This is a genomic window from Acinetobacter sp. S40 (genome assembly GCF_016624705.1).
In the GTDB taxonomy this organism is placed as follows: Bacteria; Pseudomonadota; Gammaproteobacteria; order Pseudomonadales; family Moraxellaceae; genus Acinetobacter.
Genome location: NZ_JACVTU010000001.1, coordinates 173,014 through 230,684, shown reverse-complemented (window position 1 = coordinate 230,684; position 57,671 = coordinate 173,014). Strand labels below are relative to the sequence as shown.

Genomic DNA, 57,671 nt, shown 5'->3' with positions numbered 1-57,671 from the left:
AAAGGCACAGCCACAGGAACGCCTTGTTGACCCAGATATTGTAATACAGGTGGCAATTCATTTGCCCCTTGTTGATCCAGTTCTTCAAACACCGTCAAAACGTATTGTTGATGATCCTGCGTCACTAAAAAATAATTGGTGTTTTCAATTCCTCCCTGAATTGGAATCAAGTTCACCACCTCTAATCCATAAGGCAAAGCGAATGCTTGAACTTGCTCTAAACTCAACGGCGTATAAACCGACATAGAAAACCTGCGTGCAACAATTATAAGTTTGATAGAATAGCGCTACAGTTTACCAAGATTCTGCTATGTCTCGTGAACTTTATTGATTTTGACCAATATCGCTGGATGTCACCATGCTTGCAAAACGTATTATTCCCTGCCTCGATGTCGATAATGGCCGTGTCGTCAAAGGTGTTCAATTTTTAGATATTCGTGATGCAGGCGATCCTGTCGAAGTAGCGCGTCGCTATAATGAACAGGGTGCCGATGAAATCACGTTTCTGGATATCACGGCGACGCATCATGGACGCGACACGACTTATCGTACAGTGGAACGAATGGCAGAAAGCGTCTTTGTGCCATTAACAGTGGGGGGGGGTGTCCGTAAAGTTGAAGATATTCGCTCATTGCTAAATGCGGGAGCAGATAAAGTCAGTATCAACTCCGCGGCTGTGTTCAATCCCGAATTTGTACAGGAAGCCTCCCAACGTTTCGGGGCACAATGTATTGTAGTCGCGATTGATGCTAAAAAAACTGGCGAAAACAAATGGGAAATTTTTACCCATGGTGGTCGTAAACCTACGGGTATAGATGCTCTTGAATGGTCAGTAAAAATGGCAGAATATGGCGCTGGAGAATTGTTAGTGACCAGCATGGATGCGGATGGTACCAAAGCAGGTTATGACATTGCCCTCATGCGTGCGATTAATGATCGAGTTTCAATCCCGACTATTGCTTCTGGTGGTGTTGGAAATTTACAACATATGGCAGATGGAATTTTACAAGGGGGTGCAGATGCAGTTCTGGCAGCCAGTATTTTCCACTTTGGACAATATACCATTCCAGAAGCCAAAGAGTTTTTAGCGGAACAAGGAATAGAAATGCGTCTATAACATATAGCGCAGATCTTTAGATAATATAAGATATAGGGCAATTAAGTTTTACTGAATTGCCCTTTTTTTAAGCCACTGAGGCTGTCGTGTCAGTTTTTTCTAAAGTCTGTTTATCTTCCAGTTTTGGTTTATGCTCGACCCATTTTGCAGGAAATACACGTTCAATCGCCATTGTCAGTTTCTTGGAAATACTTGCTGGTAGTGGTAAACCCAAAGGATTCGCTTCCTTTAAGTCTGCAGATGAAACCACACGTGTTCCTAAAATATAATCAAACCAAGGCTTGGTAACACACCAGTTAGCATCCTGATTTGAATTCATATGATGATCATAATGCCAAGGAATACGTTGTTTTGCCCATTCAGGTTCAAGATGGGCACGACGATGAATATAAAAATAATTGATAGCACTGTAGCCAGCAGCAAGCGCCATACCTTTTGAAAAAGGATAAAATATCGCACTCGCCACACCTGCAGCAACAGCAAGGGATATTAGCTCATTGCGAGTACGCCAACTCTCTAAACCCTCTACATAACAATCATCATGAAATTGCGTCTTTCGTACTTCACGATGATGTGCCCAGTGCGACTCCATACTTTTAGGAACTGGACTATAACGTGGATGACCTTTGCGGTGAACACCATGTAAGATATATTTATGAGCGACCCATTCAAAGCCGTTGGCGAGTATCAAACCAGCCACAAAACCTTTTATCATTTTAAAAATCCTCCCTTTTGACTTGAATATAAGAATTTTTCTATGCTATGTATTGACTGATTTTTATCGTTCATTGACAAAACACGACAAAAGAGCATTCAGGGATGGCTTTACTCAAAAATTATGCAGGATCAGTCTATGGAGGACTGGGACATTTATTAAAATTATATTGTGAATCGCAACAATTGCCTGAACCCCAAAGCTTGCTTGAGGTTCAAAATCTGGAACGTTTTGACTATGTCATTTGGCGTGATTTACTTGAACAAATTGAACATGTCCAACCGCACATAGGTCTCGGACTGAAAATTGCTGAATATGTACAACCCAAGCATTTGGGAATTTTGGCCTATATTGCGCTGTCATGTGAAAGTCTTGGCGAAGCACTAAACCGTTATCAAGACTTTCATCGGTTGGTCTATGACGGCAGTCCTTTAAAAGTTGAATTCTTATCGTCTTATTTTTCAATTCGCTGGGAAGAAACTGAACTGCACCCCACTCAATTGACTGATGAAATTGCGATTGCATTAATGGTGCAATTTCTACAGCAATTTATGTGTAAAGATCAAATTCATTTACATGAAGTACATTTTATTAACCCGCCTCCTAAAGAAGTACAGGTCTATGAACGTTATTTCCATTGCCGGGTAAAGTTTTCGCAGGAAAAAACACAAATTTTAATTCCGATGAGTGAAGCCAGCAAAGTTATTGGTCGTGCTGATCACACCCTACAACAGTTGCTTATGCAGCAAGCACAAGCATTTTTACAACAGCTGCCACATACAACCCAACTGGATCAGCGTTTACAGCAAGCGATTTTAAAAGGTCTACAAAAGAATGAATATCAAATTGAGCAGATTGCAGCACAATTGGGATTATCAGTACGACAGTTACAGCGCCATTTACAACAACAAAATATGACCTTTCAGCAACGAACTCAGCAAATTCGCTATATGCTGGCGATCGAATATCTGAAAGATCCACATTTAAGCCTACAGGAAATCGCTTTATTATTGTGTTATTCCGAACAAAGTGCATTTCAACGTGCCTTTAAACAATGGAGCCAGATGACTCCACAGCAATGGCGACAGCAGTACGTTCATCATTAAATTAGAATAAGACATGAAATAAAAAAAGCTTTTATCTTCTTGCTTAAAGTCTCAGATAGAGATAAAAATAAGACAATAATCGCACAAATATTAATCACAGCACGCGATTTATAAGTTCAACAACAAAAGTAAGAGAAAATCAAAATGCATAAATATTTTGCTGAGTTCTTAGGTACATTCTGGCTGGTTTTTGGTGGTTGTGGCAGTGCAGTATTAGCAGCTGCATTTCCTGAACTGGGTATTGGTTTTCTAGGTGTCGCATTTGCCTTCGGATTAACTGTATTAACTGGTGCTTATGCCTTTGGTCATATCTCTGGTGCGCATTTTAATCCACCTGTCAGTGTAGGTATGTGGGTTGGCGGACGTTTAGATAGCAAGGAGGTCATTCCTTATATTATTTCACAAGTCATTGGTGCTGCTGCTTCTGCATTTGTGCTTTATATGATTGTAAAAGGTCAGGCAGGTTTTACGGGTACAGGGGGGTTCGCCACCAATGGTTATGCGGAACTATCTCCCAATCACTTCTCTTTAGGGTCTGCGTTTTTGATTGAAGTGGTTCTGACCGCTTTCTTCCTGATTATTATTTTATTATCAACTCATCGAAATGCACCCGCAGGCTTTGCGCCCATCGCCATTGGTTTAACTTTAACGGTCATTCACTTGATCAGTATTCCGGTTACCAATACTTCTGTAAACCCTGCACGGAGTACAGGCGTTGCCCTTTTTGCTGAAACAGCCGCTTTAAGTCAATTATGGTTATTTTGGGTTGCACCTATTATAGGCGCTATTCTGGGTGCAATTATTTATAAAGTGGTGATCAACGAAAAAGACTAAGATATAAATACCGCTAGAAAACAGCCTTTCTCAAGGCTGTTTTTTATAAAAATGGATTATCAATGTCTTCTTCAGTTTTAATCTGAATTTTATCAGGGAGTGGCTGTTTTTCCAATTCAGTCACGATTGTATTTAAAAATGTCTGTAATTGTTTTGCCAATGTCAGACCATGCTGATCTTTCGTAATCTGTAAATTGCCATACAAACTGACACGATCCACCTGATTTTCCAGTGTCAAATCTTCAATGTTCGACGACTCGTTTCCATTTTCAAAAGGTTTAAACATATATTCACCACTCGTTATTTTTTTCTAGCTTTCAAAATTAACCTAATTTCTCCTTTAAACACGGTTTATTTATCGCAAAATTTGTAAAAAATAATGCAATAAGGCATCCACTAATTGTTTGATAATTGCCTGTTTAGTCTCATCATCAATCCCTTGTGCTTCCATCGGTGTAGCTTGAGATTTTTGCTGAGTAAATTGTTTTTGAACGGTGGTGAGCGTTTGTTGTTCAACATCTTCTGCGCACTGGCTTTCTCCATCCCAGTGTAAATAACTCAATTTTTTCTGCGCTTTTACCGCCGTTGCATTAAGTGGAAGTTGGTAGACATTACGTTTTTGTTCTTCCGTTAATTGGGGAAAAAGATTCATTCCGAGTTTTTCTTCAAGATAACAAACGCTGACTACTTTAACCTGTAATGAATTATCATTCGGTGCATAATATGCCCCTATCGCACCTGTTTTTGGTAAATAAATAACTTTATATACGGCACTAGGAACAATCACACCACGCCCGATGGTTTTTAACTTTTTTCCTTCAAATACTGGCCCAGTTACCACATAGACATCTTGTTTCTGTTTAGTGACCAGTGCCCGGGTAGCTTCCTCTAATTCACGCCAGATTTGTTGATTATTTTTAGGTGCTTGCGGCACCATATTAGCCAGTGAAAAACTATCGTATTGGGCTATACTATTTCCCATATCACCATTGGGTGCCATATGCCCTCGGTCATAGCCCGAACCACGATAATCACTGAGCAATGCCCGATGTATTTCAGGAATCCTCAGTTCTTCATGAAAATTATCTTCACGTTTAATGCGGCTACTTAAGCGTTGTGGTGTCAATTTTTCCGAAACCCAAAGTGGTGTTTTTGAAACCCCTGAATACATCACATTAAAGTCATGAAAACATAATGCATAACTATTTTTTTGTAGGCTGTCTTTTGCCAAAATTGGAGGAATATCCCGATAAAACTGATTGAGACACGCGCTATTGCTTGAAATTGGGCTGATCCATTGCGAGACTTTACCCTCACCAAAAGCGATCACAAAACTACTGGCAGCAATTGCGCCCAAGAAGAATTTACCAATATGCTGTTTGATCCAAGAGAAATCTGAATTTGCTCTTGTCTTTTTACGTGCCACAATCTTCCACATACATTAAAGTCTTGTGAAAAGCTTAACAATTCAAGTTTTCGCTGTATATTCAACAGGTTTTCATTTGATTAAACTATCAGCACAAATTGATTAAAAAATACACTATGCGCGTAACAGTTTGTCGTTTTATTTTTATCATTCACAACGCGATTCGTCACGTTTCGTATCTTTCATTGAAAATCTATCCTTTCCTGTGCCAAGGTAGCTCCACGATAAACGCGAAGAATGATTAAATTTAGGAGTCTATTTATGCGCTCTCAATTGATTGGTGCTGCTTTAATTACTGCTTCATTGAGTATGACTGCTTTTGCAGAACAACCTGTTCAAGCAGGCGAAACTCTAGAAAGCTTATCCAAAGCTAAAGTGACCACAACTGTAAATGGACAACCTGGTTCCCTCGAAGATTTGGTCAATAGCGGTAAGGTTCAACTGATTTCTGCTCAGTCTAATCCAGTACAAACTCAGCCTGTACCCCCCCAAGATATTCAGGCGGTGACTCCACATCAAGGAGAAATGTCTGAGCCAGCGGCTGTGTCAGCACCATCTATTGACCCTAATGCACCTGCACAAGCAATGCCTGAATCAGCTCATCCAGAAGCACCAGCCATGCAAGCTGTGCCTACTGAAGCACAGGATCAGAATTTGAATGCCGCGCCAGAGCAACCTATGGCCGAGCCTAACGCTCAGTAATCTGAGTGATAAAAAAACCAAGGCAAAGCCTTGGTTTTTAATGCTCATTTGTTGTTAATAAATTTTAGATTTCAATTTGGCTACCCAGCTCTACCACACGGTTCGGCGGAATCTGATAAAAATCGCTTACTGGACTAGTATTTCGCTGCATGGAAATAAATAATTTTTCACGCCAAGGAGACATTCCTTCGCCTACTGTATGAATGAGGCGATCGCGTGAGATAAAGAAGCTAATCTGCATCATGTCGAAATCAAAGCCCCATTCATCATAAGCCTGTTTCAAAGCTTGCGGAATATTTGGCTGATCCTTAAAACCGTAATACATAAAAATACGATAGAAGTGATCATTCAATTTTTCGAGTTTAATTCGATCCTGCTGTGCCACATAAGGAATATCCTGCGTATAGACCGTGACCATGACATTGCGCTCATGCAGTACCTTATTATGTTTGATATTGTGTAGCATGGCATGTGGAACGATATTCGGATTACCGGTCAGGAAAATAGCTTCACCTGGTACAAAATGCGTTTCATTACTTGAACTAATACTTTGAATAAAAAGACTCATTGGTAATGCATCAGTTTCCAGACGATTATAGACAATTTCACGCCCACGTTTCCACGTCATCAGGATCGTAAATACCACAATACCAATCACGATTGGCACCCAACCACCCGCCAAAATCTTGAGCGAGGTCGATGCCACGAATATTCCATCTAATGCCAGAAATGGAATCGCAAATATCGCCACTTTCCACCAAGGCCATTTCCATGCACCATATGCCAATACTGAAATTAAAATAGTGACACATAACATCGTCATGGTGACTGCAACACCATAAGCACTGGCTAAACTACTACTGGTTTCAAACAGAATAATCAGAATAAAAACCGAGATATACAGCACCCAATTAATAAAAGGAACATAAATTTGTCCCTGCTCTACATCCGAGGTATGAATTACACTCAAACGAGGTAAATAACGTAGCTGGATCGCCTGATTGACCATGGAAAATACACCTGTAATCACCGCTTGCGAAGCAATCACGGCGGCAGCTGTTGCCAAACCAATCATTGGATACAAAGCCCATTCAGGTACCAGTAAATAAAATGGATTTGATACCGCTTCTGGATTACGTAGTAACAATGCTCCTTGACCCGCATAATTGAGCAATAAACATGGACAAACAATAATAAACCACGCCAACCGGATCGGTAGGCGACCAAAATGCCCCATATCTGCATATAGTGCTTCACCACCAGTCATGGTCAAAACAACTGAACCCATTGCAATAAAGGCAATAAAAGGTTGATGAATGGCAAACTCAATTGCCCATAGTGGATTTACAAATAATAAAATATGCGGTGTTTGAATGATGCTCCAAAGCCCCAGCAAGCCAATAGAAATAAACCAGACCAAGGTGACTGGGCCAAAAAATTTACCCATAGTTGCCGTACCATGACGCTGTACGACAAACAGTGCTGTGAGAATACCCAAACCTATCGGCATCAACCATTTATCAAAAGCTGGAGTCGCAATACTCAAACCTTCAATAGCCGATAGTACTGAAATAGCGGGAGTAATAATCCCGTCTCCAAAAAACAAAGAAGCTCCCACAAAGCCCAATGCAATCAGATAAATTTTCTTTTTGGGGTCAAGCTTTTTTATTCGGAGCAACAATGCCAGTAATGACATGATGCCACCTTCACCATTGTTGTCTGCCCGCATGACAATGGTGACATATTTAAAGCTGATAGAAAGTGTAATACACCAGAAAATCAGGGAGAGAATACCAAATACTGTCGCCTCGGAAATATTTACATGGGCACTGGTAAAGGTTTGTGCAAATGCATAGAGCGGACTGGTTCCAATGTCACCAAACACGACCCCTAACGCAGCCAACGTAATGGCTGGTAATGCGGCTTTTTTTGCAGGACTTTGCATACTCGATCTTCAATATTTGAACAGTATTTTTGCGCCATCTTAGCATTAAGTTAATTTTTTTTCTTCAAATCAATTGTTTTAAGCTTGGCAGCACGTCATTTTTTAGCTATTATCGCTCGCCTTGGTGAGGTGTCCGAGTGGCTTAAGGAGCACGCCTGGAAAGTGTGTATACGTTTACGCGTATCGAGGGTTCGAATCCCTCTCTCACCGCCAAGATTCTGTTTTAAAAATACCGAAACATACCTAAAAGGCTTAAATCACAATGGTTTAAGCCTTTTTTTACGTTCTTTTTAATCCTTGGCTATCCTTGTACTCCTGAAACATCATGGGGGACAAGTGGGGGATGATTTGGTTATACTATAAATCGTCCCCCAAATTCCAAAGAAATAGCTAAAAATGCTGACAGATGCTCACGTTAGAAAAATAAAACCACTTGAAAAGAAAAAGCGTTATGCCGATGAAAAAGGGCTGTACCTTGAGGTCACGCCTTCAGGTGGAAGGTTCTGGCGATTGAAGTATCGCTTCAACGGTCGTGAAAGTACTTTAACCATTGGAAGCTATCCTGAAACCTCACTAGCTCAAGCTCGCCGTACCCGTGATGAAGCTCGTATACAGCTTTATAAAAATATTGATCCTAATGCCATAAAAAATAACCGCCTTCAGCAAATTGATGAAAGTAAGCTATTTAAAGTTCTTGCGATGGAATGGATGGAAGATCGTAAAGCCGTCATTAAAGAAGCAACCTATCTACGTGATTTATCTGTTTTTGAAAAAGACATATTCCCTGCATTGGGTAACATGCCCATTGATCAAATCAAGGGGAAAGATGTACTCGCATGTGCTAAAAAAATTGAAGCACGTGGTGCTCAAGAAATGGCGAAACGCTCTATCCCTTTAACTGGACGTATTTTCCGTTTTGCGATTCGTAAAGGATTGATTGAGAATGATCCAACACCTCACCTTCACGAAGCCTTAAAACCTCGTAAAGTGAAGCATATGGCTAGATTGGATATTTCGGAGTTTCCTCCTTTTCTTGAACGCATGGATCGTTATCATGGTAATCCTGTGATCAAAACTGCGATTCAGTTTATGACTCTAACTTTTGTACGGACTGCTGAACTCAGAATGATGGAATGGAGTGAAATCGATTTTGACAACAAGATATGGCGTATACCAGCCGAAAGAATGAAAATGGCTTTGCCTCATCTCGTTCCATTATCTACGCAAGCAATTGAACTACTAAAGAGCTTATTACCACTCACAGGCAAAAAACAGTATGTTTTTTATAACCACAGCACAGCCAACCCTATGAGTAGTAATGCAATTTTGTGTGTAATCCGTACAATGGGCTATAACGGGAAAATGACTGGACATGGTTTCCGTGGACTTGCTTCTACAACCTTACATGAACAGGGCTACATGCATGATGCAATTGAAATTCAATTAGCTCATAGGGTTGGTAATGCTGTATCGCAGGCTTACAACCATGCTCAACATTTAGAATATCGAACCAAGATGATGCAGGACTGGTCTGATTTTATTGATAGTTTACGTAATAAAACTGTGCCTTTTCCTAAACATAAAAGAGCTTAGATCGAAAGCCATGCTCTTACCAAAGTAATAGAATTAATATTAGAATTTAGGATTTATATACGAAAGGGATGTTATTTCTTTACCACAGTATGAGCATTTATAGATTCCTCTATATGTAGGAGCTAGATTTAAATGCTCATGTTTTTTCAAGATCTTGTTTTGCTTTTCGCCTATTAGGACATAATTATGCCCCAATATATTCGTACAACTCGTCTTTGTCATTTTTTAGAAACCAAAAATTAATTTTTCAACAATATCATATTTATAATTTATTCAAGCATTTATAAATACCATCTAAAACTTTCAAATATCTGATATTCTTCCTAGCACTGTGCAACCATTCAGATGAATGATTATAGAAGTAATATTATAAGGGTTTTGAGATTTCATTATTGGCTTACTCCGCCAAATTGTGCGTTAGAATAAGGTGTACTACCTTCCCCCCAAGAAATCAAACGTCCTTCAAACTCAGGTACTAAAAACTCAATAAATTGATTTAAATCATGATTATAAATTTTGGCATCCTCTGACTGTTGGGTATATTTTTTATAGCGTTCTTTCCATTTACCCGAACTATCTCTCTCATTCAATAAGTTAGGTTTTCCAGTTACTTTTAAAGTAAGCATAAAATGCTTAATGTAAGCTGGATGATGTTCCATCAAGTTATGAGCCACACTCACCATATCATTAATATTATTACCTACTGCATAGCCAAATTTTGCACTTAAAATTGAGTTAACCACTGTTTTATAGGGCGCATGTAAAAGATATTTAGGAGTACTAATTCCCATTAGCTCAAGTTCCTTACGAATAGAGAACCACTCATAGTTGAATTGATTATCAGTAAGATAATGAGTTTTTATCCATAGTTTAGTAAACTCGACCAATAATTCAGATTTAGTTTTTGATGGAACTTGTGTTTCAAGATCAACCTGTTCTAGTGATTCGATATATTTTTGAACTTTTAGTTTATCTTTTTGATTCTTACTCTCTTGTAAATAACTATGTCGTAAGCCTAATTTTTGCTTTAACTTTCGATATTCGGCTTCATAATCAAAAAAGTATATTTGCTTTGTAAATTCGTTATGGACTAAATTTTGAAACTCAATGAACTCTTTATTCCATTTATTAACAATCTGATTATTCTGTATTTCAGGCTTTAGATAATGACACTCTAAAGTAAAAGCTTTTGATTTAATTGATTGCGCGACTGTAGAATCATTTACTACAAATGCATTTGCATTATTGTTGTAGTAAATATCTTGCATTGACTGCTTCTTCGCTTTTTCTGTTGGTTCAAAATGATTAAAAATCCATAGTAAGCAAGCATTGTTATCTTGATAAAAAATCTTACGATCAATAATCACATTCAAAAAAGTTGTAGAAAGTTGTCCTTCAAAAACAACTAATTGCTTTTTATATAACGAAGATACATCTGGTCTACGCCATTGCTTTAGGTCAATGCTTTTACGAACTTGTTCAATATGAATATCACTAAAAGATTCATCTACTTGTAGACTCTTATATATATTCTCTTTTAGCAATTTATGTAGTTGGGTTTCTTTCGCAATCTGATACTTTAAAGCAGTTTTTTCTTGTTCCGATAGCTGTTTAATATGCTTTACAGGACACTTGAAGTTTGGGGTATTTTCCAACTCAGGAATATGTCTGAAAAAGAATGTTGCCGAAGTGTTGATCTGCATGTGATCTGTACGTCTAGCGAGGGTTACAGGTGATTGACACCAAGCACATGTAAAATGAGGCTTGGTTTTATTCCTTTTATATTGCTCCCTTATTTGACTACGCCATTGTGTAAGTTCCATTTCAGATTGTTGAAAGAATACATCAACATCAATCCACATATTTTGATCGGTATCAATGATATGAATTAACTTCATGTACTCTCCCAACTATTACTTAAATTAGCTTAACAAGCTCTCAATCAGATCGAAGCGCTTATCTTTAATCATAATAAATTTACATTGTCCTTCTGATAAATTAGCCCATAGCTCCCCAATTTGGCGATCATCCTTAGCAGATTCCCACTTATCAGCCCCTTTATATTCAACCACTAAAATTTTTCCATTAGGTAGTTTACATATAAAATCTGGATAGAAGCGACCATTTCCCTTTTGCAAGTAAAAAGAACAGCCTTCTTTACGAACTAAGTTTCTCACCCAAAACTCAATATTTCCTTTAACTGCTTGCTGATCCAACCAACATGCACAAGCAAACTCTTCACCACTATCAAAAGCCCCAATACGGCCATAGTAATGTTTGTTAAATGTATAATATCCGTATTCACCATTATCATCGCGAGAAGGTGCATAAACATTTGGATGGAAATTAAACTGATATTCTTGTTCGTTTGAGACTGTTATTTGATGAAGCTCATCATTGCCAAATAAGAAATTTTGGTAAGCATCATTAACAGCTTCCTTTCGTAAAATATTAATTCTTTTTTCAATCAACTGACGAATTATATATTTCTGAGTATTTGTTCGAGCCAAATCAAAATCATCTTTACTTAACAAATCATTTAGCCACGCAAGAACAAAATTTCGTTTAGCCTCATGAGTTAATGATTCTTCTAAGATATTCTTACATAACCAAGTTGCTAATTTGACTTCATCCCAATTTTCAGGTTTATACACCAAACCTAAATCTCTCTGAAGTTTTGGAAGAAAAGTAACTTTTACCTTACCTTTAGTCTCATCAATATCTAAAGTTCCAAAATCATTTGAAGCATAAGCTGAATTTAAAATTGAAATATCATCATGCAAAACTTTTGCATCTACTGTTGTTAAATTCCAAGGATATTCAAGAACTTCTGGATCATCAAATAATTGAAGCTCGCCCTGAACCGATAATGCTAATAGTGGGACTTTAAGCTCTTTACCCAATTCCGCAGGTGTCTGAAAATATTCGATAGATTGACGGCTAACCTCGGCCCCTTTCTCAATTTGCTGCACTGACTCTAGTTGTGAAACAGTTTTCGTTAGTTCCACAGTCTCTTCTTTAGTCAACGGGGTAATAATCGTCAATTCATTGGTTTTATTATTCCATTCTACTTTCTTTTTTACCGTAGGTGTAACAGACTTTAAATCTGGCTTTTCAGGTAACGGAATTGTTATTGGTTTCACAATAATTTTAGAATTTCCAAAGTCCAAACGAGCTTGCTCACCCGTACCTGCTTTAACAAATTCAGCCGCTTCTTTAGTATCAAAACCAGCCCCTTCAACTAGGCTATCTCTCAAAGTTTCAGCTGTGTCAGAAAAACTTTTTGATACAACATAAGCATAAGATTGATTTAACTGTTCACTCTGTCTATGTGATGCATTTGGCTGTCTAAGAATACGCCCTAATAATTGCTCAACTGCTGTACTTGATTGCACAGAAGCCATACTCACTAAAATATAAGCAAATGGGCAATCCCAACCCTCAGCTAAAGCTTTTTGAGTAATTACATACTTAATTTTACAAGCCTTATCTAAAATTCCTTTAGGATATTTTGCTGTAATTTCTTCAAGTTCTTTCTCATCTCCTGTAGCAAGAGCGATCTGCTCTCTTGGAATATTCTGATTATTTTCTAGTTCATTAAGTACAGCATAAATATCCAATGTTTCACGAACTTTACTTTTTGCTTCAGCCTGAATAAGTACTATCGGTCTCAGATATTCAAAACCCTGTCTCTGTTCTTCTAACGCTATATGTTCTAAAGACTCTCTTTTATGAATCGCATATGCTAAGCATTGTTGCCAATTTGATTCTGTTTCTAAAACAATCGGCAATTTAATCATTTGTTCTGCTTTTAATTCAGCAGCAGAGACGCTATGTAAAACATTGGTTGGAGTTCTCACTGTATCTGGTGTTGCTGTAAGCTCCATAATGCCACTTGGCTTAAAACGAGCTAACATATCAAAAGCAAGTTCAGTACGACTATTATGTGCTTCATCAACAATAATAAAAGGGCGATGTAATCTAAGAACGTTAGCTAAAGAATTTGGAACTATTAGATCACTCCCTTCTCCCTCTGTTAATAATTCTGACTTTTGTTCTTCTGTTAGATGCTCAAAATGATGCATTAGCGCACCATTATTTTGATAAACTTTTCTACTTTCTTCTTCTTCTACTTGAAAAGCTTGGCGTGTAGCAACAATAACAACTGTTGAAGTTAAAAGCGTTGAACGAGTAATGCTTTTTGCTTCTTCAATATCCATGACTGTGACTTCACCTGCTTCACGTAATGCTGATGAATATGGATGCTGTTTATTTTTTAAAGCAGTAATAGTTTGTTCACGTATCGTCTTACTTGGAACTAACCACAAGATGATACTTTGAGCTACTCTCAAAAAATGTTTATTTATTAGTGCTACACTTTTACTTGCCAACCATGTCTTTCCCCCACCCGTCGGCACACGTAAACAAAAATAAGGCATCTCACTATTAAACCCATTTAATGCATTATAGGTTTGCCCCTTACCCCACAATCGTTCTGTAGTCACATAAAAGGCCGTAGATGCGTTTGCAAACTCATGACAGACTTGAAAATACGCTTTTACACTGTCTAATACTTGATCTTGATATTCTTTAGCAATATACGCAGTCATAGCTTAAACCTCTAAAGCATATGGTGTTTGTTTAAATACAATATTTTCACGTTTAGCCTTGCCCCCTAAACGATTAGCAGCCGCATAAATCACTTTAACTCCTTCAAACTTCGGAAGAACATCAAATACTTGCTTTGTAAGAATATTGCCACCTTGTTCGGTAAGATCTTTTAAAATTCCATTATAAAGTAGATAAATTGCACGACCTTCATAAATTCCCAGTAAAGGAGAGTCCGCTTTTCCTGTATAGCCCGTACCTGTTTCACAAAACCATACAAATTCAGCCAATTGCGAGAATGAAACATCATTGCGTATATGACCACTGGCATTAAACAATGGTTCTTGTGAAAGCTTACAGAATTGAAAACTACTACCCAACCCTTCTATATCTTCCCCATTCCTATTTATATAACCTTTAGTTACTCTTTTAATTCTTTCAAAAGTGACTTTTGTAGCAATATTTTTATCCATTTCAACTAAAATAAACTTTCTATTACTTCCAAAATTTGCATTGAGTTTTAATACTGCATGTGCTGTTGTACCCGAACCCGCAAAGCTATCCAGCACTAACCCATCTTTTGGAGTCACATAATCTATCCATCTTGCTAAAACATCACTATCTTTTGGATAATCAAAAATTTCTGTTTTAAAAATATCTCTCAATTCATTTTTTGCCTGTAAGGCACTTCTATAAAAGTAGCTTCCAGCAACTTGCACTGCGGACTCATCATCAAATTCGTCCTCACCTGTTTGTATTAAGTATGTCTTTCTTATAGGTGGCTCACTATGATCCGCTCTAAAAACAACCTTTCCTAATCCTATCTGTTCTTGCATTTTTTCTAAAGTACTATATCTCCAACCATTCGGCGGAATAGCACAAGGTAAGCCTGTAACAGGATGAATAACATTATATTTAGGCCCATCAGGTTTTGGCCATGACATATTGTCGTCACGCCAAATTCCTTTGTTATCAACTTTGGAATACCTTGAATGCTTTTTGGAAGGATGATCTTTCGCTAGATTTTTGTAAAATTTGGATAGGTCTTTTTCAATTGAAGCATAATCATTCTTGTATAACGTTCTTAATCGATTTAGCTCTATAAGAATTTCATCAGCGCCAGGTTTCTTCTCCCGCCATTTTATATTTTTCTCTTTGAGTTTATTTTTATTTCGAGCGTAAATAAGAATATATTCATGCCCTACTGATACATATTTTGCATCATTTTTTCTCCCTTTTTCCCAAACTAACTGACATATAAAGTTATTTACACCCCAAATTTCATCCATAATTAAACGTAAATTTGCTACTTCATTATCATCTATTGAAATTAAAATTACGCCTTCTTCCTTAAGAAAGCTTTTCAACATAGATAGTCGAGGATACATCATACATAACCAACGATCATGTCGATCTAGCGTTTCGCCCTCTTTCCCCACAATCTCCCCTAACCACTTACGGATCTCAGGACTGTTTACATTGTCATTATAGATCCACCCTTCATTCCCAGTGTTATATGGAGGATCAATATAAATACAATCAACTTTTCCTGCATAGCGTGGTAAAAGTGCCTTCAATGCATGTAAGTTATCCCCTTGAACTAAAAGATTGCCGCCCTGTTCATCCTCATTGCATGAAAGTCCAGCCACAGGTTCTAGTAATCGATAAGGAACTTCTTTATGGTGCTTTTCAACTGCTTCTTTTCCTATCCAATTTAAAGTAGGCATTAAGTAATCCCAAAAACATAAACTCCGCAATTGGCATAGATTACCATTTTAAAAAGACTCAACCCTAGATTTTTACTCACGCCTTCTCATAAGTGTGACAACCTCTGACGTGCTAATCAATTTGGTCTATTTTAGTTTCATTGAATTAAACTATCTGTATTATGGCTCTGCATATGAATCGATACCTGAGATAAACCAGCCCGTTCAAATCGATATCTCATATATCTAGAAATATCATCTTCGTGTGAGGAAATGATTAATTGCCTATCTTTTAACTCGCAACGTAATAAGTCAGTTAAAGATGCAATATTGATTTCATCTAAGGATTGCACAGGATCATCAATTAAAACTAAAGAGTTCTCGGAATAAACTCTATTTAATGATAAGAAAAAAGCTAGACTCAATGCAGCCAATTGACCAGAACTCATTGCTAGTGTCGCATCATGGTCAGAACTTTCCGCAGTACAGAAGCGAATTTGCTGCCCTTCTGCATAGTCTATAAACAGTCCTAGACCACGTTGATAATTTTGTATTAAGCGCCCACTATAGATATGAAATATTAATTCAATATTAGCGATAATTCTTGAAGAGTAATCACGTTCAGTTTCAATTAGTGTTTTTTTCAACCTAATTATTTTAGCTTTTGCATTTAAGTTTGCATTATATAAATCACTCTTTTCCTTTAACAATTTTTTCGTCTGCTGAAGTTCAAAATCCTTAAAGTCTTTAAACTTTTTATTTACATAGTTTTTCTTATGATTTAAATCATCTTCCAGTAAGTCATAGAAATCTTTATGTTTCTCAAAAGTTACACTTATAGCTTCCTCCCACCCTACAGGTAGAACATCCCCTTCTATTTTTTTTAAACCTCTTAAATTAGAAATAATTTTATCTTTTCTAATTTCCAATTCAATATCATCATCTGTATATTCAGAAGAATAACTTATTGCCATTTTCTCAAGACGAGAACTCAAACCGTTCAAGGTTTTAAAAAAGTTTTGGCTTATATTTAATTTGGTGAACAAATTAATATTAAAATCTTTTAAAAAGGCATCTTTTTCTTTTATATATAACTCTTTAATCAACTTTAACTCAGAAGAAATAATCAAATAGACCTTACTTAGATCTTCTGTTGAACTTCCAATTTCTTTTGAATATAAATCTGAAATCACCCTTATATTTTCAATAAGTTTTTCTACACTTCCCCAATCTACCCCACATAAAGCGCATATAGTTCCATCCTCACCAAAACTTTGCTTATGTTTTTCAAATAAATCCTCTCGCATTTTATTAAGCTCTAATAACTTCGCTTTTTTTTCTGAGAGCAATGCTAATTTCTTATCTTTCTCAATAATATTTTCTTTAAGTTTATCTGAAATAACCACCCCTAAAGAACTTAATTTTGTAATTTCCTCTTGAGAAATAGCATTAAAATCCTTATCCAATATCAATAAAACTTGATCAACCTCTAAGAGTCTTTTATTAATCAATTGAAGATTATCAAAATTACTTATATGCTTACCTATAGATACAAGCAGCAACAAAGAACTATCATTATCAATGATAAATTTTTCAATAGCTGAATTTTGATTTCTTATGCGTATATCTTCTTTTCTTTTACAACACTCTATTAATAGATCAATTTCTTTTATAAAATTATTATAATTTACATCAGCCTCTTGTAAAAAAATTTCTTCATCATCCCATTTTGGAGATGTTCTTTGTGTAGATATTTTTTTATATATAACATCATATTCATTTTCAGAAATATTTTTTTCCAAGATATTTTTTAACTTAGCATCTATCTCATCAATTTCTACCTTTTGTGCTTTTTCCTGTTTTGTTAATTTACTTTCGACTTTATTACAAATATCAATACGTTTCTTTATTTCAGTTGTTTTTATTAGTTCTTCCAAAGCCTTCTTACGATCAGTGATTTTTTTCGAAAAAATAAATTGACTCTGACCTTGGTGTAAATAATTTAACATTGAATAGTTAGAACAAAAACTTTCACCAAAAAACTGTTCAAAAAAATTATTTTCTAACTTATTCTCAGTAGGTTCAGAGTTAAAATCATCTAATTTATATAAACTAAAAATATCAAAATTATTAGCTTTATTATTAATTTCGACTTTTAAATCATTGACAAACCCCATTCTAACAAAAAACAGTTTTTCATCATCATGATCATTCATCAACTCTACTTTAATTTTTAAATCAACCTCACCACCTTTTTTGTTCCAATATAGATTATCTTTAAACTTCTTTTTTGTCTCAACCATCACAAGCTTATAAAGATCTGATATTCTAGATATTTTCCCTGTAAATAACAATTCAATAGCATCAAAAGTAGATGTTTTTCCATACCCATTTGGACCTTCTAAAGTAATCAATGAAGACTTATTGAAATCAAATTCTATCTTTGTAAATGCTTTAAATGCTTGAATCTGAAGCTTTGATATTTTCCAATTCTTCACTTAATAACTCCGCTATAACTTCATCAATACTATCTGCTTCATATTTTCCAATCAAATCATAGGTTTTGACTAAATTTTCAGCATTTACTTTTTCACTTACACTATCAAACAGATTTTGTAATGATTTACTAAATTTTGGAATTTCTAGAAATGGAAATTTAATAAACAATCTTGTAACCAAACTATGGAATGAAGGTTTTAGAGGATCTTTTTTGTACTCATCAAACTCATCCATTTTCTTAATTTGACTCTTAAAATCCTCATAACTTTTTCCAAGAAGTAGTTTTTCTTCAGCATCTGAATAATAAAAAAAATATTTTTTGAAGTAAAAAGGGTTTTCTTCTATTTCTAAAACTTGTTCTTCTATTTCATTAAAATCATTTAAAAAATTAACTTTGTAAATAATAATTAAATCACAATTTTTCTTAAAAGCAGGTTGCTTTTGCATTTCATCTGGAAGAGATTCATTGATTAGCTCATGAATACTTTCAACAGATAATAGCTGATCTAAGACATGTACAATTAAGTACCTTTGAGCTCCACCATTTTCTTTAATGAAAAAATTTGTATTATCTGAAGACTTTTCTAAAATAAATCCTGAATCTTTCACAGCTTCGTGCATAATTTTTTTAAGCATTATTTAACTCGCTTTGCGCTGCATTGGTACAAATTACTTTTACTGGAAGCTCTTTTAATATATGATTTTCAGCCTCAATATCATCGATAGTGATTCGTGTTACACTGTCATTATAAGCATTAATTTCAATATTTTTGTGAACTTCACTACCTGATATTAAAATATTGTACTCATATAAAATTTTTACTAATAAATTATTACTACGAAGTTGTTCTATCAATTTAGTTTTAAATGATTCAGCACGTCTATCTTGCAATTTCAAGGCTGTAGGTAAGTATTTTTTTAACTCTTTAGAATAATGAGGAAGGTCAACTAATACAATACTAGCTGAGATATCGGTAATGATTTCAGCATAAGTACTTACATCATCATTCCTTATTTGATCAGAAGATGATAAGCGGATAGATTGTTTTATATATTCTAACTCACCATCATCCATTTTATAAATATGCTTAAAAACCTCATTAAATAAGCCTATTTGTTGTATTGTAAAATATTCATTACTCTCACATACATAATTTTCCAAAGTATCAGCAAAAAGATTTCGCAACCTTCTCATCTCATATGGAAGATCCTGTACTAAATTAAAGTCTGTAATTAAAATTTCTAAAATTAAATCACTTTCAATTGTATTTTCATAAGCCGCTCTATTCTGACTTGTTCCCTGATGGATCAAGGAATGAATTTCAATAACTTTTGAAGTAATCATTTCTGATAAATAATGATATTTCTGCTCTACAAGTAGAAAAGAGTTTTCCAAAGAATTCTTATTCAAATATTCTTCTATTTTTTCTTTAATTACTCTCTCAATTCGATCTAATTTACAATAAGAATCATCATCATATTTATAAAATTCAACTATTGCTTTTTTCTCATTTTCATAATCACTAGAATCATCAATTTCATTAGCGATATGGAAGTATCTTTTTGTATTAGGACAACAATCTATACATATTTTTGATGACTTATTTAATGCTTTTTCAAATGCAGATCTATAAGGAGATGCCTTAGCCTTAACTTGATGAACCGATATTGCAATACCATCCGAATAAATGGCAAAGTCATCAGTACTATCCAGCTGTAAAGCAAATTTCTTAACTTCTTTCCCCTCGAAGCTTTCATCCAATAGAAGCTTAATCGAATGAAAAAGTGCTATCTTTCCTTGATAGACGAAGCCTCCCCAAGATGATATTGCACTGTCAGGCAGCTCCTCTGTCATATAAAACCCTATTATTTATAAATTTTATTTCTTTCTAATATACATGAAATCTATTTTTTTGCAAAAAACTAAACTACTTCAAATTTGGGAGCTTTCGCCCCCATAACTATCGACTTGCTAACCTTCGCTCAATCCATTGATTCACCTCAAGTGCCGACCAACCAACACAACTCACACTCAACTTAATTGGCTTAGGAAATGTTGCATCGTAGCACTTAGATTGAGGGTTAAGTTTTTCATATATAACTGAACGGCTTACGCCCGTAACTGCAATAACTTCTTTAATCCTAATAATTTGGTTCATGTGAAACATCTGATCATCCGATAAATACATTTAATTTCTCCTACTATTATTAAAAATCGAACCAAGCTTAGAAAATGGGCTAATTCACTGCCCTCACACTTCGTTGTAAACCTTGCTGAATATCCTGTACAAATCCTTCCCCCTGATTCGGTCTAGACTTAGCTCTAGTTTTAGTTTCTGCTTGAGCATGCTCTGCTTCAGAAGCTTCCTCCATATAAAACTCCTCCACTAAATCTAACCCTTCCTCACTATTCACTTCAAACCTAGCATTGCTATAACCTTGCAGTGCTATCTGATCTAAAGCTGTCTGATTAAAGCCACTCTGCTTACTTTGCTGATCAATTTCTTTCGCCATCTGAATCGCGTGTTGAAGATTGACACCGTCTCTCAAAGTTAAATCCACGTAATACACAGGGGTACGATAACTTTGTGTGGTGGACTTACCTCTTAAGGTCAGTTGCAGTGGCAAACACGAAAGTAAACCATTAGAAGCAGCATGGTAATAACTCAGTCGTGCTGCTAGTGTGCGAATGCTATTAAAACCAGTGGTTCTGAAAATAAACGTACCCAGTTCATCCGATTCATCTAAATTGACATACAACCGCCCATAAGGCTTACAGTTTCCACCCTTTGCCAGTGGACATAAATCAGGCGATGGACATGGATGTTGTTCTACCCCTTGATTGGTCAACCGCTGGCAAGTTTCACCATTTCCAACACAAATCGGTCTACCTGTTTGGCGATCGAATAAACTGTACTCCGCTCGTAGATTCAATTCAGGATCATTAAAGATCATACGGACTGGAATAGTTCTGAGTTTTTGGTTTTGTGCTTTGGCTCTGAGCTGTTCATCCAAAGGATGTTTGATCCATCCCTCCTTACCTTGGATTTGACTGGTAATAGTAAATTGGTCATCTTTTTCAGGCAGACGTTTACCATTCTTTTCGACCACTTTACCGATACTAATTCTGCCAAGTATTGGCGGTGTAATCGCTAAACCTTTAATCATGTTATTTGTCCTCTAAATAAAATTTTACTGATTACCCCTTGTTATGTAAGTAAACAGAAATATGAAAAGCTACGACTTCGCAAAAACCGCCATTGTTGGTCTACCGCTCCTTCGGGAGTCGGTAGATCGGAGGTGGTTTTTTTGCGCTTTTAGGAAGAGTAGATATTTCATCTATATATAGTGAGTGATATAGATGCATGATTTAGATCGGGTCAGTCATCATTGCTATAGATTTGAAAACGTCGTGTCCCCACCTTGTTTTGTGGAAACTCATTGATGAGCTCAGGATGCATTTTCAATACAGCCTTACTGTCTAAAGCAACGGAGTCTTTAGAAAGCTTCCATGTGACTGAACCGTTGGAAAAATTCGCTCGTTCTGCATCCTTCATTAGCATCTGAATTTGATGTTTTGTTTCATCAAATTTGTTTTGGTGGATTTCAATGTGATGTCTTTGTTTCAGCAGTTGGCTAAACAATCGATTGGCATGTTCATCTTGACTGAGGTCTTCAACACTGAGCGGAATATGTTGTGGGTAGAGCTGTTGAATGGCTCTGGCTGCCGATTCACTGGCATCGACATCAGGCGGTGTATCTTTTTCGACACATTCCCAAAAGTAACGTTCAGCATTGATAATGTATTTGATCACGGTTTCACTACGGATGACTTTATAGATACGAGTTTCATGCCCACAGATTAATACACAAATATGTGCTGCCTGTTTGCCTGTCACAGCCAATTGATGTTGTACTTGGCAGAGTACATATAAAGGCACGCCATCTCGCCACAACTTTGCACCATGTTCTCCTGCGGTTTTACATTCTAAAATCTGGACTTCATCACTGCCTACCACCGAGTAATCCAAATTTGCCAGCATAAAGTGTTTATCCGCTTCGGGATGTTGCAGCACTGCATTGATGCGACGAACTTTGTTGTTGGTGTGCATGCTGTAGTATTCAGCCACTAAAGGTTCAAGTTGTTTGCCCCAATATAAAGGTGCATGACCTGAACTTTCATCTTCAATGGATTGTTTGACTCGTCCTGTCTTGATCATCCATAGTTCAAGCATCGACATATAGGGATTGAGTCCACACGCTGCGGCACAATCACTACTACCGATGCCTTGACGACGTACTTCAAGCCATTCTGCTTGAGTCATGTTTTTGGTATTGACCAGTCGTTTTGCAGTAAACAATTTTGGGGCAATAAAAGGCGTACTTGCTTGTTGAATGGATGGGTTTAAAATGGCAATGTTCATATTAAATTCCTGATTTTTTAACGGTATAATTGGCGGTATAAAAGGATGTGGATTACAAAAAATGGACATAAAAAAACCACAGCCGAAGCTATGGTTTTCATAATTTTTAAAATTTAAAATTCTCTTTAAAAATGCTTAGTTAGGTCTAACTTTCCATGACTGAAATTTAGTTTTTTACATGATCAAATCATGCTTAACGCTTGTTCCAATCCTCGTTGTTTGATTGATGCACCTGCACCAAACCAAGCTGAATCAAGTCGATGGTCAGTGCTCATAGCACGACGTTCATGGTCGATAAATTCAGTGATCGAGCACAGTAATCCATAGGCGGTATCTTTGGCTGAAGAGAGGTTTGCTCCTCGTCCCTGACCATTAAACATCTCCATGGCTTTACTCATCGACTTGGCATTCGGTTCAGATTTTTCCTTGCCATTGGCTTGTGCTTGAGTGGCGACATCTCGATAGAACTGAATAATGTTGTCTTCTTGGTCAGTGATGCTCATCGTGGTGTTATTAAACACAGCATCGAAATAAGCGGCTGCTTCATACTGGCTGACTTTACGTTGACTGAGTTGTTTCATCTCATACATGTGCTCATCCCATGCACGGACTGAAATACCCAATTGCTGTTTGACCTTATCTGCATCAAACTTGGTACTGTGGGGAACTTTAACTACGCCTGTACTGCTATTTTGTCCTTTTAGTGCAATCGCCAACGTGTTATTACACACCACTCGAATGGATGTAAATTGTGCAGTGGTGGCGAGTGTTCCATCACAAGCCGTAGCCAAAAGAATATAGCCATTGCTAACATCTTTACCTTTGAGCGATGAAGTTTGTCCTGTGCGTGCCAATGCCCAGAATTTCTTTCCACCTTTGAGTACGCCTGCTGTTTCAAGTTCAAAACCTGATTGCTCAGTCAGGTCACGATAGAATTCTAAAATCTCTCTCGGTTGGACTTCCTGAAAGCGTTGGCTGACGACTGATAGTGGTGCATGAGTATCTGAACGATAAAGCACTCGCTGTTCTTCATAAGGCAAGATGATACTTTGCCCTCGTTCATTCTGTGCCATATAACTGATATTGGAGGATTCAATCCGCCAATCCATGCCTGCTTGTTGTGCCCAGACGTCAATCGGTTGGTTTTGAGTCAACTGATTACCTAGACCATGCCAAGGGGTTTCACCGACATAGGCCATTTGTTCAATTTGATGTGCCATGCTTTTATTCCTTTTAATTTGAAAATGAAATTTGAATGTGTATAAATAAAGAGCTATCTAACTTTGATGCATTTACTGCAAAAGATGAGTTGGAAACTTTTGGTAGCAGTTGTGGCAAAAGCATAAATTCTGCTGTGGTGGTGTGCTTTGTTCGGTAAATGAATTCAACACACTGCCCAACATACCTCCCAAAAACGTTCCTGCAATTCCACCAACAATCGGCGGCAGATTGAAAGACTTTGCAACTGTGGTTCCCAATGCACCCAACGTGGTGGGTGTGACCAAATTGGTTAAGGTTGTATTTGATGGTTGTGTACTTACTTCAACCAACATCACATTCGTTGAATGACAAAAGGGACAGCTCAAGCTCATGGCTCGACTCCTTAATTTTGGGCATAAAAAAGCCCGCTCGATGGCAGGCTGTGTTTTCATATTTTCATGGGTGGCTCAAATAAGCTTCATGATTCTCATTAGGATGTTATGTAACTAAAATTATTTGGAATGACGAAAAGTACAGATTTCCTCTCTAAAATATAATTTTATTTTAATAGAATTAATTACAGAAAGTGAGGTAATATTTTGATAACCATTTGAAATTATATGATTAAAATGTCAAAAAATCTTAACATCTACGAACGTACAATAATGTCCTTATCAGAATATCGTACTATATCTTCACATCTAACAGCTCTTGGAAAAATTAAAATTATTTCTGATGATGAAGTTATTACTACAATGATTAGGTATGTTGCTTATGATTTACAAGAACGACATAGAAATAAGTATTCGAACAAATCAACTCCTGTATCTTTGGAACGCTGGAATAATCAAATTGTTCAAAACCTAATTCAATATTGTAATTATATGGTTGGCGAAAAAAAACCTGAATGGCAACTTTTAGCAGAACGCAATGGTTGGACTCCACCTAATTAGTGCCAACCCAAACTTACATCATTTGATTTGTCTCATATTTTTGCTTAGGTTTTTATAACCTTGATTGACTAAATCCCCCCTTAATTTTATCATTCGACTGCTGACCTACATTGTCAGTCGGTTTTGACAGACCGTTTCATACAGCGCATCAGAGCATATTCTTCTGAGTATCCTTTGTGCGTAACCTTCTCGTCCCCCTTTGCGGTAGAACGGGAGGGGGACGCGTCCGCGCGTGCTGGTTCTGTATGTCCAGTCTGTCAACCCTCTTTCGTTCTGCCACCATTATTTGACAGTAAGTTGGTAGAGCTTCTTAATACATACAGGAGTAGTCGCCATGACTCAGCATTTTCAATCTTTGTTATTTTCCCTAAAACGATTTTCTATTCCCTTGTTGCCCTAGCCATATTCATAAACTTTTGCTCATTTGACTGATCTAAATTTAATTTAGCCTTGGCAAGCTTTGTCGTGCCTAAATTTCAGTAAATTCAGCAAAATTTATTACACATCAAATATCAAAATAATAATTCGGGGAAATGATGAAAATTCAAACTTCGCTTGCACTCATCACACTTACATTGATGATCGCAGGCTGTGCCAGTAAAACAGAACGCCAATTTATCAGTGGTTGTAAAACAGGGGGCATTGATGGCAGTACCTGTTCATGTATTTACGACAAACTTGAAAATAAATATGGTGAGGATGGGCTGAAAGAAAATCTCTATACCTTACAGCAAACTGAATCCTTCCAAATGAATATGGTCAATGTGTCCTATCAGTGCATGAAGGAGTAGCCATGAGAACACTTGCAGGCATTATCTGCGTCATCGCTGTGATTTGTTTTTTAGGCTTGCCCTTCATCGGCTTCATGGTCGTGATGGGAATTTTTATTGCATTGGCAAAATTTGCAACTGGGGGAAAGTAAATGAATTCAAATATTAAATCATGGGTGATCAGTGGCTACTTAGTGATTGGTTTTTTCTTTGCCATTTATCAGCACTTTTGGGGTCAATATAACTATAAGCCATTTACTTATAATTTGGGGCAAGGTTTGGTTTGGCCTGCGGTGATGTTTCCAACGGTAGGAAAAATCATTGGTGGAATTTTAATTCTATGTTTGGTCGGATTTCTGACCATGCGTTCTAAGTAAGTGGGTAGCTAGAATATGAAAAAAATATTTCCAACGTTGATACTTTCTACCCTACTCATAGCATGTAGTCAGAACAATCAACCAGCTCAGAAAAGTACAATGGATCAAACATCCAGCTCACCTGTCCAGACAGAGCAATCCAAATATGCGCCATATAGCAAGGAAGAAGTAGAAGCCAAAGTACAAGCCTTAACTCAGATCGTGGAAAATGATACCGAGTATCTGCCTGCGGCAGTTAAAGAAGCCCAGTCATTTCTTGAGAGTTGGGATAAACATCCTGAAGCACTCAAATCCATGATGGAGTCTGATCTTGATCCAAACAATCCTGATTACAGCAATCATATTCCCATGGAAACGGAACAACCTGCATTATCTGTTCGTGCTCAAATTACCAGTCGGGAATCTCAATCTGCCTTTAATGTACAAGGAGCGATCGAATATATTTTAGAAATTCAGTCAACCAACGATCAACCTTTTGTTTTACAAGGTATGAGCATTAATCGTGGTCGTTGTGGTTATTACACAGCAGATTTCCATAGCAAGATGCCTGTACAAATGAGTTATAGCTCAACGGTATCGTACTTGTTGAAATGTCGTGGTAATCAAGTCCTTGAAGCTGAATTGACAACCGATCAAGGCAATGTGAGTTTGTCTTTTTAATGACAGGCTATAAAATAGAGAGAACACGGTTAATGCTGGTGTTCTCTCTTCTGAATAATATTACTTACGTTCACAAAAATGATAATCGCCTAATTTTTCTGAAATTTTAAGAAAATCCACTACATGAGATTTATCTTGAACGGAATTTTCTTGTTTTAATATTTGGGGTGATTGATGTAACTTTTTTCTTCTCTTAAGATTCTTTCTAATTGACTCATGCTTTAAAGATAAACGTATCTCACTGTTAGTTAATTTTATCTCTACACCTTCCAACCCCTCTTTGTAAGACGGATGCTCAAACTTATAACTACTACCTGCTATTTTATTGAGCTCAGTAGTCAAAGCCGTATATAAAAATTTGTTAAACCCATTTGGTTCAGATAGCCCATTTTTACAATATTCATCTTTTTTAAACATACAAAAATATTCGAGTATTAATGTTTCATATGCAACTAATGTAGACTTCTCTTTCATATGTGCATTTTTTTTAGAAGTTAATTTTTCTGATAAAAATTCAAGAATTTCTTCCAGTTCTTCAATATTTTTCCAAATTTTTGATGTTAGGTTTTTATTCAATAGTAAGTACAGAGCATAATAATTTGAAAAAAATATTTCACGGAATGAAGAGTCTTCACCTATGGGAATTTGAAAATGTAAGATTCCTTCCTGCATTTTCACAATTTTATTTTCACTATCCCGCCCAACTAAGTTACTCCAAGACAAATGGCTTAATGGTTGCAATAATACTGAGCTGACACCACGTCTTAATGTATCTATTGGAGTTAGAAAATTAACTAAAGAATAGTAATTTTCCAAATTTTCCTCCCTATAAGATAGAGTTTGCATTCCCATAAAAAACTCTAAATACATAGGAATTATATATTTATCTAAATCTAACTGAGTGCGATAGCTCAAAGCAGCTAAATCATAGCAACTAGCTAATTGCTGCACCTTTAAATATATAGCATTAAAATCAGCATTATTTCGAATTAAAGAAAATACTTCAAAATAAGCTGAATGAAACTCTCTAGTAGAATTGAGATTAAACCAATTATGGATCGGATTCTTAAAATCTTGTCCATATTGAGCATTACCCCAAAAACAGGCTATCACCTCACAATTAAAATAATCTTGAGAATTCAGATTTAGGGTTTGTTCTACCTTACCCATAAATGGATTTAGGTTTTCCTCAATAGTAGCCCATGATTTTTTTAGGAATAAATTCAGAACGTATTCATTTAACTCTTTCAATGAATTTAATAATTCAGGCTGAGATTTAAGTAGAGAAAAATGATCAAATTCTTGTTCAATAAAGCTTTGAGTGCGTATTAGACATGCTGTCTTAAGCAGTTCTTTTTGCTTCTGATTCATTTTTCCCCATTCGGAATTAGATCCGCTGTTTTTTGTCCGAAGACTTGCTGTTAATTTTGACTTATTCAATCACGGAGTCAAATCTCATGCAATCAGATATATATCCAAGACCAACCATCCTTCGATTCAAAGAAGTAATTGGCTTTACGGGTGTAAGTCGCTCAGTCATATATGAAAAATTAAATAAGAAATCGAAAAGTTACGATCCATCTTTCCCAAAACCTATCAAGCTCAGTTCAAATGCTGTCGGGTGGTTTGAGCATGAATTAGTTCAGTGGCTTGAGCTTAAAGCTAAGCAACGTTTTACCTGCTAACTTTCCAAATCGACTTTCAACTGCGAAAGTCGATATTTCTGAAAAATAGATGAAATGGATTGTCGGAATTATGGTTCTCATATTTTTCAATAATTTAGGATTTTATATTTAATTAATAAGTACTAATAATCAATATATTTTATTGATAAATAATACTTTTAATTAGATTTATTATTCATTCAACAACTCTTCTAAAACCTACATCAAATATATCACGACTCATACCAAGGCTATCCATGCCTTGGTAGGGATTCACTTACTTAAAATTTACCTAAAAGAGCATTATATGAACACAGACCTAAATGATTATCCTAATGATAATTATGAAAAATATTTCATACATAAGGTGGATGATAAAAGCATTGTAATAATTGATGATCCAGAAGCATTACAGAAGGATAGAATCATTCAACTCATAAAAAAAACGCACAAAGAGGGAAAGTTTTTAATCTACGTTCTTCATCCCGATAAAAAGCAATCTTACAAAATTAATCACAGGCCTTTACATGATGCATTAAAAAACATTGATCCACGATTTATATATGATGTCACTTACACGAGTGCTGAGACTGACCTATTTCGTAAGATATACCTAGAGTGCTTCCCTGCACATATTGTAAATGATACATCTACAAACTTTTGGCAACTTGCTCACAATGAGCCAATAGCGATCAGCCTAACTCATTACAAGCCTAAAGCTCAAATTTTAAATGAGTTCTACCAACGTCTCTTCAAGGCATTATCGACTGATATAGACTATAAAAAAGCAGTAGAACTACGCAAAGAAAAAAGCTTAAATCAGAACAAGAAGGCTAAATGGTTAATCCGAAAATTAATTATTAAATTCAGTAAATTACTGGTAATTCGAATTGATTTCTCCATCAATCGAAATTTTCAAATCACACTTGAACTACTTAAAGCATACATGAGCACTTTCTTAAAAAAGCTCCATACACCAAATGACGAAATACCTTCCATTGTCGGCTATATCTGGAAATTAGAGTATGGCATACAGAAAGGCTATCACTATCATTTTATTTTTTTTATGGATGGCAATATCTATTGGAATCATTCTTTCTATGCAGACCAACTCTGTAAATTATGGATGAGCATCACTCAGAACAAAGGATATTACTATAACTGCAATAACAAAATAAAATCCTACAAAAAACTTGCACTTGGGATACTTGTGCATGATGACCATGAGAAAACTGAAACATTGTATTCGGTCGTAGATTACATCACAAAAGCCGATCAGTTCATTATCGAAAAAACGCTTAAGAACCATCGTACGTTTGGTTATAGCACTCGTAAGTATGAAAAAAGTAGTGCTGGGAGACCTCGTAAGATCAACGCAGGATCAATATCAGTAGTTCAAAACATCCCACAGGTGCTCTCAACCTTAGAGAGCATTAATACCCATATTTAAAAAAAACGAGACCATAATGAACATGTCAATGCAACCTACCAATACGACGGAAAGCATCAATCTACCTTATTTTTGTATGGGTGAGTTTAACCTATTCAATATGCAAAGCGTTTCGGAAATCGCTACGAATCCGAGTTATTTGCCTTTCAAAGAAAAATTTAAAAAAATCAGTCGAATCTCTACTCAATACTATGTCAGTAATACTCCGCATACAGATCATGTATTTGAACTACTACTGAGCTTTCAACCAATTAATGTTCAATTACGAGAACACTCACTATTCAAAATCAGTCAAAGTGTAAAAGCTGTGCATCAGGCATATGTAAATTTGGGTTACAATTCAGATGGACCTATTAATCCAATGCTGCTACACAATGAATACTATGTTGAGCAGATAAAACCTGTTGTAGATGCATTCATATATGAATTGAAAAAGCATTCAACCAGTAAAAATGCAATCGCTGATCGTGATAAGCGTATTGCATTAATCAAAGAAATACGTAAAGAAAATGTACCTGTGATGAAAAAGTTATTCAAAACTCATCAACAATTTAATCTAAATCATTTTACTTATGTGTTCCACATGAATGAGCATGAACTGTTTAAAGCAAATAAATCTGTGGAAAATGCTTTGACCCAAAAAATGCGCAGCATCATCAATCAGTTTCATGAAAAACATCAATCAGAAATTTTAGCATTATTTTTTTGTATACAACGTGATTTATCTGATAACTATGTCTTAAATGTGTATTGTGCGACAGAGCGAGAATGCCAGCCTCTATCAATGAAAGATTGCATCAGCTTTCGTGATAATGGCACTCTTAATTTTGCACCACTTTCGAAGATCACCATGAGTATTTTTGAATTTCAAAATTCAATGAATATTCAAGGTGTAGACGGTATAAATGAAAAGATATGGAAAGTCATTTTTGGACAACAAGTTGAAAAATACAAATATGTCTATTATGAATCTGAATTCGTATCACCAAAATTCATATACATAGAGTGTGATAGCAAAAATTGACGAGGAAGGGCTTTTGCCCTTCTTTTACTTTCTTAGATTCCTAAAACAGTTTGATACGGCTTGAATCCTTCCAATACAACAGCAGCAACTAAGTTATTAAATGGCTCACTATTGCCATAAGCCATCCATTGATCAAGTGCCTCATAGTAGGCTAAACGATTTTCGACAGTAATCACACTCGGTGGATAACCAGCTTTCATCAATTCAAGATTCATCAACAATCGAGATGTACCTCCACTCCCATGCACAAAAGGATGGATACCCACAAAATCAGCATGAACTTTGGCTGCTCGTTCAACTGGATGTAATTTATGAGCTTCTTGATTATACCAATCTATAAATTGAGCCATTTTGTCATTGAGCAATGTGTGATCTGGAGGATTGGTAGTAGCACCTGAGATTAAGACATTTTGCTGACGATATCGACCTGCATTCTCATCATCAATATTTTTTAAAATCAATTGATGAATATTACGAATTTGCCACTCTGAAAACGGTTCTTGTTTTTTAATAATATCTTCAACGTACAAAATTGCATCACGATGGTTAATCGCTTCAAAATGCTCCCTTAATGCCTTCCCACCTACTGTAATCCCCTCTAGAACAACTTTAGTTTCTAATAAGGTTAAGGTATTACCTTCGATCGCATTCGAGTAATAAGTACAGCGTAGGATCAAGTCTTCATGTAGATTTTTAACAATTGCAGGTGAAAGAGGTCGATGCTGATCTAATTTAGCTTTTAAATCATCAATGATCTCAAACATAGTTTAAGCAACCTCTATTTAATAAGCCTTGTGATGCATTATAAATGCTCAATATAGTGATTTTAGGAGCTATTAAGAATCAACTTAACTTATAGAGCTATGCTTGTTAATAACTTCTGAGATCTCATATTGCATGATTCTCTCACAGGTAATATCTTCATCATTAAATAAAACTATATTGTCTCCAAAGCCAAATGAGCTTTTAAATATTACTCCTGCATATCCGCAAACGGCTTTAAAAAACTCGCAAATAAATTGAGTAGGGATATAATCTAGATTAGTTCTTGCAGGTAAGACAGGCAGTGATAGCTCGTAAGAAAACTTTTCTAATAATGCCGTATAATCCAGCGCTTCTTTCAACTCGGTATCATTAAAAAATAGAAAGGTTGCCCTTTCTCTAGGATTCGTTAAATCTAAGAGTTTGATTTGATTATTTAACCTAAAAGTTGCAACGCAAATCTTGGCACCTTTACTTGGTCTAACTTCAGCAATACATGTATCAATATTATTTGACAAATATAAATAAGGTATCCCAACAGGATTAGCTCTCCCTGCAGAAGCTAAGTTGACTGGTGGCTTCTCCATTTCCGATGCTGTAAGCATGGTCTCAGATAATCTGGCTCTAAAAAGGGCATCCCCTTGGCTATATGTGGAAAGTAGTGTTTCAGTCAACTCAAAGAAAACTCTAGAACCATCACCTTTTGAGAAAATTTCTTTGTATATATGTGTTTGCGGAAAGAATCTGTTGAGCTTAACAATTTCATCCTTAAAAGAAGCCCACCCATATGTACATAAATCAGTATAAGAATATTTATATTGATTACTTAATAATTGCTGATTATCTTTGAATATCTGATTCAACAATGTATTTTTATCATTTATCCTTTCATTAAATATTGAAAAATGCTGCTGTAAAGCATCAACCAAACTTAGCCCATCAGACTCAACCACATCGAAGGCTTTTGTTAATGTTTCAAAGTGCTCAGAAAGAAGTCCTGTATCAATTAACTGCACCCCTTCACTTCGACAAAAAGAACATCGGCTTAAAGCGCCCCCATGACATTCATTTAAAATAAAGTGTTTTAATTGATTATCGTTAAAACAGTTAGCACAACAGGCACTCATTCTACGAACCTTTCTCATTGTTCAAATAATCAACAAGGGTTTCAATATGATGTTTAATACAAATTTTTTTAACTTGCCCTAAACCAGGGAAATGTCGTTTAATATTTAATGTTATAAATTCCGAAAGTGCTGTAGTTTTAACAAAAGGAACTGAGCCAGTTTCTATGTCTTTAATTAAAAGCTGTAAAGCACTTAAAAATTTGGCCCCTGGTTGTGCAGGAGTTCCATCTTCGTAAGATAGATAATGCCTAATAAACATTTCGTTAAATCGCTTAGGATCAATATAAGAAACGTGTATCGTCACAACATATGCCGGTCCACCAGACTCTGAAAAGTCTTGTCCAGTAATTGTGTAGTCACTAAAGCCTACAACCAAATTTTGATACGGTTTATTATAGTATGTGTGCAATGCTGAAAAAGAAGACTCTTCAGGATAATCAGCGTTCCGTAGTTGACTTCTAAAGAAATCACCGCACAATACCACGTTGTGCAATAATATCAATACGTTAGGTGAAATATCATGATTAACAAATGTAAGTACAGCTTCTTTTGACTCTTGAATTACCTGCTGATCAATTCCTCTAGTAACAAATAGCGCATATTCTCCCAACGCTTTAACCTCTGAAGGTACTCCATCAATACTATCATGCAAAATAAAACATGGTATGTATTGCAGATCAGAACCATGATTTAAACTATCAGTAATATTTGAAAATTGACCCTTAAACTCACCAATAACAGGATTAATAATGATAAGTGGTTTAATATTATTGGTATTTAGCTCTAAAACTGCTCGTCTAAGTGCTGATAAATCTTCTCGAACAGGCTCAATAACAGGGCAAAAATGATTTTGCAATGAAAGAGAGGCTAGCTCTCTCAAAGCTAAAAACTCATTGAGTTTCCCTCTCAAGATCGGATAATACATACAACCCCTCATTATTATTAAAGTACTTTATCAATGCATCCATTTCACTTTTTCTGAATCTATAACTAATAGCTGCATTTGCTAAAGAGTTTGGCAAATTATTGATCAGTCTATCATTATTTTTCCTAGATTTTTTTAGAATTTTAATATATTTATTGCTCAATGTTTTATCATCCGCAACACTCTCTATTACTGAGAGGCATCCGTGATACAACAAAGTATTAGGTAAGTTAATTTGCTCACCAGTTAGCAATTCTGCCAACTCTTTATACTCATGTTGCCTCAAAGACTGCATTAATAGCGTTTTATTTATTGGGTTGGTTCTATTTTGTGCTTTACGTACCATTTTGAGGGTACACCTTTCACTAAGCTCTAAAATACCAACACCAAACGGTGCCAACTCTAATACTGCCTGTTGAAACTTAGAAGAGCAAACGACATACACCTCATCAAAAAGTTGCGTATACGACTCTAATTGATCAGCCAACCTAACTAATGAGTCATAGTCTGTTTTAATCTCATAACAAGTCGACTTACCATTCAGAATGACGCAATCTGCCTTATTCACGCCAACTCTAAATTCCGTTAACATTGTTGCAGTATTTAGCGAGTGCCTACCAAGTAATATTTTTCTTACAATTAAGCTCTTATAGTAATATTCGTTTTGATAGTGATTTTGCAAATAGCTAAACGCATGCTGGTAAAAATCTCTAAGTGAAATCTGGTCGTCAGAGCAAAAGTATTTGCTGGCAATTTTTTCAACATAGGAAAAATTACCATTAGAAATTTCATTAAGAACACTGCTATTAAACACTTTAGCAATAGCCCTACTATCCAAGCTCATTGATTGCCAACCATTGATAACACCTCGCTAAATTTTCTCTTGAAATGATAAACCCTAAACATTTGTAAGTCATCCCGTAACAAAAATTCAAGCCCCAAATAAAGCTCTAACCAGTTGTTAACTTACATTAGGCATAAAACTTGTTAAATAGCCTCGATAGAAGCCCCCTAGGTAGAATGTATTTGATATCACAACTCTTGATGATCAGTAGACTCATTACGGGACTATGGCGCATGTAGCTTCTTAGAGATACTTTTTTTTAAATAGTTATCTTGCCCCGCTCTCGATCATAAATAGAAATCTTACTTTTCCAAACAATAATTTTCCCTACTAAGCCAATAGTTAATTTATATTTTCTATTTTCAAAACTAATAAATTATGCATTGACAACATGAGCTAAATCATTAGTTTACAATCGCTATAAATGACAGGATATGTGTCGTCTAAATTTAATAATTTTTAAAGACTGGGGGACGATTGGGGGATAAAATAATATTTATATTTTTTTAATTTAATTTTATCAATAATTTAACCTTAAAATATGACTCCCTCTCTCGCCAAGATGACTTCTAACAACATTCTATGTTGTCCTAAAAAGCTTGAATTTGAAGGATTCAGGCTTTTTTTGTTCTAATACAATCTGACCCAAACTATTGCAATCTTGATATAGTTGGGGGGTATTACACACTACACTGATAAAAGTGCATAAATATCAGATCGATACAACTCTGATTATTCTTTAAAATGCAGAATAAGGCCTACTTGGGTGGCAGGCCAAACTTATAAATGCAAATCAAAATTTGAAGTTAAATCTACAATGGATTTATCTAAAGTATGTTTATCTGCGATTTTTAATAAGATGCATTTTTCAACACCTTTTTAACATTAAAAACTATCTACATGTCTGTTCAGACCATCTGCTAGAAAGTTCAGTAAATCCTCAGCAACTCGTTCCTGTTGAGTAGCTAAAACACCATGAGGTTCTCCGTCATATTCGATGAGTGTCGCACTTGGAATGGCCTTTTTGACTGCATGTGCACTAACGTCTATGGGAACTGTTTTATCTGCGGTTCCATGAATGACCAATAAAGGCACAGTGAACGCTGCTAAATCAGTTCGAAAATCTGTATAGGCAAATGCCCTGACACAATCAACGGTCGCTTTTAGGCTTGCTTGCATAGCAACTTGAGTGTTCCACTTTAGAAACTCATCGCTTACCGCACGACTCAGCAATCCAACCCCATAAAAGTCTTTAAAGAAATTACTATAAAATTTTGGGCGCTCATCTAATAACCCTTCGATCATACCCTGAAAGATCGAACCATCGACACCTTCGGGATGATCATCTGTTTTTAATAGAAAAGGTACAACTGACGAAATGAGAGCAACTTTTTTGATGTCTTGTGCCTGATAACGACTTAAATAACGTGCGATTTCGCCACCACCCATTGAAAATCCAACAAGCGTAACATTGCTCAATTGCTTGTCTTCAATAACACCGCGTAAATCGTCAGCAAAAGTATCATAATGATAACCAGACCAAGTCTGCTCAGATCGTCCGAAGCCACGTCGGTCATAGCTAATTACACGGTAGCCAGCCTCCACAATTTTCATGGCAATCCAGTCCCAGCTATCTGAAGACAATGGCCAACCATGGATTAAAATTACGGGCTCGCCTTGTCCCCAGTCCTTGATATAGAGCTGTGGTTTTGTATCTAATGCTTCGTATTCATTTTCATTGACTGACATGCGTATTATTCCTTAAAGATGACATACGCTTTTGAATGTACGGCTGAAAAAGCAGAATTGATAAAGCTAAAATGTTGATATTTTATACAGTACGTGACGCTTTGTGGACTTTCCGTGATTTCTTTTATTAACTCTAGTTATGATCAAAAGCATGCATAATGAATAAAATCAGGCGCTGCATTGAATATAAAAGTGAACAATTAAATAATGAGGTCATCATTGAGTCACATTATTAATGCAAAATCTACATTTCGTTGCGAATCGTATTACATGAACAACAGCACTTCAATATTTTATGATTTAGATCAATGCTATCTTTGCTTTCATTCATCATTACAACAATCAAATCATCATGAAAACTGAAATGACTACGCAATTATCTTCGATTATGGCAATGTGGGAATTCTTCAATGAGAACTTACATTTTAAACTTTCTAAATATGAGTTTTCAGAAGGTGGTATTAAAGTGATTTATGTTGCAACTCAAGTGCAACAATCTGAATCAAAGCCAAGCCGATTGTCATGAGCGAAGCTTAATTCACCTCAAATATTTCGTATAGCCTTTGATCCTTTTTTGACTAGATGGCTTCTTATTAAGGAACTTTTGTTATTGCAAGCTTGATAGAATTCAGGGATAAAATTATTTATCCCCTTTTTTTACTTAAACACCAATTAACGGCGTCGGTTGTAAAATCTCAATCCAATAATTATCTGGATCTTTAATGAAGGCCACATAATTCATACGCCCCTCACTTAAACGTTTTTGAAAATTTACCCCTAACTGTTCAAAACGCTCACACTCTTTCACTACATCTGGTACAGAAACGCATAAGTGGCCAAAACCGCGTGGTTCGCTATTACCATTGTGATAATGAAAATCTGGATCATTTTCAGTGCCATGATTTAAGGTCAATTCCAATACACCAGACTGGCTCAATACCCATTGTTTGCGTTCGATATCATTTTCAGGAATTTCATGCAAATGACGACGAACCAAATAAACAATGGTAAAGGCAGCCTCATCAAATACCTGCTCATACACGGGTACAAAACCTAAAACTTTGGCATACCATTGAATCGATTCTTGCAGGTTTTTTACCCGAATCATGGTGTGGTTAAACACATAGTCTTTGGTTTGCGGATTTTCAGATGTAGGAAGATTAAATTTGGTCAGTAAATCTTGTAATGCCATAATGTGCTGCTCCATCCAATTTCGGGAGAGAAGTAATTTAAGATAGCGAAACTTTAACGCATCGCCAAATTCAAATCCAATCATGATCAGAGCATAGTTTCATAAATACACATTTTTGAAAAAGGCTTAAAGATTTTTTATTTACTATATGTTCAATCTTCAAACAATTACACTTTTTAGACTTGTTTTTTTTGATAGCTTAGGTAAAATTCACGCCACGTTGCCGGCATAGCTCAGTTGGTAGAGCAACTGACTTGTAATCAGTAGGTCCACAGTTCGAATCCGTGTGCCGGCACCATTTATTTTCATAATTATAAAATCCATTCTAATTTTTTACTGCACTAATTTGCATATAGCGAACAACGCCTTCCTTGTTTAAGTAATCACATAATTTTGCTGTAGTCTGTATTTTTAATTGTGCCAAATCTCTATTCTTTTTACTTTTGTTTGAAGTAATAAACCCTGCAAACCCACCCAATACAAATTCAGTTAAATCCACAATTTCAATCTGCCTGAACCCATGCTGTTCAAGCTGCTGTCGAGTCATTTGTAATGAGTCAAGCTGATGGAGATCTACATCAGCAGCTTTTAGTAGATAATTATATTTTTGTTTTTGTAATACAGAAAGTTGCTGCCATTTCTCAGAAAGCACCAAATAGTGGAAACCCAAACGCCCCTGCCCATTTAAAATTGGCTGGACTGCATTTAAAAATAAATTTAAATCACTATGATAAGCGGCATCAATACATAAAATGACATCAAAAAGCTGCCTGAAATAAAATTGATTTAAATCTAAAAATGAGCCCCGCTGTATATGTTGAAGCTGCGGTAATTTCTGCTGAATCAGTTGGATATGATTTGCTTGTATCTCTACCGCACTTATATTCTGCACATGATAATTTTCAATCCAATGTTGCAGACTTGCTCCCTGCCCACAGCCCAAATCCAGTAGTCGATCCGTTGCCGTCAACTGAACTGCTTTTGCCAATTGATCTGCCAATTGGCAACATGCATTTTTATAATCTGTTGTATTTTTCCAGTATCCCAGATTACTCCATGCCAGAGTCCGCTCATCTCCCAATCGTGCTGCATCAATCGCATATTTATGAGGAAGTTTACCGATCAAAGCATGAAGTAATTTCATCCTTTTAGTAGCCAAGTTGAGGCGCAATCTCTACTTCGGGTTTTAGCCCAACAAACGGTAATGGTGCATTAAAGATTTCAGCAATATGCATAGCAGAAGTCACCGCAGACTCTAAAATAGGTAAACCATCACACGACCAAGAACCACAATAAAACACCTTACGATCTGGCATTTTATGACGTTGCTGCAATTCTTTATTTAACGCGACTGTTTTAGAGTCTACCACCGCACGTGTCAATTTGACTGTAGAAATAATTTTCTTGGGATCAATTTCTGTGACTGGTCGCCATGTTTGAAAGACAGGATTTTTTCCAACCAATGTCGGTTCAACCGCATTCATCCAGACTGTAAATTGTTGGCGGGTAAATTTACGATCCATCATATAACTCAGTACGGACCAGTCTTTACGACGTGGTGGCATTACCGAAGTATCCGTATGAATCACAAGTTCGCCATCTTCAAAACGGAACTGCTTTAATAAAGCGATATCGTCTGCAAACTGTTCTGGATTTAAAAATTCATCAACTTTGGAAGTCGGCGTAGCAACAATCACTCGATCATATGCCCCCTGTTCACCCTGACTATTGATCACTAGAACTTTTTGGCCTTGTTCCTCTACCTGAGTAATAGCTGACCCACTACGAATATCAATGCCATCAATCAAACGGTCAACAAAAGCAGGCGTTCCACCCTGCATCCGTAATAAGGCATCCCCATCCGTCAATTGACGTAAAAATGTCAATAACGGTTTAGCCGGCCATTCGCCAATGGTTTTAGGATTACATGTACAAATAGTGTATAACACAGGCATGACAGCACCATGCCAGAACACTTCTTCAATATCATTCTGATTAATAAATTCAGCTAACGTGATATCCTGATTTTTAGATTTAAAAAATTGATTGATCGCAGTTTTAAGCTGTAACATGCCTTTGACCAAACGCCAGCCGTACTGCTTAATCCCTTTTCTATTATTAATAATTGGAAAGTTTCCAATACGGCTTCGGGTAGTCGTCAACCATGTTTCGGTACGGTCTTCAAATAACCAGCTACACGCCATATAAGTACGTACTGGAAACATTTTCATACCCAGATGCGTAGCCAGACTTAGAGTATTCTTCCATAAATAAGGATTCATAACACGCAAAGGAGCATCAATGACACCACCTTCAAACTGAATGCTATGGCTATCCATTCCTCGACCTGAAAGGGCTTCAAATATCGTAACCGTATGTCCTGCATCTTTTAAAATTCTTGCGGTAGCAAGACCAGCCATTCCGCTACCGATAATTGCGATATCCAAAATTATGATCCATCAGTTGAGAATTTTTTTGATTATGACTGATCGTCAGGAAAAACACCGTATTAAAATCTACCAGTTTTTCTTACTCACTCAAATAATAGAATAAAAAACAATCAAATAAAAATGTGACTTTAATCACATTTTAAACTTCGCCAAATTACTGAAATTATTGCGCTTTTAAAATGATTTTAGATAAAAAATTGTGTAAAAAAAATGAGATAAATTAACCAAGTGTTTGATAAAAATTTTACAATGGTTTTCATTTACGATAAGATGAATACATAAAAATGTGAACTAAATCACAAAACAACCTTTCTAATAAAATCTAAAAACGATAACGAAGAAATTACAGCGAAAAAGCCCTTTCTCGAATTTGATAAAGGGCTTTCTTCTTTCATGGCTTCCTGCTAGTTCATTCAAAGTATGGCTTATTGAATAGCCCAAATTGATCTCTTCATAACAATAGAATGGATCATTCACTTTCTTTACATTTGCAAAAGGTCATAAAAAAGCCTCTCTAGCCACAACTAGAAAGGCTTGATGTATCAGAATTAATCAATTAAAATGGTAAATCATCATCTAGGTCGGCAGGTGCTGGTGCAGCAGGTGCTTTAGGCGCAAAACCACCTGGATTATTATTCCCTGCATTGCCATAGCCACCACCCTGATTAAAGCCATTATTATTTTGGCCATAACCTGACTGCTGTGGAGCATTATTATTAAAACGTGGCTGATTAAAATCATTACCACCACCCATTGCCTGATCCCCTTGCTGACGAGAATCCAACATCTGCATTTGTTCTCCACGAATTTCGGTGGTGTAACGCTCTTGGCCGTTTTGATCTGTCCACTGGCGAGTACGCAAAGAACCTTCGATATATACTTTTGAACCTTTACGCAAATATTGCTGTGCAATTTCCCCTAAACGATTATGCAATACAATACGATGCCACTCGGTTTGCTCTTTACGCTCACCTGTATTTTTATCTGTCCACGATTCACTGGTCGCAATCGAGAACTGGGTCAAAGACCCTCCATTTGGAAAAGTTTTGGTTTCTGGATCACGTCCTAAAGTACCAACTAAAATAACTTTATTCACACCACGCATTAGCTAATTTCTTCCTATGTATTTCTGTGTTTTACTTTATAAGAGTTATGCTTAAATGGCTACCTCTGAGCCTATCAAGTGCGTTAAATGTTGTCGCGCAGCATCATCAATAATCTGCTTATCAACTTTTATATACGCTACTTTTTGCTCAGTCATCACCACAACTTCTTCAATACCACGAATTGCCAATAGTTTTGAAGTCCATTCATCTGTTTGTTTTAATTCAGGTAAGGGCAAGACGATTGAAGACAAATACCGAGGTTGCGCCAGACCAAAACTAATCAGCAGCCAGATGATAGCAATGCCCGCCAAAATACTCCAACCTAGCGAAGTATTATGTAACATTAAAAGTTGTCCACCTAACACACCACCAAAGAATGCTCCTAAAAACTGGCTACTGGCATTAATACCCATTGCTGTTGCTTTGGACTGAATCGGTGCAGACTTGGACAGCCATGATGGCAATAATGCTTCCATCACATTGAAAGCGATAAAAAACAAACCCAATCCTAAAAGCAGAATATATTTGGATTCATAGCCAAAAATTAAAATGAGTAAGCCTGCAATAATGCCAAAAATTGCTGTTAGAAAAATGCCACGCATTTTGCGATATTTTTCAGCAACAATAATGCTTGGAAAAGCAAAAAACAGACTAATCACTAAAAGCGGCAAATACACCATACCATGCTTAGCCAGTGGAATATCAGCAAAATCAATAAGTTGTGATGGAACATAGATAAACATGGCCGTCAGCAACAAATGCAGCGAAAAAACTGAAACATGCAGCCGATTTAGTTCGCCCATCTGAATGACTTGTTTAAGTTGTGCAAGATAACCCTGTCGAAAATTACGATGATGGCGAGTAACTTTTGGCACCAGCAACAACATAAAAATGGCAGCAATCCCCATAATCGTCGTAACCCAGAATAGACCTGAGATACCCACGCGACTGGTCAACCATGGCCCTAAACTAAATGCCACTACAAAGGACAGCCCAATACTCATACCCATCACGGCCATCGCCTTAGTACGCTGCTCTTCACGAGTGACATCCGCAAGAAGAGCCATGACCACTGCCGATACTGCACCAGCACCCGCAATAGCACGCCCAATAATCACACCATAAATAGTATGGGACATCGCTGCAATCGCCCCGCCCAATGCGAAAAGCGCCAGCCCTAAGATGATGAGTGGTTTACGACTAAAACGGTCTGCCCACAAACTAAACGGAATTTGTAGAATTGCCTGACTTAAACCATAAACACCCACAGCTAGCCCAATCAGCGCTGGGGTTGCATATTGGTAAGACTGACCTGCAATAGAAAACACGGGGATAATCATGAACAATCCCAACATCCGCAAGGCAAAAATACTGCTTAATGCAAAAGTTGAGCGACGTTCTATAGCATTCATCATCTTATTACGCTGAATTTAACCTGTACAAATTATAGGGTATTCACACCAAAACTTCGCTACATTCCTTCAATTTCTTGTGAACATAAAACAAAGCAGGGTGTAGAAACACTCTGCTAATTTAGTTCATTAGACTGAATATTTGCTTAACTCAGTGGTTGATGTTTACGATATTGAATCGATGCAATCACTGCCCAAACTATAAATGCCACTCCAATTAAACCAGTCACTACTTCCGGGACATGCACACCTGTACCACTGGCCAACATAATAAATGCTAAAGCACCAATCGCGTAATGCGCACCATGCTCAAGAAAAATATAAGCATCCAATGTCCCTTTTTCCACGAGATAAATCGTCATGGAACGCACAAAGATCGCGCCAATCGCCAGACCTAGCATGATAATCACCACATCACTGGTAATCGCAAATGCGCCAATCACACCATCGAAACTAAATGAAGCATCCAAAACCTCAAGATACAGGAAACCACCAAAACCCGCTTTGACTATTCCTGTAACTGCTCCATTTTCATCATGTTTCACCGCATTGCCATCTTCATCCACCTCGGGTTCACCCCCCAGTAAATGACTGAGTACTTGTACACCAATATAGATCACCAACCCCCAGATGCCAGCCATTGTCACGACCAAACGCTTGTCATCTTCAACTTGCGCGGACATGATCAGCAACGCGATTAAAGCAATAAATACCGACATGGCTGGAACACTGGCCAGATGCGACAGTTTTGCCTCAAGCCATCTGAACCAATGTGTGTCCTTACCATCATCAAAGAAGAAGTTCAGAAATACCATTAACAGGAACGTGCCACCAAAGGCTGCAATTTCAGGATGATGCTCCATTAAGCGCTGGGAATAAGTCGCAGGATCATTCAGTGCCATTTGCACCACTTCCAGCATCCCCATATCCGCTGTTACAGCGACAATTACGATGGGAAAAATTAACCGCATGCCAAATACGGCAACAAGAATACCTACAGTTAAAAAGATCATTTTCCAAAAATGATCCCAATTGCGTAAAACTGAGGCATTAACCACGGCATTATCAAAAGACAAAGATACCTCCATCACCGCTAGGATTGCAGTAATGGTCAAGGCTTTAAACATAGTAGAGATACCCGCCTCTGGCCCATGGGTATAGCCCCAATAGGCAGACAAAGCCAGACAAATCACAGTAAAAAAAATGGAAAAACGAAAATGCTTCATGAGCGCCCTGAATCAAAAAATATTAAAATTAGGATTTCGCCGCATATTATGCGCGTTTTGATATCGCTTGCAGATGACTTTTATCATTTTTTAGTAAAATCTTAAGGAAAAATTAATAAAGGATCTCTACAGCCTATTCAATACAAAACTTTGTTATAGTCCAGCCAGAATATCTTTTATTTTAGAGCAAAAATAGATGCGCTTTACCCAAGAACTTTGGCAAAACAATAGTGAACTTTATCAAAAAATATTAAACCTTCCTTTTAATCAGGAACTCGCCGCAGGAACGTTATCTGCTGAAGCATTTTGTCATTATGTTATTCAAGATGCCCACTATTTACTGTCCTATGGCCGTGCTTTAGCAGTTGCTGCGGCGAAGGCGTTTGATGCCGATGATGTCATTCAGTTTTCAGAGGCGGCCAAAATCGCCATTATCGTAGAACGTAGTCTGCACAATGACTTTATGCAGCATTTTGACATTAGCAAACACCAATTTGAAACAACTCCTCTGACGCTTGCCTGTCATCATTACACCTCATTTTTAACGGCGACCGCATGGTCCGAAAGTTATGCAGTGGTATTAGCAGCGTTACTGCCCTGTTTCTGGATTTATGCAGAGGTTGGTAAAGATATTGTTGAAAAATCTGTTGCCAATAATCCCTATCAAGCATGGATTGACACCTACTCTGGAGAAGAGTTTCATACCGCAGTACATAATGTCATTGCGACCGTTGATAAAGTCGCGGCCCGTTGTGATGATGATACCAAAGCCAAAATGCACGCAGCTTATACCATGGGCGCAAAACTGGAATGGCTATTTTGGGACAGTGCTTATCAGCAACGGCAATGGATGGGATTAACTGACTGATTTAGCCATTCTGATAGTTTGAAAATAGTGTACTTCATGCTGATCGAATTAATTGATCCAGATGAGCATGAAGTCATTCTTCCTCGTCCCGTAGAAATTCACTTTTAGCAGTAGCTTTATGTCTTTAAACTGAGAACTAGGGAGAATAAAAGGACGTCCAGCCATACAGTAAAACTGCCGCAGCCAAAACCCATGCCAGTGTCGCCAAACTTAAACAAGCACCAATCGATACACGATCGGCAAGGTAATACACCATGCCTAAATAAATCGCGTACGGAATCAGTGACCACAACCCAAATAAAGCTGTTTTACGTAACGCCTCCGCGCCTTGTTGTCCAAATACAATGACATGTGCAATCAGTGCAAAAGTGGGAAATAAAGGCACTAAACCTGCAATATAAAAAGATCGGCTTTTAGATAATAAAGAAATGAGCAATACAACTGCTGCGCCAAGTGTGCATTTAAAGAATAAACCGAGCATAAGAACAATAACGCTTGAACAATGTCAGCGAACTTACTCCTTTTCCTCATAAAATAGAAGACCACCACTGCTCACATTAAAATGATGTCATTGTTTTTACAAAATCGGCTTGCAATTTTGAGCAAGTTCAAGCATCCTTACTTGATAATGATTATTATTTACTTAGCTTGAATGTTTATAGCGCCTCGGTAATGGGAGAACATGATGCTTATAGAAACTCAAGGTAGTGAGGCAATGAATGCAATGATCACATTGCGTCAATGCTGGTTTGCAAATGAAGAAATTTATATCAATAAAGGCTGCTTACATTGTGGTTCTGCAGCAACTTATCTGATCTATTTTACCAACCGAAAGATTCAAAAATTAATGCTCGATTTTATTGCCAAATATAATTGCAATCATCCTAAGCGAATCGACTTAATGGATCTCGAACACTTTGAACAAGACTATGAGCAGTTACTGTCACAACTTGAAGCTCAAGTGATCCATTATTCTTTTTCGCAGCACAATCAACCAAAAAGAATTGCCTTTGAACAGATTGAATCTATTTTTGAACGTGATTTTGCCGTGGCTTGCTAAAGCATAATTATTATAAAAAGACGCTCCCATTTAACTCCAAAGCACAGCAAAGACTGTGCTTTTTTTTGAGCAACTTAATTGCATGCAATTAAAATAAATGGACGACCAATAATGTCAACAAAGCTGGTATTGCCTGTATATAGATAATTTTTCGACTTGCCGTTAATCCCCCATAAACCCCTGCAACTAAAACACAGCCCAAAAAGAAAGTTGCAAGCGGCACAGCATAACTTACGGGAGCAAACAGTGACCAAAATAAACCTGCTGCAAGAAAACCATTATATAAACCCTGATTTTGTGCCAGAACTTTGGTCAGTTTTGCTTTTTCCAGACTATTGCCAAATGCCTTAAGTCCATAAGGCTTATCCCACAAAAACATTTCCAGTACCAAGATATAAACATGTAACAATGCAATCAGCGTTATAAGAATTTTAGCAAGCATGTTGATGATCCTATTTTTTGATCAAGTTCATTTTTAGAACTATAAATATAACCAATTTATCAGCGACTGTATAAAAGTTTTATGGTGTTTGTTTTCAACCGACACAAATTGACGCATAAAATGGTAAATTTCATGCTTGAACATTTTTCATGCGCTATCATATATACCTTTTTAAAATTCGTTTAGGATCATTTTATGAGCCAAAGTCATATCCGTATTCGAGGTGCGCGTACCCATAACTTAAAAAACGTGTCTCTCGATATTCCACGCGATAAGTTTGTGGTGATTACGGGACTCTCAGGCTCAGGTAAATCCTCTCTAGCCTTTGATACCTTATATGCTGAAGGTCAGCGCCGCTATGTGGAGTCGTTGTCCGCCTATGCGCGTCAGTTCTTATCGCAAATGGAAAAACCTGATGTCGATGCTATTGAAGGGTTGAGTCCAGCAATTGCAATTGAACAAAAATCAACCAGCCACAACCCACGTTCTACTGTAGGAACAATTACCGAAATTTATGACTATTTGCGCCTACTTTACGCACGTGTAGGTACGCCTTATTGTCCTGAGCATGATTTGCCGATGGTGGCACAAACCGTATCTGAAATGGTCGATGCAGTAAAAGCACTGGAAGAAGGTACTGCTTTAATGTTACTCGCGCCTGTAGTCCGCGAGCGTAAAGGTGAATATTCACAACTCTTTGAACAATTGCAAGGTCAGGGTTTTGTCCGTGCACGTGTCGATGGCGAAATTATTGATATTGATAGCCCGCCTGAACTGGATAAAAAGAAAAAACATACCATTGAAGTGGTGGTGGATCGCTTTAAAGTACGTGATGATTTAGGTAACCGGATTGCTGAATCCTTTGAAACAGCATTGCGTTTAGGCAGTGACCTTGCGATTTTATCGTGGATGAACGCTGAGCAACCTGATCGAGTCTTTTCTGCCAAGCATTCCTGCCCTGAATGTGATCGTGCTGTAGCTGAACTTGAACCACGCATGTTTTCATTTAATAATCCATTTGGTGCTTGCCCTGTATGTGATGGATTGGGAACGCGCAGTCATTTTAGTGCAGAGAAACTTATTCCAAGTCCTGATTTATCTTTAAGTCAGGGAGCGATTCGTGGTTGGGATCGTCAACGTCCCTATTATTATTCAATGTTACAAAAAGTGGCTGAGCATTTTAGTTACTCATTGGATGAACCGTGGAATAAATTGGATAAAGATGTTCAAAAGAAATTTTTATATGGCACCGGTAAAGAAAAAATTGACCTGAGTTATATTGATGAACGAGGCCGTCGTCATAATCGCGTCATTCCCTTTGAAGGAGTCATTACTCATCTGGAACGTCGTTATCGTGAAACCGAAAGTAATTATGTACGTGATGATTTAGCTCAGTATTTATCTAATGCTGCATGTGATGCTTGTGGTGGTTCACGCCTAAATGAAATTTCTCGTCATGTCAAAGTTAAGGACAAAACCATTGCCGACATTACCAGTATGTCTATTGGCGATGCAGAAAGTTATTATCAGGATTTGAATCTGGCAGGTGCAAAAGGTGAAATTGCCGATAAAATCTTTAAAGAAATTCGAGAGCGTCTCCACTTTCTGGTCAGTGTCGGACTTAATTATTTGAGTTTGGCACGCTCAGCCGAAACTTTATCGGGCGGTGAAGCGCAGCGGATTCGACTGGCCTCACAAATTGGTGCAGGTTTGATGGGCGTTATGTATGTTTTAGATGAACCATCCATTGGCTTGCATCAACGTGATAATGATCGGTTATTACAAACTCTGATTCGTTTACGCGATCTGGGCAATACCGTTTTGGTCGTTGAGCACGATGAAGATGCGATTCGCGCTGCTGATCATATTATTGATATTGGCCCTGGTGCTGGTGTGCATGGTGGAGAGATTATCGCCGAAGGAACTGCGGATGAGCTGAAGAAGCATAAGGACTCTTTAACCGGGCAATATTTATCAGGTGCTTTAAAAATTAAAATACCTGAGCAACGTCTACATTCACCTACGCCTGATCAAAAAATTAAACTTTCAGGTGCAGCAGGCCACAACCTGAAAAACGTTGATCTTACCATTCCCCTTGGAATTATGACGTGTGTAACAGGAGTTTCTGGTTCAGGCAAATCGACATTAATCAACCGTACCTTGTTGCCATTAGCCGCAACTCAGCTCAATGGTGCAACCACACTCACCGCAGAAAAGTTTGATTCTATCGAAGGCTTACAACATTTAGATAAAGTGGTCGATATCGACCAGAGTCCGATTGGGCGTACACCTCGATCAAACCCTGCAACGTATACAGGCTTATTTACTCCAATTCGTGAGTTATTTGCACAAACCCCTGAAGCCAAAGCACGGGGTTATGCAGCAGGTCGTTTTTCCTTTAATGTCAAAGGCGGACGCTGTGAAGTTTGTGAAGGTGATGGCATGATTAAAGTTGCCATGCACTTTTTACCAGATATGTATGTACCCTGCGATGTCTGTCATGGGAAACGCTATAATCGCGAGACGCTAGAAGTCACATATAAAGGCAAAAATATTTCTGATGTACTCGAAATGACGGTGGAAGATGGTGCAGAATTTTTTAATGCAATTCCTGTGATTCATCGTCGTTTGGAAACATTGACCCAAGTTGGATTAGGTTATATTCGTTTAGGTCAAGCTGCTACCACGCTTTCAGGCGGTGAAGCACAGCGTGTCAAACTGGCACGCGAACTGGCTAAACGCGATACAGGTAAAACCTTATATGTGTTGGATGAACCCACCACAGGGTTACATTTCCATGATATTGCCAAGCTTCTTGACATCTTGCATGAGCTACGCAACAAGGGTAATACCATTGTAGTGATTGAGCATAATCTGGATGTCATTAAAACTGCCGACTGGATTATCGATCTGGGTCCTGAAGGAGGTTCTGGTGGTGGTCAGATTATTGCTGAGGGTACACCAGAACAAGTCGCTGAAGTTGAAATTTCACATACAGGGCATTTTTTAAAGCCAATGTTGAAATAAACTTAATCGATCAAAATATTTAGTATTCAAGGATTGAGCTATAGAATTGGCTCAATTCGTGTTACGAATATAAAGTTGTCTTCATTTTAAAATTAGCTTTCTCCAAATATCTTGTTTAATTAAATTTGAAAGCATATGATTTCTATTATCAATAATTTTAATTAAGAATTACTTTTCATATTATTTTTTAAAGAGATTTTTTCATGTTATTGGATTATTTAAGATCGTGTTTAAAATATAGCTTTATCTGGTTTCTTCTTCTATTTATTATTTTTTTAATATTAAAACTGACTCAACTCTTTGAACAAGATCAGCTTAATACTGCTATCGAACTGTTATCTTATTTAGGTTTAACAATTTTAGGATACATTTTTACGCTTAAAGCACCTGAAGTAAAATATATCCATGCAAGCGTTGTATCACTTCTTTTTTGTCTATTAATCGCTACGAGTGCAACTTTATTCAAGATGCCCTTAAAGACCATTATACTGTATAGCCTTTTGCCTTATTTTTTATGTCTTTCGATGGGTATACTCGGTTACTGGATATTTAACAAATTTCTTTCACAACAGCCTCAACATTAAATCATAGATTTACTCTAAAACATTTCTAGTAAAAATGTTTTAGCATTTCCCATATTCTTATGTACCCTCCACCACATTTTTTCCTTTGGCCTTTGCTCTGAGCAAAGCCTGATCGGCTTTTTGGAATAAAGCCAACCAATTATCAGCTCCCACAGTAACCCCAATGCTGAGCGATATCTGTATCGGCACTTCAAAGTCAGAAACAGAAATTTTCTTTTGATTTAATTTAAATCTAATATTTTCGGCCAATTTCAAAGCCTGTTCTAATTCAACATCTTCCATTAAAACCAAAAACTCATCCCCCCCATAACGAACAATCAGATCTGAACTCCGTACAGAAATTTTTAATTCTTCTGCCACCAGTTGAATCACCTGATCCCCAACCATATGGCCATGTTCGTCATTGACCCGCTTAAAATTATCAATATCAATAATCATCAGGCAAAGTTGCGATAAAGTCTGCGGATGCTGGGCTAAAATCGTTAAATAATCATCCAGCGCCAAACGATTAGACACACCAGTTAGAGCATCCGTATTGGCAATATTGCGCAGCTGAAACTCCAATGCATCACGCTGCTGTAACATACGCTTTAATTTTTTAATTGCACTAAATAACAAAGCAAATTCGTCTTTTTTACCCTGATGATCACTCGAACTCTCGACAACTCCATCTGAAAGTTCAAGAATTTGTTCTTGGGCTTGAATCAATGGATGAATAATACGTCTTTGCGCAAAACTCATGGTAAATAATGCGACGACAACAGATACAAGTGACAATAATAAAGTCAGAATAAACTGGCGCTCAGCTTTTTCCTTACGGTTTTCGGCAACATCTACACTGACGTCCAAAAGATATTTTTGTAAATTGACCACGGGCGCAAATTTATTGACGATACGCTCTGTTAATTGGGTACCAGTCATTGAATAAGCTTCATGACGACGACTTTCATCTAAAAGCTCGGAGACTAAAGCCACGCCTTGCTCTAAAAACTCATGCTTCAGTTGATCATGGAGTTTTTCATATTCTGGAGTTTTGGCATATTGCGGTTGTAAAGTATCGATCAAATTCCAAAGATACAACGCCTGATACTGCGTCTGAAGTGAACGCGCTCGATTCATATCCGGAATTTGCTCACTAAAACTGACAGGCGCAATAATATTAGAAGCCACTCTGCCCGCTTGATCGCGCAAATCTGACAGCAATAAAATCATGGTGATATAGTCAGAAAGCTGATTATCTACACTGTTTCTTTGAATCACAAATGCCCGTAAAATTTCACGGTAACTGTCCCAAGCAGCAAACATAGCCAGAACAGCATGATCATATTGCACTGATGTACGTGAAATATCTGGAAGTGCTGCATACTCATCGACCAAATCACGTGCTATTTTTAAATCATGTATCATGTCTTGCTGCAACTGAACCGCAACCTGATTTTGACCAATGACTTCCAGCAAAGCCACATTTTCACGAATATTTTGGTCTACCCCTTGTCGATATTGCTCTAATGCTTTTCGATAAAAGTCTTGCTTGGCATAGGAACTCGACATCAATTTATTCGCAAAAGCCCTCTCTCTTGAGATTTCATTGGCGGTATGGGCCAATAATTTTAAAGATTGAATCCCAATTAAATCTTGTTGAGCAGACCGAAATGCTTGATAACTATTAATAATCAAAGGAAAACAAATACACAGTAATGACAAGATAATCATCGCCATAAAAAGAAATAAGCGCTGACGAATAGACCTCAAACCTAACTTTTGCATATTTAGGTACGACTCCCCACGCCTGTGTCCGGATCCATATATCAACTGTATTATTTTCGATCTAATTGATTATATTAGCTTAAAAACTGCCTAATACCTAATACAAGGTTAATGATGAACACATCGCTTTAATTTATTGATTTTTCAAATAATAATTCCAGTAAGTAAACCGTATATTTTAAATTACTTGTGTTTAAATGTCTTCTAAGCGTGCAGCAATCCAATTCAAACACGAAAAACTCAGACACTATCTAACAAATCAATTAAAAAAATTAAAATAATCAATTTTACAGATTAAAAGTCTAAATTCATAATTAACACATATTCAGGAGTTATTCTTCTTTTATAGATTAAGCAATGTCCTTCGGATGTGCTTCCCTACTAATATCCTTTTCGGCCCAACCACTCTCTTATCGGTTGGGTTTTTTTTATCTTAAATTTTAATGGCGAGCTATTTATAACTCCTAAAAATTGATTTATCTCATAAAAAAAGCCCAGCCTTGGGGAAAGCTGGGCATATAAAAGTTAAAACTTTAAAAACAATTTCAGTGGAGAATCTATAGACCAAATCCAAGCAAAATAGTCAAGATTCAATAATGATATTATCTAAATAAATTTGCTAGATGTAAAGCGCATTTACGCAAAATAGTATGTTTTTTCCATGATTTTTACCATTCTTTACAGAGACCATCACACTTATTTAATTTGAATGTTAATTTTTTAACCGTTTTATACGTTTAACCCCCTTAATGGTGCATTTTATTATTCCCAATATGTGACACAATTAACTTTTTATTGTTTAAATTTATTTAAAGTCACAAAAATTTGGTTTAGAAATACAAATTTATTAAAGTTTTTAACAATAATTTCATACAAATTGATCAGTTTTTACAATTAAAAATCTGTCTATTTTTTATTCTTAATGCAAATTCTAGTTCAGTTTTTTATAGGATAGCTAATTGTAAAGAATGTACTTTTTGCAGGTTGACAACTTTTGTTCCAAATGAACACTTTTTAATCAAGCACTTAAATGCTCTTGAGCGGCAATCAGTGACCGTCCTTTCTATCATTGACTTCATAATTTGTTACAATACAATGACGGCAGCTTAATTTTCTTGTTAATGCTGGAAACTATTATGAAAAAACTCGGTTTAGCCACTGCTTTACTTTTAGCCATGACCGGTGCACAAGCGTATCAAGTTGAAGTTCAGGGACAATCTGAATTCGTAGATACAACGGCAAATGATAAAAACTTTACAGGTGACCTTAACGGTACATTCTATTTTAAGGATGTTGATGCGTCTAAAGGCCCTTTAGCAGAAGCAGCATTTTTAAATCAAGCGTCTAGCGTTTCTCTTGGTTATAGCTATCAGCAATACGATGAAAAAGACGGTATTAATTACAATATTGGTACCTATGGTGCAAAAGGTGAAGCTTATCTTCCAACACCTTATGTTCCTGTCTATGCAAGCGCATCATATAACCACACAGATGCTGATGGTAAAAATGCTATTTCTCGTGATGACCACGGTGACCGTTATGCATTAGAAGTTGGTGCAATGTTGCTACCTAACTTTTTAATGGCAGTGGGTTACACCAGTGTTGCTGACCAGTTCTCTTTAGACACTTTTGGTATCATGAATAATGGTATCTATTCTGCAGTAAATCAAACTGCAGCTATTCAGGACGACCAAGACGCAATTACTGCACGTGCTAAATATGTTGGCCCTATTGATGGCACAAATATGGCTGTTGGTTTTGAAGTTGCAGGTGCATTTGGTCAAGAAAACCAATACGGTTTAAAATCTGATCTTTACTTGACACCAAAACTCAGTGTGGGTGCTACATTTATCGGTAACGATGGCGAAGCAAACATCAAAGGTGATGACCTTGGTCGCTTTAAACAAGCTTGGGGTGGTCATGTAAATTACTTCATTACTCCAGCAGTTGCTGTAGGTGCATCTTATCTGAAAGCTGATGTGAAAGGTTCTGACCTTGACACTCAAACTATCGGTTTAAATGCAAAAGTTCGTTTCTAAGTAAACTGAATTTTAATAAAAAAAGAGGACTCTATATGAGTCCTCTTTTCATTTTAGTTGGTTCTCATCACATTTAAGAAATAAAGGTGACGTTCATACTGGTCAATAATATCCTGGATTAGATCTTCCTGTGTCCAGTCCATAACATCATAGTTTTGCCCACCTTCACGTAAGAAAACTTCAGCCTGAAAATACTCATCAATCTCTTGTGCATCAAGATTATCCACCATAAAACTTGGGGGAACTGTTTCACGTGAAACCACATTATAAATAAAATTAATTTCATCATGATGATCGACTTTAAGTACCAGACCATTTTCAGTATCTTCAATTTTTGCAGTTAAATGTCGACGTTTAAATTCTTTTTGAATACTTTCAAATGCTTTCTTAACAGTGTTCTGAATATAGTCATCTACTTCCTGCTTATTATGCGGATAATGCATAATTAAACCGAGGCGTTGCTGCCAACTTCTTGGATTCTGAATGGCACGTGGCGTAGTTCTTGCCTCTTGAATGGCCTGCATTTTGGTACTATCAATCCTCAATGCCTTAACCAAGCCCCAACAAATTAAAAGCATAATCACGGTAAATGGCAATGCACTCATAATCGTTGCAGACTGTAATGCGGTTAAGCCACCTGCCAGCAATAAAATAATTGCCAGTGCAGCCATGACCACAATCCAGAACAAACGCTGCCATACCGATGAGTTTTCAGATTTAGCCGTTAGATAATCCACAACTAACGCCCCTGAATCCGCAGAAGTGACAAAAAATAGCATGACCAAAATGGTTGCCAATAAACTCATTACCCCAGACAAAGGTAAGGTTCCCAGAAACGCGAATAATGCAACGGATGAATCACCCTGAATAGCTCCAAGTAATCCTGTATTTCCTTGATGAATTACACTATACAATCCAGCATTGCCCATGAACCCCATCCAGATTAGAGTAAACCCAGTCGGAATAAATAAAACACCGATGATAAATTCACGAATGGTTCGCCCTTTAGAAACCCGAGCAATAAACATACCGACAAATGGAGACCAAGAAATCCACCATGCCCAATACATAATCGTCCAGCCACCAATCCAGCCTGTAGGTTGATAGGCATAAAGATTAAAGGTCATATCAAACAGGTTAGAAACATATTGCCCTGCATTTTGAATGGTGGTTTGAAGGAGGTAAATCGTTGAGCTGGCAAAAAACACAAACATTAATAAAATCAAAGCCAGAACCAGATTAAGTTCGGCGAGACGTTTAATCCCTTTATCCAGTCCCAATCCAACAGACAGTCCAGCCATCGCACTGACCACGATAATCAGGATCACCTGTGAGGTTGCGGTTGTCTCTAAACCGAATAAATAGTTTAACCCTGAACCGATTTGAGTGACGCCGAAACCAAGCGTTGTGGCAACTCCAAAAATGGTTCCAATTGTTGCAAAAGTGTCTACTGCATCCCCTGCTGGCCCATAAATTTTCTTGCCAATCAACGGATAAAGTGAGGAGCGAATTTTTAAAGGTAGATTATGCCGATAGGCAAAATAAGCCAGTGATAAAGCCACGATAGCGTAGATTCCCCACGCATGTAGGCCCCAATGGAAAAAGGTAACACGCATTGCTTGCTGCGCGGCAAGAATCGTTTCCGGCTCTCCTGTCGGGGGCGTGACATAATGCATGATCGGTTCTGCAACCCCAAAAAACATTAAACCTATCCCCATTCCTGCTGTAAATAGCATGGCGAACCAAGAGCTATTACTATATTCAGGCTGACTATGATCAGGACCTAATTTAATTTTACCGCTAGATGAACAAGCAATCACAATCAATAAAATCAAAAAAAGAGCAACGGATAATACATAAAACCAGCTAAACGATTCGGTAATCCAGTCTTTAAGCTGTTGAGTCAATAACTCAAATGAATTAGGCGTAACAATGACAATTGCGAGAAAAATCGCAATGATTGCAAGTGTACTAAAAAACACATTTGGATTGATATTACTCATCCAAGATGACGTTTTGGAAGGCATACATCCCCCAGATTATTTTTAATAAAGACGTGATCATCACAATCACACAAGACAACACAAAAAGTGAAAAATGTATAAGAGCATGCTTATCTTTAAAGAACAGCAACTTGACTCTTAACTTTTATATTTTATGGAGAGTTTCCATAAAGAACGTTGTAGAGCTGTAACAGAATTTTATTGATCTTTATGCTCGGATTGTTTTGGCATATGTCGAATATACTGAAGCGCAATCAGACGCGAAACAATAACGGCCAAATACATGACACCACCAAACATCTGAATAATGGCAATCACTCGCGCTGCTGCACCAGAAGGAACAATATCTGAAAGACCCGTTGCAGATTGGAGACTAAAACTTAAAAACAATAAATCTAGCCAGCTTTTTAAACCCGTATAATCAGCCTTAATAAAACTGGTTGGCACAATCAACTGACAAATATTATAGAGAAATGCGAACCCCCAGGCGAGTAAAGTAAATACAGCTCCTGCAGCAAACAGCTCATCTTTGGTCAGATAACGATCAGCAAACATATAACGCAAAAGACCATACGCTGCATAGAAGTAAGCCAGACTTTCAAAACCATGCGCCATAATTTGTATAAATGGCTCACGATAGCCTAATAAAAGCAGAAAAGAGAATACGAAAGCCCCACTAACAAATAACAACCCCAATGCGGTAAAAGCAGGTGACTGTCGAATGACTTTTGCGATAATCAGTAACGCTAATGCTCCAAGCACCCAGCTAATGGCACGATAAGATAAATGACTATTATTGGTTAAGGATGAAAGAATTAAAATAAACAACTGCACGAGTAACAACCATGCTGAAGGCAATAAGCGAAAGCCTTGCCAGAATTCTTTCAATGTCTGCATTTTATATCCAGTATTGTTGTTTTTTAACAAAAAAATTGCTTCAAGTTCTACATTTTCAGCTCATCTTCGCTTGGCTTATGGCATAAAGTAAAGAGTGTCTATGTAAAAAGTATTTCACAGAAAATGCTCAAAATACTGCAACTTGTTACAGCCTAATATCGCATAATATTTTGAAATAATTCAATAAGGTGATAACAAATGAAACGCGCTTCACTATTTTTCACTCTAAGTTTGGCGTTTGTTTTGACAGCTTGTGGTAAAACCAACCCTATGCTGGAACAACATCCTGACTATATTGGCGATTGGCAAAGTAGCACCGATACCTTAAAAATAGAAAAGAACGGTCAAGTGACTTATAAACATAATGAACATCAAGATCAGAAAACCCCAGAGAGTGAAGTCAGCTTGACAGCACATTCTGATATTAAAGCGACCATTACCGAATTTAATGATAATAGCTTTGAAATTGGACAAGGCGAACTCAGCAAAGGCTTTAAAGTTGACCATGCGCCCTACAAGGAAAATGGTCAATGGAAAATGCAAATCAATGGCCAAGTTTATACCAAGAAATAAGATGCCCTAAAATATATCGGCATAATGTCAGCTTTCATTGATTAGAAAATAAAAAGACTGCCTTAAAAGGCAGTCTTTTTAGGTTTGACTTATTGATCAGATATTAGTGATCTGAAGCACCAGAGATCCCGACCCCTGTCATTGAGCGAACATATTGTGCATCAAATGCTTTACGTTCTGCTTGAGCACGTGCTGAGTTATCCGTAATAGAGAAGAACCAGCAGCACAGGAATGACAATGGCATTGCAAAGATTGCAGGGCCGTTGAATGGATTAATTGGTGTATCAGAGATCTTTAACGTATCGACCCACACTGCCTTAGACAGAATAATAAGTACCACAGCAGTTGTTAGACCTACTACACCACCGATGACTGCACCACGTGTAGTTAAGCCTTTCCAGAACATCGACAATACGAGGACTGGGAAGTTGGCACAACACGCAACCGAGAAAGCCAAACCGACCATGAATGCCACGTTTTGCTTTTCAAACAAGATGCCTAAAATCATCGCAAATATAGCAAGTCCCATTGTTGCAATTTTAGACATGCGTAATTCAGACTCAGGTGTAGTTTGACCTTTTCTAAATACGTTGGCATATAAGTCATGTGAAATCGCAGATGCGCCAGACAAGGTTAAACCAGCCACCACCGCAAGAATCGTTGCAAAAGCCACCGCTGAAATAAAGCCCATGAACAAGTCACCGCCCAATGCATCACTTAAATGCACCGCAGCCATGTTGTTACCACCTAAAAGCTCTAATTTACCTGTAACTGCTGCTTTAGCAACATCAAGAAATTGTGGATTGTTTGATACGAATAGAATTGCACCAAAACCAATAATGAAA

53 protein-coding genes and 2 tRNA genes (2 of these 55 only partly in view) are annotated in these 57,671 nt (G+C 37.0%); 21 read left to right on the top strand and 34 right to left on the bottom strand.

Translation table 11 applies throughout. From position 1 onward, the window contains the following. A protein-coding gene (locus IAE19_RS01065) for a homoserine kinase (RefSeq protein ID WP_200459094.1) crosses the window boundary here: on the bottom strand, nucleotides 1-245 show its beginning. The gene continues 706 nt to the left of window position 1, outside the view; the window shows 245 of its 951 coding nt (coding positions 1-245); its start codon is at nucleotides 243-245; its stop codon lies beyond the left edge, outside the window. A 113-nt stretch (nucleotides 246-358) separates the two neighbouring features. On the opposite strand from IAE19_RS01065, the gene hisF reads away from it, so the two are divergent. After that, the gene (gene hisF, locus IAE19_RS01060; protein WP_200459093.1) at nucleotides 359-1,117 is read left to right on the top strand and encodes an imidazole glycerol phosphate synthase subunit HisF; all 759 of its coding nucleotides are present in this window, start codon (nucleotides 359-361) and stop codon (nucleotides 1,115-1,117) included. 67 nt (nucleotides 1,118-1,184) lie between these two features. On the opposite strand, the gene IAE19_RS01055 is transcribed toward hisF, so the two are convergent. Next, nucleotides 1,185-1,832 carry a sterol desaturase family protein gene (locus tag IAE19_RS01055; RefSeq protein WP_200459092.1) on the bottom strand — a complete coding sequence of 216 codons (648 nt, stop codon included), beginning with the start codon at nucleotides 1,830-1,832 and terminating at the stop codon, nucleotides 1,185-1,187. Nucleotides 1,833-1,936: 104 nt separating this feature from the next. Between IAE19_RS01055 and IAE19_RS01050 the strand changes: the two genes are divergently transcribed. Continuing rightward, entirely contained in the window at nucleotides 1,937-2,938 is a 1,002-nt protein-coding gene (locus IAE19_RS01050; protein WP_200459091.1) for an AraC family transcriptional regulator, read from the top strand. Nucleotides 2,939-3,082: 144 nt separating this feature from the next. Next, nucleotides 3,083-3,772 carry an aquaporin Z gene (aqpZ, locus tag IAE19_RS01045; RefSeq protein WP_200459090.1) on the top strand — a complete coding sequence of 230 codons (690 nt, stop codon included), beginning with the start codon at nucleotides 3,083-3,085 and terminating at the stop codon, nucleotides 3,770-3,772. A gap of 43 nt (nucleotides 3,773-3,815) precedes the next feature. Here aqpZ and IAE19_RS01040 read toward each other — a convergent pair whose 3' ends face one another. Together IAE19_RS01040 and IAE19_RS01035 are read right to left on the bottom strand one after the other, a co-directional pair. Next, the gene (locus IAE19_RS01040; RefSeq protein WP_200459089.1) at nucleotides 3,816-4,058 is read right to left on the bottom strand and encodes a hypothetical protein; all 243 of its coding nucleotides are present in this window, start codon (nucleotides 4,056-4,058) and stop codon (nucleotides 3,816-3,818) included. A 69-nt stretch (nucleotides 4,059-4,127) separates the two neighbouring features. Beyond that, complete coding sequence (locus IAE19_RS01035; protein ID WP_227612159.1) at nucleotides 4,128-5,210, bottom strand: DNA/RNA non-specific endonuclease; 1,083 nt, start codon at nucleotides 5,208-5,210, stop codon at nucleotides 4,128-4,130. Between the two features lie 249 nt (nucleotides 5,211-5,459). On the opposite strand from IAE19_RS01035, the gene IAE19_RS01030 reads away from it, so the two are divergent. After that, the gene (locus IAE19_RS01030; RefSeq protein WP_200459088.1) at nucleotides 5,460-5,900 is read left to right on the top strand and encodes a hypothetical protein; all 441 of its coding nucleotides are present in this window, start codon (nucleotides 5,460-5,462) and stop codon (nucleotides 5,898-5,900) included. Between the two features lie 64 nt (nucleotides 5,901-5,964). Here IAE19_RS01030 and IAE19_RS01025 read toward each other — a convergent pair whose 3' ends face one another. Next, nucleotides 5,965-7,845, bottom strand: coding sequence for a potassium transporter Kup (locus IAE19_RS01025; protein WP_200459087.1), 1,881 nt, complete (start codon nucleotides 7,843-7,845; stop codon nucleotides 5,965-5,967). 123 nt (nucleotides 7,846-7,968) lie between these two features. Here IAE19_RS01025 and IAE19_RS01020 point away from each other — a divergent pair. Further along, nucleotides 7,969-8,058, top strand: a tRNA-Ser gene (locus tag IAE19_RS01020). Nucleotides 8,059-8,241: 183 nt separating this feature from the next. Continuing rightward, nucleotides 8,242-9,438: a tyrosine-type recombinase/integrase gene (locus IAE19_RS01015; protein ID WP_200459086.1), complete on the top strand. Its 1,197-nt coding sequence runs from the start codon at nucleotides 8,242-8,244 to the stop codon at nucleotides 9,436-9,438. 389 nt (nucleotides 9,439-9,827) lie between these two features. Here IAE19_RS01015 and IAE19_RS01010 read toward each other — a convergent pair whose 3' ends face one another. The 11 genes from IAE19_RS01010 to IAE19_RS00960 form a co-directional block, all read right to left on the bottom strand. Then, nucleotides 9,828-11,336: a DUF6035 family protein gene (locus tag IAE19_RS01010; protein ID WP_200459085.1), complete on the bottom strand. Its 1,509-nt coding sequence runs from the start codon at nucleotides 11,334-11,336 to the stop codon at nucleotides 9,828-9,830. A 24-nt stretch (nucleotides 11,337-11,360) separates the two neighbouring features. Next, a complete protein-coding gene (locus IAE19_RS01005) occupies nucleotides 11,361-14,048 on the bottom strand; it encodes a DEAD/DEAH box helicase family protein (protein ID WP_200459084.1) in 2,688 nt (895 codons plus the stop codon). A gap of 3 nt (nucleotides 14,049-14,051) precedes the next feature. Further along, nucleotides 14,052-15,773 (bottom strand): site-specific DNA-methyltransferase, encoded by a 1,722-nt coding sequence (locus IAE19_RS01000; protein ID WP_200459083.1) that lies wholly within the window; start codon nucleotides 15,771-15,773, stop codon nucleotides 14,052-14,054. 137 nt (nucleotides 15,774-15,910) lie between these two features. Continuing rightward, complete coding sequence (locus IAE19_RS00995) at nucleotides 15,911-18,250, bottom strand: AAA family ATPase (RefSeq protein ID WP_200459082.1); 2,340 nt, start codon at nucleotides 18,248-18,250, stop codon at nucleotides 15,911-15,913. After that, a complete protein-coding gene (locus tag IAE19_RS00990; RefSeq protein ID WP_200459081.1) occupies nucleotides 18,207-18,887 on the bottom strand; it encodes an ABC-three component system middle component 1 in 681 nt (226 codons plus the stop codon). The genes IAE19_RS00995 and IAE19_RS00990 overlap by 44 nt, the downstream gene beginning before the upstream one ends. Next, nucleotides 18,880-20,106 (bottom strand): ABC-three component system protein, encoded by a 1,227-nt coding sequence (locus IAE19_RS00985; protein ID WP_200459080.1) that lies wholly within the window; start codon nucleotides 20,104-20,106, stop codon nucleotides 18,880-18,882. The genes IAE19_RS00990 and IAE19_RS00985 overlap by 8 nt, the downstream gene beginning before the upstream one ends. A 106-nt stretch (nucleotides 20,107-20,212) precedes the next feature. Beyond that, a complete protein-coding gene (locus IAE19_RS00980) occupies nucleotides 20,213-20,440 on the bottom strand; it encodes a helix-turn-helix transcriptional regulator (RefSeq protein WP_005317501.1) in 228 nt (75 codons plus the stop codon). A gap of 49 nt (nucleotides 20,441-20,489) precedes the next feature. Continuing rightward, nucleotides 20,490-21,419 carry a hydrolase or metal-binding protein gene (locus tag IAE19_RS00975; RefSeq protein ID WP_200459079.1) on the bottom strand — a complete coding sequence of 310 codons (930 nt, stop codon included), beginning with the start codon at nucleotides 21,417-21,419 and terminating at the stop codon, nucleotides 20,490-20,492. A gap of 212 nt (nucleotides 21,420-21,631) precedes the next feature. Further along, nucleotides 21,632-22,675 carry a YqaJ viral recombinase family protein gene (locus tag IAE19_RS00970; RefSeq protein ID WP_200459078.1) on the bottom strand — a complete coding sequence of 348 codons (1,044 nt, stop codon included), beginning with the start codon at nucleotides 22,673-22,675 and terminating at the stop codon, nucleotides 21,632-21,634. Nucleotides 22,676-22,857: 182 nt separating this feature from the next. After that, nucleotides 22,858-23,895, bottom strand: coding sequence for a DUF932 domain-containing protein (locus IAE19_RS00965; protein ID WP_200459077.1), 1,038 nt, complete (start codon nucleotides 23,893-23,895; stop codon nucleotides 22,858-22,860). Between the two features lie 72 nt (nucleotides 23,896-23,967). Continuing rightward, nucleotides 23,968-24,267, bottom strand: coding sequence for a hypothetical protein (locus tag IAE19_RS00960; protein ID WP_200459076.1), 300 nt, complete (start codon nucleotides 24,265-24,267; stop codon nucleotides 23,968-23,970). A 273-nt stretch (nucleotides 24,268-24,540) separates the two neighbouring features. Between IAE19_RS00960 and IAE19_RS00955 the strand changes: the two genes are divergently transcribed. From IAE19_RS00955 to IAE19_RS00940, 5 genes are all read left to right on the top strand, one after another. Next, nucleotides 24,541-24,828 carry a hypothetical protein gene (locus IAE19_RS00955; RefSeq protein ID WP_005317488.1) on the top strand — a complete coding sequence of 96 codons (288 nt, stop codon included), beginning with the start codon at nucleotides 24,541-24,543 and terminating at the stop codon, nucleotides 24,826-24,828. A gap of 536 nt (nucleotides 24,829-25,364) precedes the next feature. Continuing rightward, a complete protein-coding gene (locus IAE19_RS00950; protein ID WP_200459075.1) occupies nucleotides 25,365-25,619 on the top strand; it encodes a hypothetical protein in 255 nt (84 codons plus the stop codon). A 2-nt stretch (nucleotides 25,620-25,621) separates the two neighbouring features. Next, nucleotides 25,622-25,750 (top strand): hypothetical protein, encoded by a 129-nt coding sequence (locus IAE19_RS16695; RefSeq protein WP_265092529.1) that lies wholly within the window; start codon nucleotides 25,622-25,624, stop codon nucleotides 25,748-25,750. Beyond that, the gene (locus IAE19_RS00945) at nucleotides 25,751-25,975 is read left to right on the top strand and encodes a hypothetical protein (RefSeq protein ID WP_200459074.1); all 225 of its coding nucleotides are present in this window, start codon (nucleotides 25,751-25,753) and stop codon (nucleotides 25,973-25,975) included. A 15-nt stretch (nucleotides 25,976-25,990) separates the two neighbouring features. After that, entirely contained in the window at nucleotides 25,991-26,635 is a 645-nt protein-coding gene (locus IAE19_RS00940; RefSeq protein ID WP_200459073.1) for a hypothetical protein, read from the top strand. Between the two features lie 60 nt (nucleotides 26,636-26,695). Here IAE19_RS00940 and IAE19_RS00935 read toward each other — a convergent pair whose 3' ends face one another. Continuing rightward, nucleotides 26,696-28,006, bottom strand: a complete 1,311-nt coding sequence (locus IAE19_RS00935) for a hypothetical protein (RefSeq protein ID WP_200459072.1) — start codon at nucleotides 28,004-28,006, stop codon at nucleotides 26,696-26,698. An 86-nt stretch (nucleotides 28,007-28,092) separates the two neighbouring features. On the opposite strand from IAE19_RS00935, the gene IAE19_RS00930 reads away from it, so the two are divergent. The 3 genes from IAE19_RS00930 to IAE19_RS00920 all read left to right on the top strand — a co-directional run bounded on the left by IAE19_RS00930 (nucleotide 28,093) and on the right by IAE19_RS00920 (nucleotide 30,773). Then, complete coding sequence (locus IAE19_RS00930; RefSeq protein ID WP_004991946.1) at nucleotides 28,093-28,320, top strand: helix-turn-helix transcriptional regulator; 228 nt, start codon at nucleotides 28,093-28,095, stop codon at nucleotides 28,318-28,320. A 286-nt stretch (nucleotides 28,321-28,606) separates the two neighbouring features. Continuing rightward, nucleotides 28,607-29,749 (top strand): inovirus-type Gp2 protein, encoded by a 1,143-nt coding sequence (locus tag IAE19_RS00925; RefSeq protein ID WP_200459071.1) that lies wholly within the window; start codon nucleotides 28,607-28,609, stop codon nucleotides 29,747-29,749. 16 nt (nucleotides 29,750-29,765) lie between these two features. Further along, nucleotides 29,766-30,773 (top strand): hypothetical protein, encoded by a 1,008-nt coding sequence (locus IAE19_RS00920; protein ID WP_200459070.1) that lies wholly within the window; start codon nucleotides 29,766-29,768, stop codon nucleotides 30,771-30,773. A 32-nt stretch (nucleotides 30,774-30,805) separates the two neighbouring features. Here IAE19_RS00920 and IAE19_RS00915 read toward each other — a convergent pair whose 3' ends face one another. The 5 genes from IAE19_RS00915 to IAE19_RS00895 form a co-directional block, all read right to left on the bottom strand. Next, nucleotides 30,806-31,537, bottom strand: coding sequence for a Fic family protein (locus IAE19_RS00915; protein ID WP_200459069.1), 732 nt, complete (start codon nucleotides 31,535-31,537; stop codon nucleotides 30,806-30,808). Between the two features lie 84 nt (nucleotides 31,538-31,621). Beyond that, a complete protein-coding gene (locus IAE19_RS00910; protein WP_200459068.1) occupies nucleotides 31,622-32,662 on the bottom strand; it encodes an RES family NAD+ phosphorylase in 1,041 nt (346 codons plus the stop codon). A 1-nt stretch (nucleotide 32,663) separates the two neighbouring features. Beyond that, nucleotides 32,664-33,587, bottom strand: a complete 924-nt coding sequence (locus IAE19_RS00905; protein ID WP_200459067.1) for a sce7725 family protein — start codon at nucleotides 33,585-33,587, stop codon at nucleotides 32,664-32,666. Further along, a complete protein-coding gene (locus IAE19_RS00900) occupies nucleotides 33,553-34,431 on the bottom strand; it encodes a sce7726 family protein (RefSeq protein WP_200459066.1) in 879 nt (292 codons plus the stop codon). The genes IAE19_RS00905 and IAE19_RS00900 overlap by 35 nt, the downstream gene beginning before the upstream one ends. An 885-nt stretch (nucleotides 34,432-35,316) precedes the next feature. Continuing rightward, nucleotides 35,317-36,180 (bottom strand): alpha/beta fold hydrolase, encoded by an 864-nt coding sequence (locus IAE19_RS00895; RefSeq protein WP_200459065.1) that lies wholly within the window; start codon nucleotides 36,178-36,180, stop codon nucleotides 35,317-35,319. Between the two features lie 364 nt (nucleotides 36,181-36,544). Between IAE19_RS00895 and IAE19_RS00890 the strand changes: the two genes are divergently transcribed. Beyond that, complete coding sequence (locus IAE19_RS00890; RefSeq protein ID WP_200459379.1) at nucleotides 36,545-36,706, top strand: hypothetical protein; 162 nt, start codon at nucleotides 36,545-36,547, stop codon at nucleotides 36,704-36,706. A gap of 135 nt (nucleotides 36,707-36,841) precedes the next feature. Here IAE19_RS00890 and gloA read toward each other — a convergent pair whose 3' ends face one another. Continuing rightward, on the bottom strand, nucleotides 36,842-37,456 hold the full coding sequence (gene gloA / locus IAE19_RS00885; protein WP_265092528.1) for a lactoylglutathione lyase: 615 nt from the start codon (nucleotides 37,454-37,456) through the stop codon (nucleotides 36,842-36,844). Nucleotides 37,457-37,594: 138 nt separating this feature from the next. On the opposite strand from gloA, the gene IAE19_RS00880 reads away from it, so the two are divergent. Beyond that, nucleotides 37,595-37,670 (top strand) — tRNA-Thr (locus IAE19_RS00880). Nucleotides 37,671-37,697: 27 nt separating this feature from the next. On the opposite strand, the gene IAE19_RS00875 is transcribed toward IAE19_RS00880, so the two are convergent. The 5 genes from IAE19_RS00875 to IAE19_RS00855 all read right to left on the bottom strand — a co-directional run bounded on the left by IAE19_RS00875 (nucleotide 37,698) and on the right by IAE19_RS00855 (nucleotide 43,566). Further along, entirely contained in the window at nucleotides 37,698-38,516 is an 819-nt protein-coding gene (locus IAE19_RS00875; protein WP_200459064.1) for an SAM-dependent methyltransferase, read from the bottom strand. Between the two features lie 4 nt (nucleotides 38,517-38,520). Next, complete coding sequence (locus IAE19_RS00870; protein ID WP_200459063.1) at nucleotides 38,521-39,819, bottom strand: FAD-dependent oxidoreductase; 1,299 nt, start codon at nucleotides 39,817-39,819, stop codon at nucleotides 38,521-38,523. A gap of 559 nt (nucleotides 39,820-40,378) precedes the next feature. Continuing rightward, entirely contained in the window at nucleotides 40,379-40,927 is a 549-nt protein-coding gene (ssb, locus tag IAE19_RS00865; RefSeq protein WP_200459062.1) for a single-stranded DNA-binding protein, read from the bottom strand. 51 nt (nucleotides 40,928-40,978) lie between these two features. Continuing rightward, complete coding sequence (locus IAE19_RS00860) at nucleotides 40,979-42,343, bottom strand: MFS transporter (protein WP_200459061.1); 1,365 nt, start codon at nucleotides 42,341-42,343, stop codon at nucleotides 40,979-40,981. Between the two features lie 143 nt (nucleotides 42,344-42,486). After that, complete coding sequence (locus tag IAE19_RS00855; protein ID WP_200459060.1) at nucleotides 42,487-43,566, bottom strand: DUF475 domain-containing protein; 1,080 nt, start codon at nucleotides 43,564-43,566, stop codon at nucleotides 42,487-42,489. Nucleotides 43,567-43,762: 196 nt separating this feature from the next. On the opposite strand from IAE19_RS00855, the gene tenA reads away from it, so the two are divergent. After that, nucleotides 43,763-44,434, top strand: a complete 672-nt coding sequence (gene tenA / locus IAE19_RS00850; protein WP_200459059.1) for a thiaminase II — start codon at nucleotides 43,763-43,765, stop codon at nucleotides 44,432-44,434. A 136-nt stretch (nucleotides 44,435-44,570) separates the two neighbouring features. On the opposite strand, the gene IAE19_RS00845 is transcribed toward tenA, so the two are convergent. Further along, complete coding sequence (locus IAE19_RS00845; RefSeq protein ID WP_200459058.1) at nucleotides 44,571-44,915, bottom strand: GlpM family protein; 345 nt, start codon at nucleotides 44,913-44,915, stop codon at nucleotides 44,571-44,573. A gap of 204 nt (nucleotides 44,916-45,119) precedes the next feature. Between IAE19_RS00845 and IAE19_RS00840 the strand changes: the two genes are divergently transcribed. After that, nucleotides 45,120-45,494 (top strand): hypothetical protein, encoded by a 375-nt coding sequence (locus IAE19_RS00840; protein ID WP_200459361.1) that lies wholly within the window; start codon nucleotides 45,120-45,122, stop codon nucleotides 45,492-45,494. An 88-nt stretch (nucleotides 45,495-45,582) separates the two neighbouring features. Here IAE19_RS00840 and IAE19_RS00835 read toward each other — a convergent pair whose 3' ends face one another. Beyond that, on the bottom strand, nucleotides 45,583-45,936 hold the full coding sequence (locus IAE19_RS00835) for a DUF1304 domain-containing protein (RefSeq protein ID WP_200459057.1): 354 nt from the start codon (nucleotides 45,934-45,936) through the stop codon (nucleotides 45,583-45,585). A gap of 195 nt (nucleotides 45,937-46,131) precedes the next feature. Here IAE19_RS00835 and uvrA point away from each other — a divergent pair, with 195 nt between their 5' ends. Then, nucleotides 46,132-48,963, top strand: a complete 2,832-nt coding sequence (gene uvrA / locus IAE19_RS00830) for an excinuclease ABC subunit UvrA (protein ID WP_200459056.1) — start codon at nucleotides 46,132-46,134, stop codon at nucleotides 48,961-48,963. Between the two features lie 641 nt (nucleotides 48,964-49,604). Here uvrA and IAE19_RS00825 read toward each other — a convergent pair. Then, on the bottom strand, nucleotides 49,605-51,314 hold the full coding sequence (locus IAE19_RS00825) for a sensor domain-containing diguanylate cyclase (protein WP_200459055.1): 1,710 nt from the start codon (nucleotides 51,312-51,314) through the stop codon (nucleotides 49,605-49,607). A 1,136-nt stretch (nucleotides 51,315-52,450) separates the two neighbouring features. On the opposite strand from IAE19_RS00825, the gene omp33-36 reads away from it, so the two are divergent. Next, entirely contained in the window at nucleotides 52,451-53,353 is a 903-nt protein-coding gene (omp33-36, locus tag IAE19_RS00820) for a porin Omp33-36 (RefSeq protein ID WP_200459054.1), read from the top strand. A 53-nt stretch (nucleotides 53,354-53,406) separates the two neighbouring features. Here omp33-36 and IAE19_RS00815 read toward each other — a convergent pair whose 3' ends face one another. Beyond that, nucleotides 53,407-55,380, bottom strand: a complete 1,974-nt coding sequence (locus tag IAE19_RS00815; protein WP_200459053.1) for a BCCT family transporter — start codon at nucleotides 55,378-55,380, stop codon at nucleotides 53,407-53,409. Between the two features lie 174 nt (nucleotides 55,381-55,554). Next, nucleotides 55,555-56,253 (bottom strand): ion channel, encoded by a 699-nt coding sequence (locus tag IAE19_RS00810; RefSeq protein WP_200459052.1) that lies wholly within the window; start codon nucleotides 56,251-56,253, stop codon nucleotides 55,555-55,557. 198 nt (nucleotides 56,254-56,451) lie between these two features. On the opposite strand from IAE19_RS00810, the gene IAE19_RS00805 reads away from it, so the two are divergent. Continuing rightward, entirely contained in the window at nucleotides 56,452-56,826 is a 375-nt protein-coding gene (locus IAE19_RS00805) for a hypothetical protein (RefSeq protein WP_200459051.1), read from the top strand. A 103-nt stretch (nucleotides 56,827-56,929) separates the two neighbouring features. Here IAE19_RS00805 and IAE19_RS00800 read toward each other — a convergent pair whose 3' ends face one another. Further along, nucleotides 56,930-57,671, bottom strand: partial view of a cation acetate symporter gene (locus tag IAE19_RS00800; protein ID WP_200459360.1) — the 3' portion only. Its footprint extends 974 nt past the window's final position; only the last 742 of its 1,716 coding nucleotides appear in the window; its start codon lies off the right edge, out of view; its stop codon occupies nucleotides 56,930-56,932.

Excerpts from the sequence above, each read along its gene's own strand:
- hisF (WP_200459093.1), top strand. The coding sequence starts at position 359 with ATGCTTGCAAAACGTATTATTCCCTGCCTCGATGTCGATAATGGCCGT.
- IAE19_RS01055 (WP_200459092.1), bottom strand. The coding sequence starts at position 1,832 with ATGATAAAAGGTTTTGTGGCTGGTTTGATACTCGCCAACGGCTTTGAA.
- IAE19_RS01050 (WP_200459091.1), top strand. The coding sequence starts at position 1,937 with ATGGCTTTACTCAAAAATTATGCAGGATCAGTCTATGGAGGACTGGGA.
- aqpZ (WP_200459090.1), top strand. The coding sequence starts at position 3,083 with ATGCATAAATATTTTGCTGAGTTCTTAGGTACATTCTGGCTGGTTTTT.
- IAE19_RS01040 (WP_200459089.1), bottom strand. The coding sequence starts at position 4,058 with ATGTTTAAACCTTTTGAAAATGGAAACGAGTCGTCGAACATTGAAGAT.
- IAE19_RS01035 (WP_227612159.1), bottom strand. The coding sequence starts at position 5,210 with ATGTGGAAGATTGTGGCACGTAAAAAGACAAGAGCAAATTCAGATTTC.
- IAE19_RS01030 (WP_200459088.1), top strand. The coding sequence starts at position 5,460 with ATGCGCTCTCAATTGATTGGTGCTGCTTTAATTACTGCTTCATTGAGT.
- IAE19_RS01025 (WP_200459087.1), bottom strand. The coding sequence starts at position 7,845 with ATGCAAAGTCCTGCAAAAAAAGCCGCATTACCAGCCATTACGTTGGCT.
- IAE19_RS01015 (WP_200459086.1), top strand. The coding sequence starts at position 8,242 with ATGCTGACAGATGCTCACGTTAGAAAAATAAAACCACTTGAAAAGAAA.
- IAE19_RS01010 (WP_200459085.1), bottom strand. The coding sequence starts at position 11,336 with ATGAAGTTAATTCATATCATTGATACCGATCAAAATATGTGGATTGAT.
- IAE19_RS01005 (WP_200459084.1), bottom strand. The coding sequence starts at position 14,048 with ATGACTGCGTATATTGCTAAAGAATATCAAGATCAAGTATTAGACAGT.
- IAE19_RS01000 (WP_200459083.1), bottom strand. The coding sequence starts at position 15,773 with ATGCCTACTTTAAATTGGATAGGAAAAGAAGCAGTTGAAAAGCACCAT.
- IAE19_RS00990 (WP_200459081.1), bottom strand. The coding sequence starts at position 18,887 with ATGCTTAAAAAAATTATGCACGAAGCTGTGAAAGATTCAGGATTTATT.
- IAE19_RS00985 (WP_200459080.1), bottom strand. The coding sequence starts at position 20,106 with ATGACAGAGGAGCTGCCTGACAGTGCAATATCATCTTGGGGAGGCTTC.
- IAE19_RS00980 (WP_005317501.1), bottom strand. The coding sequence starts at position 20,440 with ATGTATTTATCGGATGATCAGATGTTTCACATGAACCAAATTATTAGG.
- IAE19_RS00975 (WP_200459079.1), bottom strand. The coding sequence starts at position 21,419 with ATGATTAAAGGTTTAGCGATTACACCGCCAATACTTGGCAGAATTAGT.
- IAE19_RS00970 (WP_200459078.1), bottom strand. The coding sequence starts at position 22,675 with ATGAACATTGCCATTTTAAACCCATCCATTCAACAAGCAAGTACGCCT.
- IAE19_RS00965 (WP_200459077.1), bottom strand. The coding sequence starts at position 23,895 with ATGGCACATCAAATTGAACAAATGGCCTATGTCGGTGAAACCCCTTGG.
- IAE19_RS00960 (WP_200459076.1), bottom strand. The coding sequence starts at position 24,267 with ATGAGCTTGAGCTGTCCCTTTTGTCATTCAACGAATGTGATGTTGGTT.
- IAE19_RS00955 (WP_005317488.1), top strand. The coding sequence starts at position 24,541 with ATGTCCTTATCAGAATATCGTACTATATCTTCACATCTAACAGCTCTT.
- IAE19_RS00950 (WP_200459075.1), top strand. The coding sequence starts at position 25,365 with ATGAAAATTCAAACTTCGCTTGCACTCATCACACTTACATTGATGATC.
- IAE19_RS16695 (WP_265092529.1), top strand. The coding sequence starts at position 25,622 with ATGAGAACACTTGCAGGCATTATCTGCGTCATCGCTGTGATTTGTTTT.
- IAE19_RS00945 (WP_200459074.1), top strand. The coding sequence starts at position 25,751 with ATGAATTCAAATATTAAATCATGGGTGATCAGTGGCTACTTAGTGATT.
- IAE19_RS00940 (WP_200459073.1), top strand. The coding sequence starts at position 25,991 with ATGAAAAAAATATTTCCAACGTTGATACTTTCTACCCTACTCATAGCA.
- IAE19_RS00935 (WP_200459072.1), bottom strand. The coding sequence starts at position 28,006 with ATGAATCAGAAGCAAAAAGAACTGCTTAAGACAGCATGTCTAATACGC.
- IAE19_RS00930 (WP_004991946.1), top strand. The coding sequence starts at position 28,093 with ATGCAATCAGATATATATCCAAGACCAACCATCCTTCGATTCAAAGAA.
- IAE19_RS00925 (WP_200459071.1), top strand. The coding sequence starts at position 28,607 with ATGAACACAGACCTAAATGATTATCCTAATGATAATTATGAAAAATAT.
- IAE19_RS00920 (WP_200459070.1), top strand. The coding sequence starts at position 29,766 with ATGAACATGTCAATGCAACCTACCAATACGACGGAAAGCATCAATCTA.
- IAE19_RS00915 (WP_200459069.1), bottom strand. The coding sequence starts at position 31,537 with ATGTTTGAGATCATTGATGATTTAAAAGCTAAATTAGATCAGCATCGA.
- IAE19_RS00910 (WP_200459068.1), bottom strand. The coding sequence starts at position 32,662 with ATGAGTGCCTGTTGTGCTAACTGTTTTAACGATAATCAATTAAAACAC.
- IAE19_RS00905 (WP_200459067.1), bottom strand. The coding sequence starts at position 33,587 with ATGTATTATCCGATCTTGAGAGGGAAACTCAATGAGTTTTTAGCTTTG.
- IAE19_RS00900 (WP_200459066.1), bottom strand. The coding sequence starts at position 34,431 with ATGAGCTTGGATAGTAGGGCTATTGCTAAAGTGTTTAATAGCAGTGTT.
- IAE19_RS00895 (WP_200459065.1), bottom strand. The coding sequence starts at position 36,180 with ATGTCAGTCAATGAAAATGAATACGAAGCATTAGATACAAAACCACAG.
- IAE19_RS00890 (WP_200459379.1), top strand. The coding sequence starts at position 36,545 with ATGACTACGCAATTATCTTCGATTATGGCAATGTGGGAATTCTTCAAT.
- gloA (WP_265092528.1), bottom strand. The coding sequence starts at position 37,456 with ATGATTGGATTTGAATTTGGCGATGCGTTAAAGTTTCGCTATCTTAAA.
- IAE19_RS00875 (WP_200459064.1), bottom strand. The coding sequence starts at position 38,516 with ATGAAATTACTTCATGCTTTGATCGGTAAACTTCCTCATAAATATGCG.
- ssb (WP_200459062.1), bottom strand. The coding sequence starts at position 40,927 with ATGCGTGGTGTGAATAAAGTTATTTTAGTTGGTACTTTAGGACGTGAT.
- IAE19_RS00860 (WP_200459061.1), bottom strand. The coding sequence starts at position 42,343 with ATGATGAATGCTATAGAACGTCGCTCAACTTTTGCATTAAGCAGTATT.
- IAE19_RS00855 (WP_200459060.1), bottom strand. The coding sequence starts at position 43,566 with ATGAAGCATTTTCGTTTTTCCATTTTTTTTACTGTGATTTGTCTGGCT.
- tenA (WP_200459059.1), top strand. The coding sequence starts at position 43,763 with ATGCGCTTTACCCAAGAACTTTGGCAAAACAATAGTGAACTTTATCAA.
- IAE19_RS00845 (WP_200459058.1), bottom strand. The coding sequence starts at position 44,915 with ATGCTCGGTTTATTCTTTAAATGCACACTTGGCGCAGCAGTTGTATTG.
- IAE19_RS00840 (WP_200459361.1), top strand. The coding sequence starts at position 45,120 with ATGCTTATAGAAACTCAAGGTAGTGAGGCAATGAATGCAATGATCACA.
- IAE19_RS00835 (WP_200459057.1), bottom strand. The coding sequence starts at position 45,936 with ATGCTTGCTAAAATTCTTATAACGCTGATTGCATTGTTACATGTTTAT.
- uvrA (WP_200459056.1), top strand. The coding sequence starts at position 46,132 with ATGAGCCAAAGTCATATCCGTATTCGAGGTGCGCGTACCCATAACTTA.
- IAE19_RS00825 (WP_200459055.1), bottom strand. The coding sequence starts at position 51,314 with ATGCAAAAGTTAGGTTTGAGGTCTATTCGTCAGCGCTTATTTCTTTTT.
- omp33-36 (WP_200459054.1), top strand. The coding sequence starts at position 52,451 with ATGAAAAAACTCGGTTTAGCCACTGCTTTACTTTTAGCCATGACCGGT.
- IAE19_RS00815 (WP_200459053.1), bottom strand. The coding sequence starts at position 55,380 with ATGCCTTCCAAAACGTCATCTTGGATGAGTAATATCAATCCAAATGTG.
- IAE19_RS00810 (WP_200459052.1), bottom strand. The coding sequence starts at position 56,253 with ATGCAGACATTGAAAGAATTCTGGCAAGGCTTTCGCTTATTGCCTTCA.
- IAE19_RS00805 (WP_200459051.1), top strand. The coding sequence starts at position 56,452 with ATGAAACGCGCTTCACTATTTTTCACTCTAAGTTTGGCGTTTGTTTTG.